General features: G+C 47.2%; 25 protein-coding genes. 21 read left to right on the top strand and 4 right to left on the bottom strand.

All coding sequences use genetic code 11. The features are described from left to right. Positions 1–147: 147 nt before the first annotated feature. Positions 148–2,340: an alpha-N-acetylglucosaminidase gene (locus tag AC06MN_RS00615; RefSeq protein WP_475670419.1), complete on the bottom strand. Its 2,193-nt coding sequence runs from the start codon at positions 2,338–2,340 to the stop codon at positions 148–150. Between the two features lie 232 nt (positions 2,341–2,572). Further along, positions 2,573–9,649 carry a chitobiase/beta-hexosaminidase C-terminal domain-containing protein gene (locus AC06MN_RS00610; protein ID WP_475670418.1) on the bottom strand — a complete coding sequence of 2,359 codons (7,077 nt, stop codon included), beginning with the start codon at positions 9,647–9,649 and terminating at the stop codon, positions 2,573–2,575. 259 nt (positions 9,650–9,908) lie between these two features. Here AC06MN_RS00610 and AC06MN_RS00605 point away from each other — a divergent pair, with 259 nt between their 5' ends. From AC06MN_RS00605 to AC06MN_RS00590, 4 genes are read left to right on the top strand one after another with little or no spacing between them, the layout of a single operon-like run. Then, positions 9,909–10,253: a hypothetical protein gene (locus AC06MN_RS00605; RefSeq protein WP_475670417.1), complete on the top strand. Its 345-nt coding sequence runs from the start codon at positions 9,909–9,911 to the stop codon at positions 10,251–10,253. Between the two features lie 2 nt (positions 10,254–10,255). Next, positions 10,256–10,930, top strand: coding sequence for a hypothetical protein (locus AC06MN_RS00600; protein ID WP_475670416.1), 675 nt, complete (start codon positions 10,256–10,258; stop codon positions 10,928–10,930). Positions 10,931–10,940: 10 nt separating this feature from the next. Then, positions 10,941–12,524: a hypothetical protein gene (locus AC06MN_RS00595; protein WP_475670415.1), complete on the top strand. Its 1,584-nt coding sequence runs from the start codon at positions 10,941–10,943 to the stop codon at positions 12,522–12,524. Continuing rightward, positions 12,521–14,101, top strand: coding sequence for an AAA family ATPase (locus tag AC06MN_RS00590; protein ID WP_475670414.1), 1,581 nt, complete (start codon positions 12,521–12,523; stop codon positions 14,099–14,101). Before AC06MN_RS00595 ends, AC06MN_RS00590 begins: the two co-directional genes overlap by 4 nt. Positions 14,102–14,154: 53 nt before the next feature. Here the strand turns inward: AC06MN_RS00590 and AC06MN_RS00585 are convergent, their stop codons facing one another. Further along, entirely contained in the window at positions 14,155–15,096 is a 942-nt protein-coding gene (locus tag AC06MN_RS00585; RefSeq protein WP_475670413.1) for an Rpn family recombination-promoting nuclease/putative transposase, read from the bottom strand. Between the two features lie 379 nt (positions 15,097–15,475). On the opposite strand from AC06MN_RS00585, the gene AC06MN_RS00580 reads away from it, so the two are divergent. From AC06MN_RS00580 to AC06MN_RS00550, 7 genes are all read left to right on the top strand, one after another. Next, entirely contained in the window at positions 15,476–16,465 is a 990-nt protein-coding gene (locus tag AC06MN_RS00580) for an Rpn family recombination-promoting nuclease/putative transposase (RefSeq protein ID WP_475670412.1), read from the top strand. An 80-nt stretch (positions 16,466–16,545) separates the two neighbouring features. Then, positions 16,546–16,956 (top strand): FKBP-type peptidyl-prolyl cis-trans isomerase, encoded by a 411-nt coding sequence (locus tag AC06MN_RS00575; RefSeq protein ID WP_475670411.1) that lies wholly within the window; start codon positions 16,546–16,548, stop codon positions 16,954–16,956. A gap of 157 nt (positions 16,957–17,113) precedes the next feature. Continuing rightward, a complete protein-coding gene (gene uvrB, locus AC06MN_RS00570) occupies positions 17,114–19,123 on the top strand; it encodes an excinuclease ABC subunit UvrB (RefSeq protein ID WP_475670410.1) in 2,010 nt (669 codons plus the stop codon). Between the two features lie 87 nt (positions 19,124–19,210). After that, positions 19,211–20,341 carry a tyrosine-protein phosphatase gene (locus tag AC06MN_RS00565; protein ID WP_475670409.1) on the top strand — a complete coding sequence of 377 codons (1,131 nt, stop codon included), beginning with the start codon at positions 19,211–19,213 and terminating at the stop codon, positions 20,339–20,341. Positions 20,342–20,454: 113 nt separating this feature from the next. Next, positions 20,455–20,862, top strand: coding sequence for a hypothetical protein (locus tag AC06MN_RS00560; RefSeq protein WP_475670408.1), 408 nt, complete (start codon positions 20,455–20,457; stop codon positions 20,860–20,862). Next, complete coding sequence (locus AC06MN_RS00555; protein WP_475670407.1) at positions 20,859–21,938, top strand: TIGR04133 family radical SAM/SPASM protein; 1,080 nt, start codon at positions 20,859–20,861, stop codon at positions 21,936–21,938. Before AC06MN_RS00560 ends, AC06MN_RS00555 begins: the two co-directional genes overlap by 4 nt. Then, positions 21,935–22,435, top strand: coding sequence for a shikimate kinase (locus AC06MN_RS00550; protein WP_475670406.1), 501 nt, complete (start codon positions 21,935–21,937; stop codon positions 22,433–22,435). Before AC06MN_RS00555 ends, AC06MN_RS00550 begins: the two co-directional genes overlap by 4 nt. Before the next feature lie 147 nt (positions 22,436–22,582). On the opposite strand, the gene AC06MN_RS00545 is transcribed toward AC06MN_RS00550, so the two are convergent. Then, a complete protein-coding gene (locus tag AC06MN_RS00545; protein ID WP_475670405.1) occupies positions 22,583–24,004 on the bottom strand; it encodes a Gfo/Idh/MocA family protein in 1,422 nt (473 codons plus the stop codon). A 730-nt stretch (positions 24,005–24,734) separates the two neighbouring features. Between AC06MN_RS00545 and AC06MN_RS00540 the strand changes: the two genes are divergently transcribed. The 10 genes from AC06MN_RS00540 to brxL all read left to right on the top strand — a co-directional run bounded on the left by AC06MN_RS00540 (position 24,735) and on the right by brxL (position 42,248). Continuing rightward, the gene (locus AC06MN_RS00540; protein WP_475670404.1) at positions 24,735–26,081 is read left to right on the top strand and encodes an ATP-binding protein; all 1,347 of its coding nucleotides are present in this window, start codon (positions 24,735–24,737) and stop codon (positions 26,079–26,081) included. 71 nt (positions 26,082–26,152) lie between these two features. Continuing rightward, a complete protein-coding gene (locus AC06MN_RS00535; RefSeq protein ID WP_475670403.1) occupies positions 26,153–26,785 on the top strand; it encodes a BrxA family protein in 633 nt (210 codons plus the stop codon). Next, a complete protein-coding gene (locus tag AC06MN_RS00530) occupies positions 26,782–27,390 on the top strand; it encodes a BREX protein BrxB domain-containing protein (RefSeq protein ID WP_475670402.1) in 609 nt (202 codons plus the stop codon). The genes AC06MN_RS00535 and AC06MN_RS00530 overlap by 4 nt, the downstream gene beginning before the upstream one ends. Before the next feature lie 17 nt (positions 27,391–27,407). Beyond that, complete coding sequence (gene brxC, locus AC06MN_RS00525) at positions 27,408–30,917, top strand: BREX system P-loop protein BrxC (RefSeq protein ID WP_475670401.1); 3,510 nt, start codon at positions 27,408–27,410, stop codon at positions 30,915–30,917. Between the two features lie 2 nt (positions 30,918–30,919). After that, complete coding sequence (locus tag AC06MN_RS00520; protein ID WP_475670400.1) at positions 30,920–33,619, top strand: Eco57I restriction-modification methylase domain-containing protein; 2,700 nt, start codon at positions 30,920–30,922, stop codon at positions 33,617–33,619. Between the two features lie 19 nt (positions 33,620–33,638). Further along, positions 33,639–35,060, top strand: coding sequence for an RNA-binding domain-containing protein (locus tag AC06MN_RS00515; protein WP_475670399.1), 1,422 nt, complete (start codon positions 33,639–33,641; stop codon positions 35,058–35,060). A gap of 66 nt (positions 35,061–35,126) precedes the next feature. Continuing rightward, entirely contained in the window at positions 35,127–35,933 is an 807-nt protein-coding gene (locus tag AC06MN_RS00510) for a hypothetical protein (RefSeq protein ID WP_475670398.1), read from the top strand. Positions 35,934–35,966: 33 nt separating this feature from the next. Continuing rightward, the gene (locus tag AC06MN_RS00505) at positions 35,967–37,496 is read left to right on the top strand and encodes an RNA-binding domain-containing protein (protein ID WP_475670397.1); all 1,530 of its coding nucleotides are present in this window, start codon (positions 35,967–35,969) and stop codon (positions 37,494–37,496) included. 7 nt (positions 37,497–37,503) lie between these two features. Beyond that, positions 37,504–40,050 (top strand): PglZ domain-containing protein, encoded by a 2,547-nt coding sequence (locus AC06MN_RS00500; protein ID WP_475670396.1) that lies wholly within the window; start codon positions 37,504–37,506, stop codon positions 40,048–40,050. A gap of 164 nt (positions 40,051–40,214) precedes the next feature. Further along, the gene (gene brxL / locus AC06MN_RS00495; protein ID WP_475670395.1) at positions 40,215–42,248 is read left to right on the top strand and encodes a BREX system Lon protease-like protein BrxL; all 2,034 of its coding nucleotides are present in this window, start codon (positions 40,215–40,217) and stop codon (positions 42,246–42,248) included. Positions 42,249–42,452 lie beyond the last annotated feature (204 nt).

Below are 42,452 nucleotides of genomic sequence, written 5' to 3'. Positions count from 1 at the left end.
ATTGCCTCAAGACGCATCGTGGGGTAAGGGGATTTTGTGCAACGGAAACACCTAAATGCCATTCCCTACGGCCTGAAGGCATCTTCCCGGCCTGCTACTTTGGAACTCATTACTCTTGCAGATCGGTTGCGGATTTAAGGGATAGATTTAACTACGTTGAATGCATAGCATTTGTTTCTGAAAAAATTCCTGCGCCAGCTTACATTCCTCCATCACTTTCTTGCAAAATTCCACCACATCCGTAGGCTTTTCAACGGCGGAGACGCCTGTCTTTTCTTCCACCCATTGGCGTTCCCATTCGGCGAAGTCGAAAGGCTCGCCGCTGAGTCTTTGGTTGAAATATGCCATCCAGCGCGGCAGGTAATAGTCGCGGATAAGCCCTGACCAGATTCTTGCCGAGTAATCATCGACGGGCGGCCCCCAAATGGTGATGAGGCGTCGGGCGTTGTGCTCGTAGGCATCGCCCTCGCCGTGCTGATGGGCGTAATGGAGCCAACGGTCCAAGCGTAGGGTGGGGTGCGTCTCCAAAAGCAAGTCCATGTCGCGCATGAGGGTCTCGAAGCGTTGGATTTCTGCTTTAATTGCGGCTTCGTCTCTCGGCTGGACATCGAGTAAATCTTCAATGTGTTGGGTGAGTTTTTCGGCATTGGCCCCAGCATACATCACCGTCATTTCGGCTAAATCGGCTTCGAATAGCGAATTGCCTTTCATGCTTTCGGCGCCGGCTTGCAGCTTCTCGACGGCGTCAAGGAAAGTGCTGTCGTAGCGGACGCTGCCTTGTCGGCAAAGGCCTGGGCGCAGTTGCCAGTTGTAGCGCGGGTGGTCGGTGAAACTGCCGTAAACGCTTTGCCTTGCGCCATCCCAAAACTGCTGCATGGCGGGCGTGTATTGTCCGTAGCGGCATTGGCAGTAGTGTGCCATCCAATCGTCTAAAATGATGCTGTCGGCAGTCCAACCGCCATCGGTGATGAGTTCGTAAAGCACCTCGTTGTTTTCGATGCCTTCGGGTGCCATGCCGTAACCGGTGAGATGTCCTTTGTTTTGCGAGCGCAAGGCTTCCAGTTTGTCGTTGGCATAATGTTCCATGACACCGGTCGGGGCGGTCTTGCCACCCATGTTGGGGATGACGCTGTAGATCCATTGCTTGCCGTAGAAGCCTTCGTATTCGTCCCAGTTTTTGCTGTTGTGCCAGAAGTTCTGGTTGTAGTCGACGGCCATGTCGAGGATGAGCATCTTGTCGTCAGGGACGCGGCTGAGCAAGGCGTTCAAAGTCGGTTGGTCCCACACATCGCGTTGATAGCCAAGCATCCAGCCTTGCATCACCCACACGGCATCGGGGTTGCCTGCCTTGATGCTTTGGTAGACGCTTTCGCCGTAAGTGGCTAACAGTTCATAGCGTTCATCGCTGCCTTTGGGTGGGAATGGCGTCTCCATTTCGTTGAAACTGTCGATGATATAATATTGGTTCGGGCCAAATTCCTTTTCCCATTCTTCGATGAACATTTTGCTCAACTGCATGAAAAGCGTGTCGGTGGGCGAGAGCATCCAGTTGTGGAAATGACCGTCGCACCATGATGTTTCGGTGAGGGTGACATCGGGATAAAGGCGTTGGATGGCTTGCGGCACAAATCCGGCAAATCCTGGGCAAATGGGTGTCATGCCTAAGGCTCTCATGCGGTCGAGGATTTTATGCTGCAAGGCGATTTGGTCATTGTGCCAGGCATCGTCCAAAGGTCCGTCGATGCCGCTGATGTTGCCCATGCGCATCCAAGGCAGGTGGGCTGGCCCGACAAAATAATGGCTGATTTCCTCATCGGTCAAGCCAATCTTTTTCCACACACGGGTCGAGATGGCTTCGTTGGCGACCAAGGCCAAAGGCATGTCGACGCCATGCAGCGCCATCCAGTCGATTTCGGCTTCCCAACGGCTCCAGTCCCAATAAGGCATGGTGTAGCCGTAAGTCACCACATTGAAATAATAATGGTGGGCGAAAGGCGAGATGATTTGTTTTTCATCGGTATCGGTCAGTTGCTCAGGCAGTTCGCAACGCTTGCCGCTCCAGCTGCTGATGCCGGCCTTCTGGCTTTTCACATAATCGTAGAAACCGCGGCAAAGGGCGACGCCGCTGCTGCCGTGAATGGTGAGACGACCATTTTTGACGGCGCATGTGAACTGGTCGCAGCCATCATCGGTCTTGGGCAGGTCGGCGTGGAGTTCGATGTCGAGGTCTTGCGCTGCAAAACGGCTTATCACCTCGTCAGCGGCTTGCTCGCTTTCGTTGGGCTTTGTGCTGCATGAGACCAAGGCGAGAAATAGCATTAGGAATGGAAATGCTTTCATAATTGGTGAATTTTGCTGGCAAAGATAGGGTTTTAGACATCAATTTTACAATAAACTGGCATGAATCTTTTTCGCCACAGCGGAAGAGTAAATGCGGAAGTTTTTGACGAGAAATAATTTGGATGGCAAATAGAACTCTAATGTCTTCAACATGGCTTTTTACCTTCAGATTAACTTAAAAGGGCGTGCCGGAACCCCGACACGCCCTTTTAAGATTCTGTTTCAGCGCGAATTATCTGACGATAATCTTTGCGGAAACTTTGTTTTCGTTGTTCTGCATGGTCACGATGTAGAGGCCGGCAGCGAAATTGTGGCTGAAGCGTTCAGTGCTGTTGCCTTGGATTTCGGTAGCCATCACCGGTTGACCGAGAATGTTGCAAACCGTCATGTTGTAACGGGCATTGTCGCGGTTTTCAATGATGATTTCATCCTTGGTATTCCAAATCTGGACATCAACCGTCGTGTCAACATTTTCATCAACGCTTAATTCGCTGAGGTCGATGAAGATGACTTCGTCAAGACCACCTTGTGGGTTGGCTGTCTGAGCATTGCCCCAAACGCCATCACCGTTTTCAGTGTAGTATTCGCCGATGATGTAGCTTTCCTCATCAAGAACCCAGATAATGTTGATGCCGTCTTCGTTGACATTCGGAATGATACCTCCGAAGTAACCGTCCTTGCCAGCAACTTCGTCCTTGTAGAAGTCTGCATATTGGTTGATGCTAGCATAATCAACGCCAGTGGTTTCAATGCTGGTTGAGTAAGTCGGACGCCAGTCATAGTCGCTTGAGAACATCATGACGAAATTCATTGGTTCTTCGATGCTCTTGGCATAGAATGCAGTGCCTTGATATTCATCGTTTTCTGTGCCGAAATTGAGAACCGTGGCATAATCTTCGGTTGTGAAGATTTGGTCGACAGTGGTACCATCATGACCATCGTTGATGCGGATGCGGAGGTAGACCTGATTGCCAGGGGTGAAACGGGTGTTGGCTGTAGGTTCGTTGATGAACCAGGCGAAACCTTCTCCCGCTTCGTCAGTGGTAAATTCACCGTAACCGCCTTCAGTTGAAAGGCTTGGGTTGGTCGAACGGTAGAAACCTTCGGCGTTGGTGTAAATGACATTACCTGCACCGGCAACGGTTTCACCGTCGTTAGCATCGACGAATTGGTTGGTGTAACGGTAAGTGGTGCTTGGTTCAAGATTTTCAAGGTAAACGGCAATGGCGACCGGAACGCGGTTGTTGTTGCTGCCATTATTGCCTTGGATATACATTGGCATGAATGCATCGATGTAAGGTTGTTCGGCACTGATGACTTCACCGGCAAGGTCGACTTCGGTGTAAGCGTTGCCGCCTTCGTGCATGATGACAGCTTCGTATTCGCCGATTTCAAGGCCTTCGCTCATACGAACATAAACCGTGACAGGCTGGTCAGTGATGACACCGTCAGCGTATGCAATTTCAAGTTCTTCGCCGTAGGTTTCATCATCTAATGAGATTTCGAAGCCTTCAGTGACGAGGAGCATGATTTCGCCTTCGCCGTCAAGGTTGGCGGCACTCAGTTCGTATGTGGTGGCTTCTGATGGGCCTTCGCCGTAAGTGTAGCTGAAGTCATTAATATAACTAGGTGCAGCCATAATGATAGGCATGGTGTTGACGCCAGAGGTCAGCATAATGTCGTCGATTTCCCAACCGGCGGCTTCGGTTTCCGTTGAAGTGTATCTGTAGGCAATGTGGCAGTTTGTTCCGGTGAATTCATCGAGGCTGATTTCGCCCGATTCGGTCCAAGTCCAGGAACCTTGCGAGAGGTCGCAGGTAAGCGGCAACCATGAAGCGGTTGTCGGGTCAATGCCATCGTAATTGTTTGAGAAATAGATTTCAATGTCAGGACCAGTGTAGTTCATGGCGCTTCTGAAGTTCAGGACGACATTGGTGTATGCTTCAAGGTCGAAGGCAGGAGAAATCAGCCAGTCTTCGTTGATGCCGTCGTTGTAGGCGTTCATGTAGGCGTAGTGGTTGTTGTCGTGTTCGGCAATCGTCCATTCGCTTTCGCCTTCCATGCTGACTTGTGTCCAGCCGTTCCAATCGTCTTCCCAATCTTGGTTGAAGATGATGACCACGTCGTCACGGATGATGTATTCGGCACTGACAACGGCGCTGTTGTTGTACCCTTCCTTTTCGGCGTAGGCCCAAATGGTCATGTCTTCGTCGACGGTAATGTCTTCGGTGTATTCAGTCCAAGGACCTTCTGCAGACTCAAGGCTGTAGAAGATTTCGGCTTCAGGAGTAGCACAGGTGATGGTGACATCCTGAGCTTCATAGAAAGTACCGGCAGCAGGGCAGAAGACAGGTGCGCTAACGGTTGGGTCGCCACCTTGACCCTTGATGAAGATGTCTAAGTAGAAATTGTAATCGCTGCCATTGCCATTTGTCATGTTCGATGTTGAGTAGGCGCCGAAGTTGTAGGATGCATTCATTGCAACGGCACGGGTGTCAACGTTTTGATTGATGATGGTGAAACCAGTGTAACCAGGAACCATAGCTGCCGAATCACTTGCGGTGGCTTGAGCAATCATCCAGGCCGTGTTGTCGCCGTTGGTGGCGAAATTGGTGCCTGAGGTGTAGCCGAGCATGTTGCCGCTGGCATTGGTGAAGGTGTAGGTGGAACCGTCGAAACCAACTGTCCAAGCATAAACGGCTTCTTCATTCGTGATTTCGCTCGACAGGATTTCATCGCTGCCCGACATCGTGGTGGTGCTGCCGACGCCGGTAGGTTTGCCTGAGGTTGCAGCAGTCATCACATAGTAGCCGTTGAGGACGTTGACATCGTAACGGGCGGCAAGGATGACTTGGCTGCCATTGGTCAGAACGCTGAGGTCGTTGACGCGGACGTAATCCTCGCCAATGATTTCTTCGGTGACGCTGCCGTTGCAGGCAACAGTCATGTCGTCAATGTCAACACAAGTGATGCTGATTTCTTCGTTGTAATCTGCAATTTCAAGACCAGCTTCCAGACGGACGTAAACGGTCGTTTCTTCAATCGTGCCATTCGAAGGAGTCAGGACGATGGTTTCCTGAGCATTGAAGTTTTCACCTGAAGTGGTTGAAATTTCGTAATTTTCAGCTCCAGTGATGATGATGTTGTTGCTGAGGTTCATGCCTGAAATGGTGAAGGATTGTTCGGCTGATGGGCCGTTGCCTTCGACATAGCTGAATCCGTTGAGTGTCATTGGCGTTACGGCAACGACAGGATTTGAAGTCTGACCCACGAGCAGGCAGTCGTCGATTTCCCAAGCGGCGGCTTCGTCTTCGGTGCAGGTGTACTTGAAGCCGATGTAACAACTTATTCCGCTATAGTTGCTTAAATCAATATCACCTGATTCAGCCCATGTAAATGAACCTTCAGAGAGTGTGGCGCTGAGTTCGGTCCAGGTTGCGGTGGTAGGATCGATGCCGTCGTAATCGTTGGAGAAATAGACTTGCAGATCTTGACCATTGTAGTTCTTGGCAGTCTTGAAACTCAAAACCGGATTTTCGTAGTTGTTAAGGTTGAAGGCAGGGGAGATGCACCAGTCGATGTTGGCCCCCTTGTTGTAACCGTTGATATTGGCGTAATGGTTGCCGCTGTATTGGGCAATGTTCCAAGTTGCCAGAGGACCTTCGACATCGACGAATGTCCAGCCATTCATTTCGCCTTCCCAATCCTGGTCGAAGATGACGGCAACGCCAAGCTGAATGTTATAGGTGGCAGTGGCGACAGCACTGTTTTCAAAGTCAGCCTTGACAGCCATAGCCTTGATGATTGTGGATTCGCTTACCACGATAGGTGTGCTGTAAACGCTGCTTTCGGTTGTAGGTTCCGAACCGTCGATGGTGTAGTAAATCGTAGCGCCTTCGGTCGAGCAGTTGATGGTAACATTCTGTGCCTCGTAATAGGTGCCTTCAGCAGGAGTGAAGGTCGGAGTGGCCACGACAGGTGTGACAGGACCTCCTGATTTCACAAAGAGGTCGATGCAGAAGTTGTAGGTGCTGCTGGTCATATTGGAGGTTGCGTAGGCACCAAACTTATATTGGCTGTTCAAGGCAAAGCCTCTGCCGGTTGCCGTTGCATTGATGATGCTGAAGGCATTGTGATAAGGAACCATGCTTCCTGCATCTGCCGTGTATGGAGCAACTGTCCAGGTTGTCTTTTCACCGCCTGACACGAAATCGGTGCCGCTTGAGCCGTAACCGATGGAAGCACCTTCAACATTGGTAAATGTGTAGTTCGTGCCGTCGAAAGAAACTGTCCAGATATAGTTGGTTTCTTCAGCGGTAATGGTTTCAGGAAGGATTTCATCGCTGCCCGACATTGCGCTTGTAAATTCAACGCCGTTTGGCTTGCCGCTTGCCGTGTTCGGCATGGCGTAATAGTGGCTCGTGTTTTCATCGTAGCGTGCGGCAATGACGACTTGGCTGCCGTTGGTCAGTTGAGAAATGTCGGCAATGCGGATATAATTGCCTTCTTCACCGCCGCCATTTTCGGTGACAGTACCAATCAGGCGGACCAAAACGGTATCGGCATCACGCGAAACAATGGTCTGAAGTTCGTTGTAAGTTCCGGCTTCAAGACCGGCTTTCAGGCGGCAGTAAATCTTCAGTCCGCTGAAATGACCTGATTGTGGAGGGAAGACGGCTGTCGGACTTTCAGGAATGAACAAATCGCTGCCAGTAGTTGAAATTTCAAAGTTTTCTGATGGGAAAATGTACACATTGTCAACCAAATAACTGCCTGACAATTGGAAGTTTGCAATTTCCGATGGACCATATTCCACTTCGTAGGTCATGCCGGAAACGGTGCCTGGATTGACGCTCAAGGTCGGTCGGTGGGTGTATTCCACATCGTCGGCTGAAGCGACTCTCAACTGTGGTGCATTGTTGCAGCCGATGATGCCGATTACATTCACCCAGTCGCCTTCAATCATGCCTTCAACGTTAGGAATGCGGTAGATGTTCATCGTGCTGCCATTTTGCGTGATCGGCGTATTGCTGTTCAGGTTAATGCTGCCGATAGTGGCGTTTTCAATGCTTACTCTCGTGGCTTGCAGCATGTTGCCGCCATTGTAATCAGCAATGATTTCGGCAATGGTCTTTGCAGCCAAAGGAAGTTCGTTGTCGGAAGAAATGATGACGAAAGCAGCTTCGCTTGAACCATTGATGTCGGTAAGTTCGGCCAAACCGTTGTAGACGGTCTTTCTGCCGTAAGCTCTCACTTCATCGCCAATGGCTAAATCAGCAGGAACGGTGTTGCTGTTTAAGTAAAGAACGATGCCTGCCGTTGCATCCTGAACGTAAATGCTTCTGCTGTCGATGAAAGTCACAATGCCTTCCACCAATGCGTTTTCGTTGCTGTTCAAAGCGCGGGCTTCAGCGATAGTCATCAATTGCGGGAAGGTGTAGGTTGCTGTTGCAATTTCACTGTCAATATAGTTTTCCTTCACAGCCAATGCCTTGATAGTGGTTGTTGCACTGACGGTAATAGGCGTAGTGTAAACGCTGCTTTCCGTGGTAGGCGTTTCACCATTGGTGGTGTAATAAATCGTTGCGCCTTCGGTTTCGCACAAAATGCTCACGTTTTGTGTGCTGATGAAAGTGCCGGCGGAAGGCGAGAAGGTTGGTGTCGCCACGGCATTGCTCATGGTTACGCTGCCCGACAAGGCTATGTTCTGGGTTTCAGTGCCTGTCGTAGCAACTGTGAGGTTGCCTGAATAGGTGTTTCTCAAAAGGCCGGCAGCAAGTCTGACATAGATTGTCGTGTTTGCCACAGTGCCTTCGCCAAACGGCAGATTCAATGTTGCGGAATAGGTTCCGTTTTCAGTGAGGCAGATTTCAAAGTTTTCAGGGGCGGTAATCACGATGTCGGAAGTCAGGTTGTTGCCCGAGACCGTGAAATTCTGCACCGCTGAAGGACCTGCGCCTTGTTCGTAGGTGAAGCCTTCCAATTGGGTTGCCGAAACGATGAGTTCGGGATTCAAGACTGGTGTCGGTGCTTCGCCCAAAACGAAGATTTCAATTTGGGTGTTTTTAATGTTATTATTGACAGTTGTGTAAGCTCTCCAATCCTGATTGTTATAGACACCTAAAAAACGAGATGTTCCGATGTGTTTAAATCCGTGGTAATTAGTGTTGGTTTCGTCGGTGATGTTAAGTGCCCAGACATTAGCTTCGTTGGTTCCGATACGAACGCCGTTATTTGTAGCGGTCGAATAAAGCCATGTGCCATTTCCGCTTGCTGGATAGATGACATAACCGCCTTCAACGGCTTCAAATTTCCAGAACAAGTTTTCGTCGCTGCTTGTGATTTGGTTGTTGTTTATGGTGACTGCAACGGCAGTTGGCGCATTTGATGAGCCGTTTGCCGAGGTCAAAGCCTTGCCGCTTGCAACGTCAACAATCATGTAGGTGTCGGTTGAAGTAACGGCATTGTGGGCATATATCTTGTTGAAAGTGTATGCTGTAGCTTGCTCGATGGTATAGGTCGCTTCAGCAATTTCACTGTTATTCATCCCTTCCTTCATGGCGACGGTCTTGATGGTCGTGGTTTCGGTAACGGAAATAGATGTGCTGTAAACCGTACTGCTTGCCGAAGGTGTTGTGCCGTCAGTAGTATAATAGATGGTAGCTCCGTTAGTTGTGCAGGAAATGCTGACGTTCTGAGCTTCGGTGAATGTGCCGCCTTCAGGATTGAAGGTTGGTGTGGCGACGGTTTGTTGTGGGGTAGTGCCATTAGAATAATATTCGACTTTGGAAATGGTGATTAATCCATTTGAAGAGCCTGATGCACAATCATATACAAGTTTGTAGTACTTGTTTTCGGCAGGTGCTTCGATGGAATATGTCATTACGCCGGTCTGAACTTCGGGTCCTGAAATTTCAACAACATTAGTGGTGAAATCACTGTCGGAAGCGATGACAAGTTTTGTCGAATTAATTTTTGCTGCCGTTACATTTGTGACTGTAACATCAACTTTTGTAATGGCATCGGTGAATGTGTTAGCGGTGGCGATTGATGCTATGGAAGCATTGTTTTTCCTGCCGGCTTTAATGAAACTCCAGCTGCTATTCCAATTGTTATTGTTGAAATTTGCAATTGTCCATTGGTCATTGCCAATAATGGCAGTCCAAGATTCAGTATACGAACTAACTTTGTTATTTGCACTGTTGTCATCTGGAAATGACAACGTTTTGCAAACGTTCTGTCCCCAGGAAGGGGCTGACAGCATTAGCAGCATGAGTGCCGCAAAAAGAAGTTTAAACTTTTGTTTCATAGTACTTGATTTAATTTATTGATACTTATTACTTTAAATTATTTCATTGCAGAAAATGAGAAATTGCAAATGTAGTTAAATCCTTACATTAATGTTTCGCGTGCGTGCGCAAGTTTTCAACAGGATGTGTTGATAACTTTTGCGACATGTTTGCAGGAATTTTTTCCTCCTATTTCTTTCTATTTTTTACTATATCTCTTGGAAATCATTTTGCAAGCCCTTATTTTTGCAATCTGAATTTGAAAGCAATTTACAATATATGTCAAAATCATACGATGAAATCATGGCTGCCCTGTTGGAAGCCTATGAAGCGCATCCTGAGATGGATGTCGAACAGATTATTGCACAAGTGAGTGCCGAGATTGGAGCAAGCGACAATTGCCGGAAAACAATCAAAGAGACTTCTGCCTTGTTGGATAAGTTCCAAGAGAAAAAGGCATCCTTGGCTGCGGCTCACGCCAATGGCGACTCTACCAAGAAGTGGATTCTCATGGAAGTCAACGGCATGGCTGACGGCAAGAGCGATGAAGAAAAGAGCATTCTGCTTGAGGGAATTTCCAAGGCAGTAAACAAAGGCGTTGAATCAATCGAAACGGAGGAATGAATATGGATCGCGAAATAATTATCCAGCAATCTGCACAATTGATTAAGGACGGCATTTCCACCTATACAACCATTCATTCGGCTATCCTTGATGAAGTCGGCCTTGAAGATGGACAGTCTGCCTCTCAGCCGATGCAATGCATGCAGGATTTCCTCGATGCCGAAGTTAACGGCGACAAGGATACCGCCATGAAAAAGCTGTTTGCGGCTGGTATTGCCTTGGCAAATGACAGCGGTGTTCTGCCATTGCCTAATGACACGCCCGAAATGATAAGCACCATTGCCGATGACACGCTGACACGGGCTAAGGTGGCTTACCAAGTGGCTAATGGCGGCATCCAAATTGAAGATGTTACCGATACGTTTATCGACAATACCGCAGCCCGCGCTATGGCTATCGCTGAAGTGGCTGTCGAAAAAGGCCTGCCATTAATCGTTGATCGTGTCTGCGATGCGGTTTCGGTGGCATTCCCTCCTTTGGCGGAGGTTGCTCAGCTGGCCAAACCCATTCTCAAGCAAGTGGCTGTCCGTGTCGCTCCAAAAGTGAAGGAAGTGGTGAAGAAAGGCATTGGCTTGGTGGCTCATGTGGCCAAACAAGCTGCAAGAAGAGTGATTGATGCGGTCAGGGAAAATGGCCGTAAGGTTGGCAATTGGCTTCGCACAAAGTTGCAACAATAATGTTTGCCGTATGAAATTAGAGCCTAAAGCAAAGCCGGTGCGAATCCGTATCAAGTCGGGTGGTGAGGAACACTCAACGCTTGAATCGTTGAAAAGGAATTTTTCGGTTGACGACCTGAAAACTGCCGTTGAAGACAAGCGTTTGTCCCGTTGGCTGAAACAGCAAGGACAGAATGAATTGGCAGAAGGAGTCTTACGGTATCAAGGAAAGATGAAATCGCTATCAGGTAATGATTATCTTGGTTTCATTAAGCTTTTTTTTGCCAATGAGCCTGACATTGAAAAAGTTAAGGACGATTACAGCCTTGCCGGTTTCTTTCATGACAAAAAAATGGAAAAGAACTTCGATAGGGTTTTTAATCGTTGCTGTGAAAGCAAAAGTTATGCAATTGTTTACAACTTCTATAGCACATTTAAGGGCGAAAAAACGGCTGATTTTTGGATTGAACGATTTGAAGATTTCAAAGTTGGCTTGGAACACAATGATCTGGCAAATTGCTTGTTTGAACTTGCTGTTTTGTATGGGGAACAAGACATGCCCATCAAAAAGATTAGGTCTTTATTTTCGGCAATTGCATTAAGCTCAAAGGATGCAGAAAAAGAATTGCAGAACATGACTCAATCTAATTTCGGAATGGAAGTAAACGCCTTGAACTCTCCAAACGACTGGCTGAATTTGTTGGAAAAATTTGAAAAGAATGTAGACCATTCTGGAAAATGTGAGTTTTTAAGAGATTTGTCAACAGCCTATAAAAGCGTGGGTGATTTGAATAGAACGAAACAATTTTTGACGGAAGCTGCTCAAATGGGCGACAAAGAATCGGCTGAATTGCTGTTAGAAGGTGCTGATTTTATGACGGTTAAAACTTTGTATGAAACACCTGGTTCAAAAGGTCTTTTTTCGCCTCAAGAATGGCTTGACGTTTTTAAAAGTATTGAAGGAATGGTTGATGAGGCTGACAAAATTGAGTATAATGAATCACTATATTGGCAGTACTTGAAACTTGGCAACAAAGAATTAGCGGAAAAATGTCGGCAAGAATGGTATAAACGTAAAGTTGAAAATTTCTTTGGTGTTCGAGATAATATCAACCCAGAGAAATCTTTGTATCCAAAATTTACTGAATGTTTGAATAATAGTGTAAAAAAATATGATATTGAAAACTTATGTCATATTGATTTTTATGGTAATGATGCGCAGAATAGACTATTTGAAAAATATGTTGATATTGCAAAAGAATGTTGTAAAGACAAGGATCTAACTGTAACCAAAATACTATCGTTGTTTTCTTATGTCAATAATATGTATGAATATTATTTCAAAGAAAATAAGTTATGTCAAAAATTGCATTCTTTTTTAAAATGTTTGTTTGAGGAGTTTTTTTTGGGAAGGAAAAGCTATTATGGTGAGCTACAAGGAAAATTGGGTTATTTAAGATACAAGTATTCTGATCAAGATGTTAATGTGTTTGCGAATAATGGTTTCTCATGTCTATTCCCTAAAATAATAGATGAAAAAGCTTTCATTCAAATATTTCTATTTGCAATGGAGACATGTGGTGACACCTATTCATACGAAATACTTACACAATGAATTCAAAGATAATATCAAATTTCCAGAAGCTGATAGATGTAAACACGCCTATCATCTGCATACAGGATTACGACTTTGCCCGCGTTGATGAAATCCTCAGAGCCGTGTTGGGAACGAAAAACGTTTACGAATGGAATCCGGCCACCGGCACCACCGATTTCTGCACCAAAGAGGCAAAAAACCGAATGAAAGGCAACGAGGAACCGCTTGAAGTTTTTCTGCTCAACAACTATGAAGCGGAGCCGCTTAATCCACAAGACAAATACCTGGTTTTGAAAGATGTGCAAGACTACATAAATGTTTCTGCCGGAGATTCGGGCTGTTTGGACCCTGCAAAAACCAAGATAAAGTCGTTGCTTCAGCTCATTGCCCAACGCCGGCTTTACGACCGCAGCTTCAGCACTACGGTAATCATCGTTTCGCCTTGCATCCGCCTTCCTTTGGAATTGGAAAAATACGCTTCCTATCTCGAAATTCCTTTCCCCGAAGAAGATGAAATAAAAGGCCTAATCCAATGGCATGTCAAGATCAATGAATTTGAAAACTACAACGAGGAAGACACCGACAAACTCATGCCATCGCTGAAAGGCCTCACGCGCTACGAAATCGACCGTATGCTCGACATGGCCATGAGCAGCAACGGCACGCTGACCGCCGAAGACCAGACCATGATTCTCCAGCACAAGAAACAGATGGTTAAGAAATCGGGCTTGCTTGAACTGATTGACACGCCCGAAAACATCGACAGCATCGGCGGTATGCAGGCTCTGAAAAATTATCTGAGCAAGAAAGCCAAGGTGATTCAGCACATCGACAAGGCTCTCAAACAAAAGGTGACCATTCCGAAAGGAGTTTTCATTGTCGGTATGCCGGGTTGCGGCAAGTCGCTGTGTGCCAAGGCATCGGCAGCCTTGTTCAAAGTGCCTTTGCTGAAAATGGACATGGGCGGCATGATGGGAAAATATGTGGGCGAAAGCGAAGGCAACTTGCGCCGCGCCATTCAGATTGCCGAGGCCGCTGCGCCTTGCATCCTTTGGATTGACGAAATCGAAAAGGCTTTTTCGGGCATCGGCGGTCGCAGCGATGTGATGACGCGCATGTTCGGCTATTTCCTTTCGTGGATGCAGGACAAAACAAGCAGCGTGTATGTCATTGCCACGGCCAACAACGCCGACAACCTGCCGCCCGAGCTGAAGCGCAAGGGCCGTTTCGATGAGATTTTCTGCGTCAATCTTCCAAGCAATGGGGAACGCAAAGCCATTTTTGAAGTGCATTTGAAAAAGAGAGGCCTTGAAACGATTCGGATAAATGAAACTGATGAACTGATAAAAGCCACTGAAGGATTCAATGGTGCTGATATTGAGTCGGTTGTCAATGAGACTTTGGAAGATGGTTTCGTTAAAATGATAGAGAATAACGCTGAAAAAGTGAAAGTGACATCTGTGGATTTACTTGCAAAGGCAAGGAAAACCATCAGCATATCGAAATCGTGCAAGAAGCAGATTGAGGACATGAAGAAAGTGTTTGCGGAATGTAACTTCAAGGATGCCTCATCGGGACAATTGGTGGAGAAGTAGGAAGTGTAAAAAATGAAACAAGACTGTAGGGGCAGTGTGAAATGACGCTGTCCCTACAGTTCTTCGATTTCCTTTGCATCTAATCCTGTTGCCTGCATGATGGTTTCGGTAGACACACCCATCTGCTTTAGGTTGGCGGCAATGGCAATGGCTTTTGCTTTTTCGCCTTCGGCCAATCCTTCGGCTAATCCTTTGGCGTGACCAGTGGCTAAACCTTCGGCTAAGCCTTCGGCATGTCCTTCAGCGCGACCCTCAGCACGTCCTTCATTCCGCTCGTGTTCCATCACGGCCATGTTGGTTCGGAAGGAATCAAGGCTGATTTGGTAGAAGTCGCGTTCCTCTGGCGTGAGGGCTGCCATGTCGGCAATGTTTTCCAATTTGTGAAAAATCGGTTTCTGCTCCTGAAATGGTATCTGTGTTTTCATCGTTTCCATGTGTGTAATGATATATAGCCAGTAATCCTTGAAGCTCTTGCAGCTTTTCTCTTTCATTTTCTTAAAATCGGGCAGCTCGATGAGCCAGAACTGCATCTTGTCGGAAAAACGCTGATGCGTTTCGGTTTCCTCGATGGCGAAGTGGCTGATTTGCTTCGGCTGCTTCTCGTCGCGATAGAAATTCATGAAGAAAATGCCATAGACCGGATGCAAGTTGAACTTCCAGTCGTAGTTGCCTTTTTCGCCTTGCGTTGCGATGGCGCGTGCCAAGTAATAGTTGATGCGGTCGGTGAAATAGTCCTGACCACGGTTCTGCATTTCCACGATGATTTCTTCACCAGAACCTAATTTGCATCTCATGTCGTAAATCACGCCGCGCTCGTATTTCGTTTCGGGCTGCATCTCCTTGTCGATGAAAGTGACCTGAATGATGGGCGATTTAGGCTCAATCAAGTCGTTGAGGAACTCGCGCATGATTTCCTCGTCGCCGAATACCTTCTTGAAGCCGAAATCGGTGAGTGGGTTGATGTAGCGCCGTGTCTTTTCCTTGCCGTTTTCCATGTTTCGTCTATTTTTCGGCAAAGGTAAGTGAAAATGATGAAATGTGAGGGCTTTTTGATGAAAAAATCTATTCAGCTGGTTTTTTATTTGAAGAATTTGACTTGATTTTGCCATCATTTTTTGCAAGGTGAATGCGCACATCTGTGCATCTTTATTGTAACTATCCATAATTAAACTGCAAAAGTATCTTTTTATTTCGACAGGCTCAATGAACTGTAAATCAGGTTGCTGAGCTTCGCTCCATGAGCTTGTCGAAGGGCGAAGCACCGAACTAATATGTAAACTAATTTTGCTCACCTACTTAAAAGTTTCCAATTAAGTCAAAACCGTTTCAAAGTGTTTCAAATTATTGTTATATTTGCAGCCAAAACAATCTATCATGGCAAACGACAAATATATACGTTTCGATTGGGCAGCAAAGAAAATTCTGCGCGATAAGTCGAATTTCTGCATTTTGGAAGGTCTGGTTACAGTACTGTTGGACGAACCGGTGCATATCATCGAACTTCTGGAAAGCGAAAGCAATCAGGATGATCCTTCCGATAAGTTCAATCGTGTTGACATAAAAGCGAAAAACAGCAAGGATGAAATCATCCTTGTTGAAATTCAACTGACACGCGAACTTTATTACTTGGAACGTATTCTTTATGGCGTGGCAAAGACAATCACTGAGCATATTCAGCTCGGAAATAAGTATGACCAGGTAAAAAAGGTTTATTCCATCAGCATTCTTTATTTTGACCTTGGCAAGGGTGAAGATTATGTCTATCATGGTCAGACTGTGTTTAAAGGTCTGACTAAAAATGACACGTTGCAGATAACGGCCAAAGAGAAAGATGCCATTCACATGAAAGCACCAGAAGAAGTTTTCCCCGAGTATTATCTGATTCGTGTTAATGCGTTCAACAAACTGGCTGAAACGCATTTGGAGGAATGGATAAAATATCTCAAGGATGGTGAAATTGCTGAAAATACAACAGCTCCAGGCTTGCAGGAGGCAAAGCGTAAGCTGGAATACATGTCGATGACACGCAGCGAAAAATTGGCTTACGATGAACACATTAATGCTGTAATGATTCAAAATGATGTGATAAGCACGGCTATGAAAGAAGGTAGAGCTGAAGGTAGAGCTGAAGGTAGGGCTGAAGGTAGGGCTGAAGGCAGAGCTGAAGGAAGAGCAGAGGGCAGAGCGGAAGGCAGAGCCGAAGGAAAAGCGGAGGGCTTGGCTGAAGGCGAGGCAAAGGGCCGTCAAGAACAACACCTCGAAGACATGTTCAAAATGGCTCGTCTGATGAAATCAAATGGTATGGCTGTTGATATGATTATGCAATACACTGGTCTTACCGCTGAGGAAATTGCGGATTTATAGAGTGTTATCATAGGTTTTTTAAATATTCGGAATGTCCACAGGGCATTCTTTAAGTCTATTGGCTTTCAAAATTTTAAACTATGAACAAAAAGGAAGCATATAAGGAAAAGAACGAACAGTTTTTGGCTGATTTGCGGAAAGAAGAAGGCATCAACGAACTGGCTAACGGCGTATTATACAAAGTGTTGGAGTCGGGCGATGCGCGTAGCAGAATCAAGGTGAAATACGAGAGCATTGTCACTTGCCGCTACAAAGGCTCGCTGATTGACGGCCATGTGTTTGACGATGCCTTTGAGCGCGATTATCCGGAGACTTTCCGCGTTTATGAACTCATCAATGGCTTTCAGATTGCCTTGATGAACATGCATGTCGGCGACCGCTGGATAGTCTATATCCCTGCCGAACAAGGCTATGGCAGCCGTAATGCCGATGACATTCCAGGCAATTCGACCCTGATTTTTGAAATCAAGCTGATTGCCGTTGCGGGGTGATAGTAAATGCGTAGAATTTTCAGAGTAAGTTGAGAAAAAATTCTGAGAGTTAAATCTTTGAAATTCATACTTATGTGTATGTTAATTCATCTGTGTTAATTATGACGCTTGCGTCAAAAAAAATCTGCGTCATCTGTGTAATTTGCGGTTTAGAAAAATGAACTTTAAACTTGTATCTGATTTCAAGCCGACTGGCGACCAGCCTGAAGCCATCCGCCAACTGGTGGAAGGGTTGAACCGTGGCGACCGTGCCCAGACTTTGCTCGGCGTGACGGGTTCTGGCAAAACTTTTACCATTGCCAACGTTTTGGCGGAATTGAACCGTCCGGCATTGATTCTCAGCCACAATAAGACGCTGGCGGCGCAGTTGTATGGCGAGTTCAAGCAGTTTTTCCCCGAAAATGCGGTGCAGTATTTCGTCTCGTATTACGATTATTATCAGCCGGAGGCTTTCATTCCCGCCACGAATACCTACATTGAGAAGGATTTGGCCATCAATATGGAAATCGATAAGATGCGTCTCGCTACCACGACGGCATTGCTTTCGGGTAGAAGGGATATTATCGTAGTCTCCTCTGTGTCATGCCTTTATGGTATCGGTAATCCTGATGATTTCGGGGAAAACATCATCTATCTTGAGCAAGGTGCCAAGAAAACCCGCGATGAGGTTTCGAAGGCTTTGGTGAATGCATTATATAGTCGCGATGAAATCAATTTCGTGCAAGGGCGTTTCCGTGTGAAAGGGGAGACCTTGGACGTGTTTCCGGCCTACGCCGACTATGGCTATCGCATTGTGTTTTGGGATGATGAAATCGATTCGTTGGAGAGTTTTGATCCGATTACGGGCCGACGCATTGAGTCGTTTTCGCAGATTACAATTTTCCCGGCAAACATTTTCGTCACTTCTCAGGAAAAAATGCAGAAAGCCATGCGTGAGATTCAGGACGATATGTTTAAGCAGACCGAATATTTCCGCGAAATCGGAAAAGGTTTGGAAGCAAAACGTCTTGAAGACCGCGTGAATTACGATTTGGAGATGATGCGCGAATTGGGCTATTGCTCTGGCATTGAGAACTATTCGCGTTATTTCGATGGCCGCAGTCCGGGCACAAGACCTTTCTGTCTGTTGGATTTCTTCCCCGAGGATTTCATAACGGTCATTGACGAAAGCCACGTCACGGTGCCGCAAATTCGCGGTATGCACGGCGGTGACCGTTCACGCAAGCAGACTTTGGTGGAATATGGTTTCCGTTTGCCTGCCGCTTTGGATAACCGTCCTTTGCAATTTGATGAATATCAGGCCTTGACGGGACAGACGATTTATGTCAGTGCTACGCCTGCCGATTTCGAGTTACAGCAGAGCGAAGGCGTTTATGTGGAGCAGTTGATTCGTCCGACAGGCTTGCTCGACCCTGTGATTGAGGTGAGGCCAAGCCTGAATCAGGTGGATGACTTGATTGACGAAATCCATAAAGTGATAGAAAAGAACCAGCGCGTATTGGTCACGACCTTGACGAAACGCATGGCCGAGGAACTGAATACTTATCTCAACAACTTGAAAATCAAGACGAGATACATCCATTCCGATGTCGATACCATGGAACGTGTTGAGATTCTGCAAGGCTTGCGCATGGGCGATTTCGATGTCTTGGTGGGGGTCAACCTTTTGCGCGAAGGTTTGGATTTGCCGGAAGTGAGTCTGGTCGCCATTCTTGATGCTGATAAGGAAGGTTTCCTGCGTTCGGAACGTTCGTTGACACAGACGGCGGGCCGAGCCGCACGTAATGCCGAGAGCAAGGTCATCATGTATGCAGATACCATCACCGAATCGATGCAAAAGACTATCGATGAAACGGCGCGTCGCCGCTCTAAGCAAATCGCTTACAATGAGGCGCATGGCATTGTTCCGAAGACCATTATCAAGGCTATCGACAATTCGTTGGGCACGTTGAAAGGCGGAACGGTTTCGACAGGAACATACGTTCAGAAAGAAGGTGATACGAAGGCTGCCGAAGCGCAAGTCTACAAGACCGAAAAAGAATTGCAGCGGGCCTTGCAGGAAGCCAAGAAAAACATGGAGAAAGCCGTCAAGGAGATGGATTTCCTCAATGCCGCCAAGTGGCGTGACGAGATGCTGGCTTTGCAGGAGAGATTGGGGGAAAAATGAATGGGTAGCTTTTCCCCATTTTTTTTTAATGGCAATCTTGTTTTTTTGCATATTTGCAAATGCTAATCATTTAAAGTTATAATTATCATGAAAGAAATGCTGGAAAAAATGAAAAATGTCTGTGTTGTTTTGTCAGTTTTTATTGTCTTTGGAATTAGCTTTTCGGCGTGTCATAAGACCGATAAGCCAATCGTCCTTGATACGGAAGTCATTGGTTTTGATGACTTTGGAAATGCTCTGCTGAAACTTGCACCAAAAGAAATGGCAGATGCTGGTTTTGAATTGGGTGATGTCTTACAGATGACGAGTAGCGATACGGTGTTTAGCCTTCCGTATTATGATGGTTATTATTGTGGTTTTGGAGGTATTCAGGCTGTCAGTTACAATGATTATCCGAATGTCTTTATTGCGTCATCTTTCTCCCCTGTACCTGATAATCTTGGAATTGTTGCGGGAGCAAAACTCTCTTTCAGCATGTTTGAAAAGGGTGGTGCTATTGATATTCAGCAGGCTATGGGTGTAAGTTATTCAAATGACATTGCTGATTATCAGAATGACGCTGTTCGGTTTGCGAATGCAAGGGAAGTAAAATTCGGTAGGATTGCTGAAGGCCGCCTTTTCCGAACGGCATCTCCGTTTGATGATTTAAACAACAGGGCTTTTTACGTGTCGTCATTTCTTCAGGAAAAAGGTGTCGGCTGTGTGCTGGACTTGGCCGATGATGATGAGAGTCTTCAATTTTTGGTTGACGGTATGCCGGAATACTCACGCTGGCTTTATGAATCGGGTCGCGTGGTGCCTTGCATGATAAATGCGAACTACAGATCTGATGAAACGGATGCCAAGATGCTGAAAGGCATGGTTGAAATGTGTGAAAAACCAGGTCCGTATGTGGTGCATTGTCTTGAAGGAAAAGACAGAACAGGATACGCTTGCGCTGTTTTGGAAGCCATTTGTGGGGCGAGTTATGCTGAAATTGTAGATGATTACATGCTGACTTACGAAAACTATTACAATTATAACCAGTATAATAATCCGACTTTCTATAATATCATCGTCAGCCTTCGCCTTGACGATGCTTTGATGTATTATTGCGGTATTGATGATGAAAGTCTGTTGCCGACAATTGACCTGGAGGCTTCGGTCCGTAGGTTTATGCTTAATCATGGCCTGACGGAAACCGAAATTGACCACTTGCAGCATGTTTTGTGCGATTGAGATTGTCATTGGCTTATGAGTGCAGTTTCCAATAAATCAAATGCAGCGTATAAAAATCATTGGTTATGTAACGGTAAAAATATTATCTTTGCCGCGTTATAACATATCCTATCATGAAAAAAGTCGTACGAATCGTTTGGATTAGCCTTTTGTCGGGCCTCGCTTTTTTAGTCGCCTGCGTTGGTAATAAGAACTCCTCAAAGGGTAACAAATTTGAGACACTATATGGCAGTCCTGAAGTGGAAGCTCCTGTCGCCAATCAGAAAGAAATCAATGAAATGAATGCTCGTTTAGACGGAATTGAACAACGTATCAACGAGATGAGAAATCCTGATAAAAAGGCTCGTAAGCAGCAATTGCAACAGCAGTTGGATTCTATTTCCAACATTCTTCAACGCCGCGAAGGCGCTTGCATTTATGGCTCGCCGGAAGTGATGGAACGCTACCGCAATGAGACGAATCGCCTCAAGACCGAAGCTGCCGAAATCCAGAAGCAACTGGAAGATTTGGACAAGGAATGAGCCGCGAATACTCGTTTTTGCAGAAGGTTTCGTTGGAACTCAATCATGCTGTGTTGAAGCAACGCATTGAGGATCACGAACTTCACCAACTGTTTTGGGAATGTACCTTGCGCTGCAATCTGAATTGCCGTCACTGCGGCAGCGATTGCCGTACACTTTCCGAACAGGCCGACATGCCCCTCAATGATTTCCTGAAAGTGCTCGATGAAATCAAAACGAAACAGGATCCTGGCAAAATCATGGTCATCACCACGGGCGGCGAACCGCTGATGCGCAAGGATTTGGCGCATTGCGGTGCCGAAATCACGAAACGTGGTTTTATCTGGGGCATGGTGACAAACGGCATGTTCCTGACAGCCGAGAAACTCAACGAACTGACCGCCAACGGGCTGCGTTCCATTGCCGTCAGTTTCGATGGTTTTGAAGATGACCATAACTGGATGCGTGGCAATCCTGAAAGTTTCAAGCGTGTTTTGACGGCTGTCGAGGCCATGAAACAGCATCCCGAACTGACTTGGGATGTGATTACCTGCGTCAATCAGCGCACCATTAAATATCTGCCGCAATTCCGTGATTATCTGATAGGTTTGGGTATTCCGAAATGGCGGCTTTTCACCGTTTTTCCCTTTGGCCGCGCCGCCAATGAGCCTGATTTGAAATTGTCGAACGAGCAGTTTGTCTACATGATGGAGTTCATCAAGCAGACGAGGCTGCAAGGCAAAATCACGACCGACTATGGTTGCGATGGCTATCTGGGTCGTTACGAAGGGCAGGTGAGGAGCCATTATTTTTCGTGCAGTGCCGGCGTCAACATTGCTTCGGTTTTGGCCGATGGCTCCATTTCGGGCTGCCTGAGCATCCGCAATGACTATCATCAGGGCAACATTTACAAGGACTCGTTTTGGGAAGTTTGGAAAAACCGTTTCCAACCTTACCGCGACCGCTCTTGGATGAAGAAAGACGAGTGCGCCAAATGCAAGGTCTGGCGTTATTGCCAAGGCAACGGAATGCACCTCCGCGATGGCGATGGAAAACTGCAATTGTGTCAGTATAAGATGATTACGGAAGCGCAATGAACCGTATTTATTTAGTCGGCTACATGGGCGCGGGCAAGACGACCGCTGCCAAACGCTTGGCGCATCGCTTGGGTTGGGAGCATTACGACACCGATGCCCTGTTTGAGGAAAAATATCATATCTCCGTCGATGATTTTTTTCACAAATACGATGAAGCCTTGTTCCGAAAATTGGAGTCGAAGATTTTGCAAAGTACTGAAAATCTTGAAAATGCCGTCATCTCAACAGGTGGCGGAACGCCATGTTTCAATGACAATATGGCTTGGATGAATGAGCATGGAACGACTGTTTTTTTGAAAATCAGTCCGCAGACGGCTGTCAACCGCATTAGGCTTTCAAAGAAAAAACGTCCTTTGGCGGCAGGCAAGACCGAAACCGAATTGGCGGCATTTGTCGGGAAGCATTATGGTTCAAGGATGCCGTTCTATGAGCAGGCGCAATGTGTTGTAAAAGGCGAGGACTTGGATATTGAAGCACTATTGGCTCTCTTGCAATAATGACTTGAATTTGAGTTTTTGTATTATGTTGTAATTCAGTTTATTATAAGTGATTGATAAATCAGGAACAATACGAACGAATCAAAAAGGGCTGAACCACGTTTGGTTCAGCCCTTTTGATTTATTGTTGTTTATTAATTTCCGCTTTTATTTTACGGCATGTTTAAATCCATGCACTTTGTTCCAGTCGCCGCGCGTGAAATCGGGCATGGCTACTGGCATCCCTCCATTTTCGATTGAGGCTGCGGTAAGCTCGCCTAAGCAGGACCACTCGGCGGCATCATACACATCTTCATCTAACGGCAAACCATTGTGGAGACAGTAAATCAGACGGTAGTCCATGATGAAATCCATGCCGCCATGACCGCCGACTTCCTTTGCCTTTTCTTCGATTTCCTTGGCAATAGGATGTTTGTAGGCATCAAGAAGAATGGTCTCGATGGATTCGGGCACAAAATCATGAGGGTCGAGGGCTTCATGATCTTCAGGAAGAAGATAATCGGGCAGATTCTTTTCCAAAACGGTAAAACCTTCGCTCGGATATTTGTTGGCAAATCCTTCGGTTCCAGTCAGTTGATACAAACGGTTGTAAGGACGGTTGGTGTAAACGTCATGCTCGATAAGCATGGTTTTTCCTTGTTCGGTCTGAATCATGGTGGTTGTCATGTCGCCGTTGGCAAAATCGTTGGTTTTCATCATTTCGCGGGCGATTTTCTTGCCGTTGATGGATGGCGTTGTCATCGAGACCAAAGTCTTCATGCGGTCGCCACGGTGAATGTTAAACACTTGGCAAAGAGGACCTAAGCCGTGGGTAGGGTAGACGTCGCCACTGTGCTTTTGATTGAAATCGAGACGCCAGTTGTTGTAATAATATGGCCAATACGGTTCAAGATTGTGGATATAGGCGCCTTCGCCGTGTATGATTTCGCCAAACAGACCTTGTTGTGCCATGTTGAGGGCTGTCATTTCAAAGAAATCGTAACAGCAGTTTTCGAGCATCATGCAGTGGCGCTGTGTCTGTTCAGCCACATCGACAAGTTGCCAGCATTCTTCCAATGATGTGGCGGCGGGCACTTCAACGGCAACATGCTTGCCGTGCTGCATGGCGTAAACGGCCATCGGGACGTGGGTTTGCCAGTTGGTGCAAATATACACCAAATCGATGTCGTCGCGCTCGCAAAGAGCTTTCCAACCGTCTTCGCCGCTATAGGCTGCTGCGCGAGGAAGCCCTTTAGCTTCAAGGATTTCCAGTTGCACTTTCTCCACGCGGTTTGGCTCCAAATCGCACAAGGCAACCACACTGACGCCGTCAATGCAAGTCATGCGGTTGACGGCATCAGGACCTCTCATGCCAAGGCCTATGAAGCCGATGCGCACGTTTTCAATCGGGTCGACGGCAAACTGCAACACGCTTTTTTGTCCGTCCTTGCGTTGCGGTTCATCGAAAACGATGGTTCCATCAACGATTTTGTAGTTTTTCTCTTCTGTTTTGGCATTTTTTGAGCCGCAACTACTGATTCCAAGCAAAAGAACGATGCTTAGAATCATGTGTAAAAATCTGTTATTCATATTGTTTAGAGATTTATTCAGCATTTTGTGATTAAAGAAGATCAGATTCAAAATCTTTTTCCAGATCCGTTATTAAAATTTAGATTTGATGTGTTTCTAATAATCAGCCAATTTCCAATTAAGTTGATTCCGACAGCAAAATTACACTTTTAATGATAAATTTGCAACTGCGAATTAGACTTGGCCGATTTTTAATAGGAATACGCGTAGCGGATTCCTATTCGCTGAATTTGCTAAATTCGCGGTCAAAAAAAATAATCGTGGTTAAGAAGTGGAATCGGAACACACAATATGTTTGGTTTTGCCACAAGAGCATCGAAGATGCGGAGCCCGATGAACACCGATTAGGGGGAATCGGAGAGGAGAAAAGAAGAAAAAAGATTGGCTATAGTTTAGTTAAGTAACTATTCAAAATTAAACTACATTATAAAGGACACGGGATTTCGAGACTGCGAGGCTTCGGGATGCCGGAATGCCTCGTAATCTCGCATTCCCGCGACCTCGATGCCTCGTTTTCAATATGTAAACTAATTTTGATCACCTACTTAAATTATACCGTTACTTTGTTACAGAAAAATCCAAATTATACCGTTACTTTGTTACAAGATTTCCAAAATTATACCGTTACTTTATTACAAAAAAAATCAAATTATACCGTTACTTTATTACAAAAAAGTTGTATTTTTGCAGGGTAAATAAAGGAATATCTTTTAAATAAATTATTGATATAATGGAAGTTATTCAAAGAAATACGCTAAACAAGCTACGCGCATGGAGATTCAGCGAAACAAGGAAGCCTTTGGTGTTGCGTGGAGCAAGGCAAGTCGGGAAGACAACTTTGGTGAAAGAATTTGCCAAAGAATACGACATTTTCCTGCATCTGAACCTTGAAAAAGAAGACGATTGCACACTTTTCGAGGCCAACAACGATGTGAATCTGCTCATCCAAGCCATTTTCATGCACAAACGGCAACAGCAACGCAACGGCTCGACCTTGCTTTTCATCGACGAGATCCAAAATTCGAGACGTGCCGTGGCCATGCTGCGTTATTTCTACGAAGAGGCCAACCACATCCATGTGATTGCGGCTGGTTCGCTGTTGGAAACCGTCATGGACTTGCGGAAAATCTCGTTCCCAGTCGGGCGTGTCGAGTTCATGGCCTTGCGTCCCTGCTCGTTCACCGAGTTTCAAAACGGCACAGGCGATGATTTCGATGCCGAAAACGTTTGCAACCTCAATGTCATCCCCGCCATTCACGAAAGAGTGATGCGGCAGTTCCGCGAATACACCTTAGTCGGCGGAATGCCAGCGGCCATCGTGCAATACGCCAAGAAAAGGGATGTGCTTTCGGTGAGTAGCATCTACACCTCGCTTTTGCAGACCTACAAGGACGACGTGGAAAAATACAGCAGCAGCACCGCATTAATAAAGGTAATCCGCACCATTTTGGAAGTCGGCTGGACACAAGCCGCCGAAGCCATTGTGTTTGAAGGATTTGCCAACACCAATTACCGCTCGCGTGAAATCAGCGAGGCTTTCCAGACCCTCTCGAAAGCCATGCTGATGGAACTGGTTTACCCGACCGGCGAAGTGCAGTCGCCCGTTTTGCCCAACCAGCGCAGAAAACCGAAACTGCTGTGGTTAGACACTGGTCTGGTGAATTTCGCCGTCGGTTTGCAGCAGGATGTGTTTTCCACGCCCGACATCAACGATGTTTGGCGCGGCAGAATTGCAGAACATATTGTAGGGCAGGAGCTTATCGCATTAAATGACAACATTTTGGCAAAACGCAGTTACTGGCGCAACGACAAGCACGGTTCCGATGCCGAAGTGGATTTCCTTTACCCTTTCCAAGGCCTGCAGATTCCCATCGAGGTCAAATCGGGGCACAATGCACGCTTGCGTTCACTGCATCAATTCATGGATGCCACCAACCACGGTTTGGCCATCAGGTTTTGGTCGAAGCCCTATTCCGTCGACGATGTGACGACACCCAACGGCAAGCATTTCCGATTAGTCAACGTACCGTTCTACTATGCCGGACAGGTTGAGCCGATTTTGGGGAAGGAAGTGTGATTATATTATTGTAGGTGTATTTCAAAAAAAAACGTATTTTTGCCTTTTTATAAGCAAAATTCCTCAAGAAGATGCCAAATCTCAGTCCATATAGTGCTTCCCTTACAGCCTGCGGATTGCAGTTCAACGAGTTTAATCTCATGTTACCCATATTATTGTCCGACGACAGGGACGCTCTAATCAAACACGAAATCGAGAACAACGATACACTTCATATCAATTCGCACAAATCACGCCAACGCGTCATCGCAGAATACAAACGGCGCGTCGATGCCATGCCACGTGATTTCTGGACTTGGTATCTGACACTCGACGAGCAAGCGAAACGCATCGCCCTCCTTTATGTCATCCTCAAAACTTACCGCATCGCATTCGATTTTCACATCAAGGCCGTCTTGCGTAAATGGAATTCCGTGGTACAAACACTCGCCAAACCAGATTTGATGATGGCATTTTCCGAGATTGCCGTCAACGATGCTTTTGTTGATAGTTGGACTGACAACACTAAAGACACCGTTGCAAAATCTTTTCTCACCATCTTGCGACAGGTTGGAATGTTGGATCTCTTCAATGCCCAGCTCAAGCCTCTCAAAGCACAGCCTCAAGCCTACGCCTACTACCTCAACCACGGCGAAGATTGGTTCCTCGAGGCCTGCTTGCTTCAGACATACGAAATTGAACAAATCAAATCTGCTCTGTTATGACACCTATGACTATCGAACAGCTTTACGAGAAACTGAAGGACAAGGATTTCCAGAACACAACTATCAACTTGTTCTACAACTATTATGTCTTTCAGTATGAGCCTCAACAGGAAGCCGAGATATATACCCAGCTGAAACAGTATCAGGAAAACCTTTACCGTCCGTCTGAGCACCTCGACATCCTCATCCTGAATCTCTTCGACTTATTCTGCGACTATCTGAAATCCATTCGCCTTGGTGCCAACGAGCCTCCTTATCTCGAAGATCTGCTTAAACAAGACCTTACAGAGCCTAACATCGTTACCCAAAGCCTAATGCAAGAAGCTGGCAGCGACGAGTATTATCAGTTCATCCACAACCGCATCATGGAACACAAGGCAAAGAATGATGCAAAGCGCCGTCCTTTCGTCTTCCTCACTGGCATCGGCAACATGTTTCCTTATCTTCGTGCCCATGTCTTCTTCGACTGCTACGAAAAGTTCAACGACCCCGACGCCTACAAAATCATCATGTTCTATCCAGGCAATTGCAGCGACAAGCAGTTTGGCCTCTTCAACCGCTTTGCCGAGACCAATCCTTATAGAACCATTAAACTATTGAATTAAAAAAACACCTCAGCATAATGAAACAGTTCGAGTTATACAAATGGCAAATCGACAGATCTCTTAATCCCGCAGTCTCCGCCGACGGCTTCGATGAGAAAACCATCAAAACCGAAATCGAAGAGTATGTCTTCACCGATGAAATCATACAAGGCCTATACAACATTCTGGTGGCCATCAGAAACCGCGACAAGAGTCACGACGGCATTTGGATTGACGGTTATTTCGGTTCGGGTAAGTCTCATTTCCTGAAATACCTCAACTACTGTCTTGACAAGAGGTTTAGCGAAGCCGCCATGAATCGCCTGCTGACCGCCGTCAAGGAGGCTGACCCCATTCAATCTAACCTCGAAATACAGCCTTTCCAAGTCATCGACCTGATGAATTGGCTGAAAAAAGCCGAAGTCGAGGTCATCCTGTTCAACATTGGCACCGTCAACAATATCCGTGTCAACCGCAGCAACACATTCCTCGACGCTTTCTGGAACCGTTTCAACAAGCACTGTGGTTTTAATGGATACAACATATCGCTTGCCTTGCATCTCGAAAAGAATCTGGCTCAGCAAGGCAAGCTACAGCAATTCAAGGACCTGCTGAAAACCGAAGGCTTCGACTGGGACGAGCAATCCTATCGGTTGGCTACAAACCGCCTCGACCTTGTGCTTCGCAAGGCAAAGGAAATCGACCCCGATTTCTCTGTCCAGCGCGACCTCATCCTAAATGATGCCACCAATATCAGCGTTGAATCGTTCGCCGATGACCTTTGCGACTATCTCAAAAACAAAAACGATGATTTCCGCTTGCTCTTCCTCGTCGATGAGGTCAGCCAGTTCGTCGGTGTTCAGGGCGACCTGCTCCTGCAACTTCAGGAAATCGTAACCATGTTCCACAATCGCTGTGGCGACAAGGTGTGGGCTGCCTGCACCGCCCAACAGGCTCTCTCTGATTTGGCCCAGGCCTGCAATTTCAATTCTGGCACCGACCAGTTTGGCAAAATCATGGGCCGATTCGAAGTCAGGGTGTCGCTTGAAGGCACTAAAGCCGACTACATCACACAAAAACGTATTCTCGACAAAAACGGTTCAGGGGAACTGGAGCTGGGGCGACTTTACGACGCCGATAAGGAAGCCATCGAAACCATGCTGCATTTGCCCGCTTCCTACTATAGTTTCACCTCAAAAGACAACTTCATCGACTATTACCCTTTCATTCCCTATCAGTTCAAACTGATGCTGCAGGTCTTCAACTCGTTCGATGCCCTCGACTATGTGAACAAGCAGGTGCGTGGCACCGAGCGTTCCATGATTAATGTCACGCACAGCACCGCCATGCTCACCATGAACGATGAAATAGGCCACTTCATCTCTTTCGACCAGTTCTACAACGCCATGTTCAAGGAAAGCCTGACACCTCGCGCCCGTATTGCCAAGCAAAAGGCCGACGACATGGCCGATGGCTATCTGCACGACAAGGTTTTCGCCAAGCGTGTCGTCGATGTGATGTTCATGATTTGCAACCTTTCCGTTACCGACAGGCTGCTCTTCCCTGCAACCACCGAAAACATCACAACGCTTATGCTGCGCGATGTCAACGAAGCCCGCGCAACTCTTAACGCCGCCATCACCGACGTGCTCTCCTTCCTTTGCGACAAAAACATCATGTACAAGTCGAAAAACCAGGACGGACTCGAACTCTACGATTTCTATACCGAGGACGAAATTGATGTGGCTAACCTGATAAACAACGAAAGAATAGGTTTCGACGAATTGGACCGCCAGCTTTACAACGAGGTATTCAGTTATTTAGGCATCAAGGAAAAGGAATCCTTCTATAACAATTCGTTTAAAATCGGTCTCGACATTGACGGCTACCGTTTCCTCTCCCGAAACGGCGAAGACATGCTGATTACCATTCTCATCGACCCTGCCGTTGTCATTGACGGCGACACTTACCTCAACAACGACAGCAATTCGCTGATGTTCTACCTCACCCCCGCCTATCACGATTCCACTTCCGAATTCCTGAAAGACTTCCGCTGGTATTGCAGGGTGCAGAACTATCTCACCAAGTCGGCCAACGGCGCTTCCGAAGCACGTGCCAAGGCTAACGACAAATTCCGCGACCAGGCCAAACGTCTTTACACCGAAAAGATTCAGAAGCAAATCGCCGACATGCTCGACTCATGCAAGGTCTTCTCCGGACAAAACGCACTCTCTTCAAAAGAATTGGGCAATGCCAAAGGCAAGGAACGCTATCGCCGCGCCTTGGACGCTCATTTTGCCAACTATTATTATCACGCAAAGAAAGCCGCCGGCTCTACTGTCCCCAAGGACATAGCATCGCTACGCGCTGCCGTGATGAAACCTATCGACGCCAACTACTATGCCACAGCACCTTTGGGCGATGCCGAGCAAGTGATCAACACCTTCATCAAGACCCAACCCGACATCTCGCTTGCCGACATCCAGAACCGATACGCCAAGGCTCCTTACGGATGGTCTCCCATCGCCACGAGTTTCATAGTGAACGAATTGGTGCGACGCCACCTCTTCGACTGGTATGTCAAAGGCGACCGTTTCACTAAACTCGACACCATTGCCGCCGCCATCGGCAACCCGAAGGACATGACGTTGCGGCCCGCCGCCGTCATCTCTTCCGAGTTGGTCAACAGCTTCATCGGAACATGGAATGTCATCTATAAGAATTCGACCACCTTCAAGTCGAAGGAAGCTTCCGAGGTCTTCGATGTGGCCAAAACCGCCATCGCTAAACTCATCGCCAACCATGCCAAGACTGCTGCCGCCATCGGAAACACTCCTTTCTCCAAGTTCGTGCAGCAATACATCGATATGCTCAGCAACTGGAACACCGAACGCGACGAAACCAAGTTCTTCAACCTTGTCATCAGCGAAAAAGACCTGGCCAAGGGCCTTTGCGATGTGTGTGCCGAAATCACCGATTTCGCCACCGACCAAAAAACACACTACGACAGCATCTGCAATTTCATCAAGGACAACCAGGACAATTTCGCCTATCTCAACGAAAGCTGCTTGACCGACCTCGAAAACCTCAAGGCCATCGAAACCGACGAGCATCCTTTCGACAGGCTCAACGCATACAAGAAACTCCGCGACAAACTCCATCAGGAACTCAACGCCATCCGACAGCAATATGCCGCCATGGTGAAGGATGCCTTCAACCAGGCTTTCGACCAACTCGAAAGACTGTGCAACGACAACAAGGTGAACACCAACATCTTGCCGCACCGCGAATCGACCATCGCCAACGCTTGCGCTTCGCAAAGCATCGACAAGCTGAAAAACAGCACCGACATCACCGAATTTTTCAACAAGTGGGTCAACATCATCATGGAACGCGCGCAAGGCGGCAAGCGCAAGTCCGTCAAATTCAACCGTTTCTCTAACGGCAGCCCTTGCATCATCAAGACTGCCGACGAACTCGACGCTTATTTGCAGGATCTGAAACAACGCATGTTGTCGGCTCTCGAAAACAACGACCTAATCATCTGACCATGAACACAACGCAACTCAGGACTTTCGCCACCGAAGCACGGAAATCGCTCCTGTCGGGAGTAAAAAGCAAAATGAACGCCCTTGGTTTCAAGGACGACGGAACGGTTGACAAATCCGATTATCCCATTCAGGCCACCGACGGGACGCTCTTCCAAGGCGAATTCTACGATGTGGCTTTTTACGGCAAATGGATGCGCCTGCACGACGAAATAGCACGCCACGGTTTCCGTCAGGTTTGCGAAGAAGGCGCCTACACCTGGTTCAACCGCCTCATGGCCATTCAGATACTCGCCAAAAACGGCCTCATCAGCCCGGTGCTCGAATTCGAATCGTCCGATGTCCGAATCCCGCTCTTAGTGAAACAAGCCCACGAAGGCATCTGTCCCGACATGTCGGGCCTCGACGCCTCGCGCCTCAAGGCCATCATCGCCGACGACAACCGCATCACCGACCAGTTTGCCATCCTCATCGTGGCCTTCTGCCAATCGACGCCTATCCTTTACAAGTGTTTTGGCACACTCAACGACTTCACCGAACTGCTGTTGCCCACCAACATCCTTGCCTCCAACGGTTTCCTCAGCCTGCTGAACGGCTCGTCATTCATTACTGCACACGACTACGAGTCGACCGAACTCATCGGCTGGCTCTACCAGTTCTATATCGCCGAACGCAAGGACGAAGTCTTTGCCTCATTCAAAAGCGGCCACAAGGCCGAAGCCGACGACATACCCGCCGCCACCCAAATCTTCACCCCAAACTGGATTGTGAAATACATGGTGCAAAACACCCTCGGACGCATCTACCTCGACAACAACCCCGACAGCCCCCTGAAAGACGAATGGAAATACCTAATCGACACCCCTCGGGTGCTGAGCGGAGCCGAAGCACCACTTTCCACTTCACCACTTTCCACTTTAGAAAATCTCACTTTCGCCGACCTCTCATGCGGTTCGGGCCACATTCTCAACGAGGCTTTCGACGTTCTCTTCGCCATCTACAAGGAAGAAGGCTACACGCGCCGCCAGGCCATCAAAGCCATCTTTGAACACAACATCACCGGCGTTGACATCGACACGCGCGCCCGCCAGCTGGCCACTTTCGCCCTCATGCTGAAGGCTTGCCAGCAATGGCCTGATGCCATCGGCTGCGAGGTGATGCCCCGCGTGCTTGATATGCCCGCGCCCGACGACCCCGTGTGCGACCGCTACCCCTTACTCAAACAAGCCGACAACCTCGGCAGCATCATGAAACTGGAGCCTCTCCCTGGCGAAACACATCCTTTGGTGCTGGCACTGACCCAAAAATATGCCGCCATCGCCATGAACCCGCCATACATGGGAGCTGCTAACATGAACAAGCAATTAAAGGGATACCTCGATTCAAACTATAAAGAAGGTAAATCTGATTTGATGACTGCTTTTATGATGAAAGCAATGGATTATACCAAACCAAATGGATATTGGGCGATGATTAATCTACCTTCATGGATGTTCCTTGGTTCTTTTGAAGATATAAGAAAACTGATAATTGACAGCCAATACATTTCAAGCCTTATACATTTAGGCAGAGGTATTTTCGGTTCTGATTTTGGTTCTGTTGCATTTACAATACAAAATTGCAAATCAAACGGAAAAGGATATTACCGTAGGCTTTTCAAAGAACATGTCCAAGTAAGGAGCATCGAACAAATACAGCAATTGTTCCTCAATAAATCGTACGGTGTTTTCAATGTCTCCCAATCCAACTTCAAGAGAATCCCTGGCTGTCCTTTGGGGTATTGGGTGAGTGAAAAAATGATTGAGGCTTTTGAAAATAAGAAAATACGAGATTATGCTAATGTTATAACAGGCATGACCATAGGTGATAACAATAAATATCTACGACTTTGGCATGAAGTATCTAATAACAAATTGGCATTAAACTTTAAATCCATGAATGATATCAATATCAAGAAAATGATGTGGATACCATATTCAAAAGGAGGAGTGAGGAGACAATGGTATGGCAATCATGATTATGTGGTTAATTGGTCAAAAAAAGAGCATTTCAATAGAGCAAAAACAACACTGTCTCATCTTTATTTACAAGAAGCTCTAACTTGGCCATTTATTACATCGGGAAGTTTTTCATGTAGATTTTTGCCACAAGGTAGTTTATGGGATGTTGCAGGCTCTCCTTGTTTTTTCAACAACAAAAAAATACAATTCTATACCCTTGGTTTTCTAGCATCCAAAATTGCAAACCGAATTTTACCAATAATAAATCCGACAATCAATGTCCAAGCCATTGACATCAACAATTTACCCCTAATTATTTCACATAATAATGACGAAATTAACAGATTAGTTGAAACAAACATCGCCATATCCTGTTCCGACTGGGATGCCCACGAAACCTCATGGGATTTCAAGGAGAACGAACTGGTGCGCTATGCCAAAGGCTGTACCGACGATGGCGAAGGCCTGCCGCCAAGAAGCCGTGTGAGCCGCAACCCCGAAAACGGCGGCATAAGCCTGGAAGACTGCCTCAACGCCTACAAGTACGACTGGGAGCAACGCTTCGGCCAGCTCCACGCCAACGAAGAGGAACTCAACCGCCAGTTCATCGAGATTTACGGCCTGCAGGACGAACTCACGCCCGATGTGCCCCTCGATGAAATTACCATACTGCAGCAAGGGGAGATTAGCATTGAGGAATAGTTTTTTTACTTTTACAACCATGAATAGAAAATATATAGAAGATGAACACACGGAGTTGAAGCGAACCTTCAACGACACTGTTGTAAAGGAAATAGTCGCTTTCCTTAACACCGATGGCGGCACAGTCTATATCGGCGTTGAGGATGATGGGGTGGTGTGCGGTGTGCCAAAACTGGATGAAACCTTGAAAAAGGTGGCCGACATTGTGGAGGATCAAATACTGCCCGATTGCCGCGAATTGGTGGAACTGGGCACACGCTACGAAGATGGAAAACACGTTGTGGAAGTGAAGGTGACACGTGGTGTCAATCTCTTCTACATCAAGAAATACGGTCGCAGTGCGCAAGGCTGTTTCCTCAGGGTAGGCACTACCTGCCGCTCCATGACCGAACAGCAGATAGAAAACACCCACAGCAAATACCTTTCCTCGAAAATGAGCATCACCGAGATAGCCAGCAAGATGAAGACATTCACCTTCCAATACCTGCGCATGATGCTCGTCGAAAAAGGACTGAACATCAACGAAGCCACTTTTGAAGAAAATTTCCATCTGCTCACCTCATCTGGCGTATACAACAAATTGGCGGAACTGTTGGCCGACAAGAACGAGGTGTCCATTAAGGTGGTTCGGTTCAGCGGCAGGAGCAAAGCCGACAATATCGTCATGCGCAACGAATATGGCGACAAGTGCCTGCTGATTGCCATGAAGCAAGCCTACGATTATTGCGCCGATGTGGTGAACTCCACCCAAACGCGCATGGTAAGAGACGAAAGAAAAGAACAGCGGCTGTTCGACAACGAGGCCTTCCGCGAAGCATGGTACAACGCTTGTCTGCACAACAATTGGGTCGATGGAACGCCTCCGGCCATTTCGGTTTTCGACGACCGCTTGGAGATTATTTCAACGGGAGGCCTTCCAACCAACCTTTCGAAAGAGGACTTTTTCAAAGGAGTTTCAAAACCCGTCAACGAAGAACTGGCAAGACTCTTCATTCGTCTCGACTTGATGGAACAGACAGGACATGGCGTGCCTTTGGTGGTAAGACGATACGGCAAAAAAGTATTCGAGTTCATGGATAATTTCATCAAAGTGACTATTCCTTTTGCATTTGAACTTACGGATGAACCTATAAATGGACCTGTAAATCCCATAAATGGACCTGTAAATCCTGAAAATGGACCTATAAATGGACCTGTAAATGATGATGTCCAAGTCGGAAACGATAGTTTCCCATTATACGATATTTTTAAATTAATAGAAGCACATCCCGGCATCAACAGAATCGGCTTGATGGAGTTAGCCAAAACGAGCAGAACGACTGTGAGCAGATATATAAAAATGTTGATGGACATGAAGAAAATAGAATTCCGAGGCTCAAACAAGACAGGGGGCTATTATCCTTTACATGATGAGAAAAAAGAGGGAAAGGACAATAAGTAACTTGCAGTCAAAATTTAGTTAGTTTTTAGTTAGTTTTTAGTCGGATTTTAGTTAGATTTTAGTCAAATGGATACAAACAAACAACATATAGTATGGCACGATGATAACATAATGAAACAGCTCATCAGCTACGCCATAGGCTGCATGATGGGCCGCTACCGCCTCGACCGTCCAGGCCTCCACATCGCCCATCCCAACCCGTCGCCCGAAGAACTGGAACCTTACGAAATCGACATGCTCCCTGAGCCTGTCGAAGGGAGCTGCAATAGCACCAACAACCCATCACCCGTCACCCATCACCCATCCCTCTCCTCCTTCACCATCGACGACGACGGCATCATCCCGCTCATGCCACTCGACAGCGGCTTCCCCGACTGCGCAGCCGCACGCATGTCGGAATTCGTCAAACTCGTCTTTGGCGAAGAACAACACGCCGCCAACATGAACTTCCTGCAAGAAGCCTTGGGCAAAGACCTTGAGACCTATTTCGCCAAGGATTTCTACACCGACCACAAGAAACGATACCAGAACCGTCCCATCTACTGGCTCTTTGCCTCGAAGAAGGGAGCGTTTCAGTGTCTGGTTTACATGCACCGCATGACGCCGTTCACCGTCGAGCGAATCCGAAGCAAATACCTGCTGCCCTACATCGAGCGTCTCGCCGGCCGCATCAACGACATGAATGCCAGCATACTCCAACTCACTTCTGCCCAAGCCCGCACCCTCCAGAAACTGGAGCGCGACCTTCAGGAGTGCCGCGAGTACCACGACCTGCTGCACCCCGTGGCCAACCAGAACATCGCCATCGACTTAGACGACGGCGTTGTGGTCAACTACGCCAAGTTCGGCCCCGTGCTTGCTAAATTGAAATGAGACAGCTATGTTTGCCGATTGAAATAAAAAACAATGACAGAAAAGGAATTATATGAAATAATGGCTTCCGACGAGGACTACCGCATTGAACGGACAGTATCGACCGGAAACATGGACAAGTTTCAGGAGGCCATCTGCGCCTTCGCCAACGACTTGCCGGGCCATCGCGAGAAAGGATATTTGCTGATAGGTGTTACCGATGATGGGCACCTCAGCGGCTTAAAGGTCGATGACGCATTGATGAAGAAAATCAGCAGCATTAGGTCAGAAGGCAACATACTTCCCCTTCCCGTGATGAACACTGAAAAGGTGAGCACGGCAGAAGGTGATGTGTTGGTAGTAGAGGTAACGCCGTCATTCGATACGCCAGTCCGTTACCGAGGACGGACTTTCGTCAGGATAGGCCCTCGAAGAGACATTGCCAGCCTCGAAGAGGAACGGATTCTGTCCGAGCGTTGTGCGGCCAGCTTGCCGACCTTCGACACCAGGCCTTGCCGAGAAGCTACCATTGATGACATCGACACCGAAACCATCATCAAGGAATACATGCCACGCGCCATCGATGCCGAAACGCTCTCCAACGACACACGCCCGCTTAAAGATCAACTTGCCTCCTTGCAGCTGTTCAATCTTCAATGGGATTGTCCTACTTTTGCGGCCATCATCATGTTTGGTCATAACCCGCAGTATTTCATGCCTGGCGCATATATACAATTTGTGCATTTCAAAGGCAATGACAACGGTGGTGAAATACTCAACGAGCGCCGTTTTGAAGGTTGCCTCTACAAGACACTTCCCATGCTTGAAAATTTCATCACTGATGGTATTGTAACCAAGCATCCCATTCCCATTAGTGTTTTAAGGGAAAAAGACGTTTTCAACTATCCGTTCAAGGCATTGCGTGAACTGATAATGAATGCCGTCATGCATCGCGATTACCAATCAAACATGCCCACTCGACTTTATCAGTATGACACCCATATTGAGATTATGAACCCCGGCGGCCTTTATGGACAAGCTCGTCCGGAGAATTTCCCTTATGTGAACGATTACCGCAATAGCGTAGTAGCAGGCATGATGCGTACACTCAACTATGTCAACATGTTTAATCACGGCATTTCCGAAGTGCAGCATTTGCTAAAGGCTAACGACAATCCTGCAGCCGAGTTCAACATCAATCTTGTCACGGCTTTCAGTGTCATTGTCAGAGAATCAGCCGAATCTAACTTTACCTCGTTTGATAAAGTTGACAATGAAGCAAAATCACGTGAATATCATCTATTTATAGACAAACTTCACCAAAGCTTTACCAATTTTGATAAAGTAGATGATAAAGTAATCATGACCATTCTCATGCTCAGCGAGCAGCATGTGTCAGTAAAGGAAATGATGGAAGCCTGCAACATGTCTTCGCGCATGACTTTCGACAGAACCATACTGCGGCCTTTCATCGAATCAAGACTCATTGCACCGCTTTATCCTGACACGCCTCGCCATCCAAAACAAAAATACACATTGACCGAAGCCGGCTGGGCTTGGTTGAAAAAACTGAAACAAATATAAAACCCGAATGCAAGACAAGATATACAGATACTTCGACCTGAACCCCGCCCTACACGTCCTGTTCGTCTTCAGCCTCGAGACCAAGGCCGACGAACTCGACAGTTACGAATGGAAGCCCGGCTACCGCTACGAGAAATTCAACGGGGCTTGGTTCAACACAAAGTACAAAATCCTCAACGACTGGAAAGACGACCGCGTCATCCTCGCTTTCGAAGGGCTGCGTCCTTCCACACAGGCCCAAATGATGCAGTTCCCTCTGATGGACATCCTCGCCACCAACACCGACTACCGCGACGACGACTACGAAGCCTTCATGCAGCAGTACAACATAAGCGGGCAATACACCTCTTTCGTTCAAAAGCATGTAGGGGAAATGCAGCTCAAGAAGTTCCAGTCGGTCTTCAAGGACTGCTACGGCAACTGCTTCAACGACGATTTGGGATATCGCGGCTTGCTGTCGGGCTATCTCGGCTCCGACAAAATGCTCGACTGGGACACCATCATCATCCGCCTACTGATACTTGACGTGCAATCCGATGATGCCAAGCGCGACGCCTTTTACCGCCGTCTGGTAACATTTCCTGATGTTGCCAGATACTTGCAGCAGAAACTCATCTCCATATTCAATGTAGGTTATCTCGAAAACCAGCCCAACCGCCGCTTTGCTCCGGTGGCCGAGTCGATGAAATACAACGCCATCCTTCAGAAAATTGTTGCCGACGAGAAACACGACACCTATTGCTCTTATAAAATAGACAACGCCTTCCAGCTCCATCAAATCAACCGCATCATGGCTCTCGCCTTCAGCGACAAGACCATAGCCAGGAATTTTGAAACGGCATTGCTCTCCCTTTCGGGCAAAATCAAGGAACAAAGCATCATCGGCTGTTATGGCACCGAAGCCGACTACCACTACATGCCCGAAACAATGTGCTGGCCTATACTGCAGCAACTGGCAGCCAACCATCTTTACTCTGACAACGACTGGCTTGTTGAACGTCTGCAACAGCTCAGCCATAAGCAAGACGGTAATTCACAGACCCTTCCTGCCATTGCATTCCTATCATCCGTGGCCAGTTTTTATAAGAAAAAAACAGAATACCCTTCGCTCAAATTCAACCATCCCGAAGACTACATCAAGCGTTATGCCGACGACCTTTACAAGTCGGACACCTACTACCGGAAGGCATTGAACAGTTTCGACAGTCTCTCCAAGACAGTTCCAGTTTTCGATGACATGATGGCCATCAAGCGTCGTCTCGACGCCGATTATGCCCAATTCACCAACAATTTGAATCTGGAATGGACAAAATGCCTTACTGAAAAAGGCGGTGGACTGACAGGCCTTGAAGGAATACACTTGCAGCAGAACTTCTACGCCGATTTCTGCACTCCGCATACAGAGAAAATGGCACTCATCATCTGCGATGCCCTCCGTTATGAGATTGCCGTCGAAATCATGGGCGAAATAGCAAAGCGCCGCCGCCATGTGGCTGAGTTGGGCTATGCCATAGCCATGATGCCTTCCGAAACCGAATACTGCAAGCCTGCCTTACTTCCCCATAAGTCGCTGAAACTCCTGCAAGACTTTTCCATGCTCACTGATGGCAAATACATCAACACCACCGACGAACGAACCGAACATGTGCGCAGATACAACGAGAACGCCATTTGCTATAGTTTCGCCAATTTCGACAAGAAGGACAGCGACGAAAAACGCGAAATGTACAAAAACCAGCTCGTCATCGTTTTCTACGGCAACATCGACGATAGCGGACATAAAGCCAGCACCCGCACCGAAGTGCTCAATACCATCAACAATTCCGTGACCTGTCTCGCCGATGAAATCTATTCCATTCTGTCTTCCTACAACATCACCGATGTCTATCTCACCGCCGACCACGGTTTCATCTACAACGACATTGATTTTGCCGACAAAGACAAAATCGAAATCCTCGACAATGCCTTCCATATCAAGAACCGCTTCTACTTCACCTACAGCGACGAAGAAAGGGAACACATTACCAAGTTCAAACTGTCAGAAGCATCCGGCATGAGTCATGACGACGATTTGCCCGTCTATGTGGCCGTGCCCAAAGGCACAAACCGTTTCTACGCTCAAGGTGGGGGCTATCGCTTCACTCACGGCGGGGCTTCGTTGCAGGAGCTTGTCATCCCTGTGCTTCATTGCTCGCAACAACGTTCCGATGAGCGTCAGGAAGTTTCGGTTGCCTTAATGAACCGCAAACTCTCCATGGCATCGGGCCGAATCAAGATAACTCTCGTCCAATTAGAGCCGGTTTCCATGACCCATAAAAAAGTGGATCTTCTTTGCGCCCTCTATTGCAACAACGAACTGGTATCATCCGAGCATCCCATTTCTCTCAACGCGACAGGAGAACTTCCTGAACGTATGTTTGAAGTCGACCTCGTCCTCTCCAAGCAAACCCAATCCAACATCTTGGAGCTTCGCATCTATAAACCAGAAGACCCCATGAATCCAATTATCCGCGAAACTGTCACCAACAACACCCTAATAGAAAGAGACTTTTAAAACAAATAAAACTTGGTCGCTCGTAAATCCATAAAATTAAGAGCAATTTACGAGCAATTTACGAGCAAGAAAAATTATAAACAACTAATTAACAATAATTTAACATCTTGTAAATCTATAAAATTTACGAGCAAATTACAAGCAATCAAAAACGCAAACGAGCCATGACACTACAAAATAAAATACTCGACACTTTCATCGGCAAGGTCGTCCGCAAGGACTTGGCCTTCCAAGTAAAAGGCAACCTTCCCGTACCGACATACGTTCTCGAATACCTCCTGGGCCAGTATTGCGCCACCGATGACCCCGATGCCATCGAAGAAGGTCTGGAGAAGACCCGCAACATCATTCGCACCAACTATGTACACCGTGCCGAAGCCGAAGAAGTGAAAGGTAAAATCCGCGAAGCTGGCCGCTACCGTATCATCGACAAGATTTCCGTCCTGCTCAACGACAGGGCCGACCAATACGAAGCCTCATTTGCCAACCTCACCCTCACCAACATTCCCATCGGCACCGAATATGTCCGCAAGAACCCAAAGCTCCTTTCTGGCAACGGCGTATGGTGCATCGTCGATGTGGGATACATTCCCGGTGATGATGTCAAGATCCGCTGGGAAATCCAGAATCTCAAGCCCATCCAGATCTCCAACATCGATTTGGATGAATACATCGACAAGCGTCATGAGTTCACAACCGACGAATGGATTGATTTTCTCATCCATACCGTAGGCCTCAACCCCGACAACCTCAACCGCCGCGAGAAGTTCATCATCATTTCACGCCTCTTGCCCCATGTCGAGAACAACTACAACTTTATGGAATTAGGTCCAAAAGGCACAGGCAAATCCCATGTCTTTCAGGAACTTTCGCCCTATGGTGTTCTCGTCAGTGGCGGCGACGTCACTTCGGCACGCCTGTTCGTCAAGATGTCGGGCAACAAGGAAATACTTGGTCTCGTCGGCTATTGGGATGTGGTAGCATGGGACGAATTCGAGCAGCAGAAAGGCAAACAGATTGATTCCGTCATGATCGACACCATGCAGAACTATCTCGCCAACAAGTCGTTCAACCGCGGCAAAGCAACGCATGAAGCCACGGCCTCCATGAGTTTCGTAGGCAACACCAAACACACCGTGCCCTACATGCTCAAAAACTCACATCTCTTCGAGTCCATCCCAGTTGCCTTCCAAAAAGGTGCTTTCTTAGACCGCATACACCTCTATAATCCGGGCTGGGAAATCAAGATGCTGAAAAAAGACTCCTTCAGCAAAAGCTACGGCCTCATCACCGACTATGTCGCTGCTGTACTTCACGAACTCCGCAAGTTCGACTATTCCGCCGACCTGAAAAAATACGCCATCTTCAGCACCACACTCTCCGAACGCGACCACAATGCCATCCGCAAAACCTTCTCAGGCTTGGTCAAGCTTCTCTACCCCGATGGCAAATACACGCAGGAAGAGGCATTGGAAATCATCGATTTCGCCGCCGAAAGCCGCAAACGCGTCAAAGACCAGCTATACATTATCGACGAGACCTTCAAGGCCGAACCAGCCGTCTTTGAATACACAAAAGCATCCGATGGGACCAAAGTCCAAATCGAAGCCCTCGAATGTGTCGGCTTGAACTCACCTTCATCCCAACCACTATACAGCAAATCACCCGTCACCAACAACCAACAACCCATCACCCATCACCCATCACCTGTCACCAACACTCCATCGCTTGCCGCCAAATCAATAGAAATCCGTCTTAATCAGACAGGGATTTCCTACAAAACCCTCTTCGCCGACTATCTCCAAACCGCCCACGCCATCGAAATCACCGACCCTTTCATCCGTTTGCCCTATCAGGTTTACAATCTGATTGATTTCATTCAGATGCTCAAAGAAACCAACGACACCCCGGAAGAGCTGAAAGTCATTCTGCACACCAACGCCGAAAACGATGAAGCCATCCCCGAGATGATCGACATCTTCGATGGTCTTCAAGACGACCTGCGTTCGTTCAGCATCGAATTTGCCTACGACTTTACAGCCGACCACGACCGGAAGATTGTAGCCGACAATGGTTGGTGCATCTACCTTGGCCGCGGTCTCGACATCTTCGAGCCATACGCCCGTTTCACCATGGGCTGCGCCGCCCAGGAAAACCGCCGCTGCCGCGCATTCACAGTAACCTACGCAAATCAATAAGCTAGGAAACGGCTATTTCACTAGTATGTCTTATTGGGTGTGGACATATCATAGACTCAATCATGGTAGTGTTTCAAACAGTGTGTCCGAAGTCTGTTGACTTCAGGGATGCGATGCAAAATTAGACAATAGTTTTCATATTTGTATCAGTTGGTGAAAAAATCGTAGTTTTGCCATGCGGCCGGACGAGGGAACGGGCTCTGC

This window comes from Candidatus Limimorpha sp. (assembly GCF_056203535.1).
This window is presented reverse-complemented; position numbering and strand designations above follow the sequence as displayed.

Bases quoted from the DNA above. Each gene is read 5' to 3' on its own strand.
- AC06MN_RS00615 (WP_475670419.1), bottom strand. From the start codon at position 2,340: ATGAAAGCATTTCCATTCCTAATGCTATTTCTCGCCTTGGTCTCATGC.
- AC06MN_RS00610 (WP_475670418.1), bottom strand. From the start codon at position 9,649: ATGAAACAAAAGTTTAAACTTCTTTTTGCGGCACTCATGCTGCTAATG.
- AC06MN_RS00605 (WP_475670417.1), top strand. From the start codon at position 9,909: ATGTCAAAATCATACGATGAAATCATGGCTGCCCTGTTGGAAGCCTAT.
- AC06MN_RS00600 (WP_475670416.1), top strand. From the start codon at position 10,256: ATGGATCGCGAAATAATTATCCAGCAATCTGCACAATTGATTAAGGAC.
- AC06MN_RS00595 (WP_475670415.1), top strand. From the start codon at position 10,941: ATGAAATTAGAGCCTAAAGCAAAGCCGGTGCGAATCCGTATCAAGTCG.
- AC06MN_RS00590 (WP_475670414.1), top strand. From the start codon at position 12,521: ATGAATTCAAAGATAATATCAAATTTCCAGAAGCTGATAGATGTAAAC.
- AC06MN_RS00585 (WP_475670413.1), bottom strand. From the start codon at position 15,096: ATGGAAAACGGCAAGGAAAAGACACGGCGCTACATCAACCCACTCACC.
- AC06MN_RS00580 (WP_475670412.1), top strand. From the start codon at position 15,476: ATGGCAAACGACAAATATATACGTTTCGATTGGGCAGCAAAGAAAATT.
- AC06MN_RS00575 (WP_475670411.1), top strand. From the start codon at position 16,546: ATGAACAAAAAGGAAGCATATAAGGAAAAGAACGAACAGTTTTTGGCT.
- uvrB (WP_475670410.1), top strand. From the start codon at position 17,114: ATGAACTTTAAACTTGTATCTGATTTCAAGCCGACTGGCGACCAGCCT.
- AC06MN_RS00565 (WP_475670409.1), top strand. From the start codon at position 19,211: ATGAAAGAAATGCTGGAAAAAATGAAAAATGTCTGTGTTGTTTTGTCA.
- AC06MN_RS00560 (WP_475670408.1), top strand. From the start codon at position 20,455: ATGAAAAAAGTCGTACGAATCGTTTGGATTAGCCTTTTGTCGGGCCTC.
- AC06MN_RS00555 (WP_475670407.1), top strand. From the start codon at position 20,859: ATGAGCCGCGAATACTCGTTTTTGCAGAAGGTTTCGTTGGAACTCAAT.
- AC06MN_RS00550 (WP_475670406.1), top strand. From the start codon at position 21,935: ATGAACCGTATTTATTTAGTCGGCTACATGGGCGCGGGCAAGACGACC.
- AC06MN_RS00545 (WP_475670405.1), bottom strand. From the start codon at position 24,004: ATGAATAACAGATTTTTACACATGATTCTAAGCATCGTTCTTTTGCTT.
- AC06MN_RS00540 (WP_475670404.1), top strand. From the start codon at position 24,735: ATGGAAGTTATTCAAAGAAATACGCTAAACAAGCTACGCGCATGGAGA.
- AC06MN_RS00535 (WP_475670403.1), top strand. From the start codon at position 26,153: ATGCCAAATCTCAGTCCATATAGTGCTTCCCTTACAGCCTGCGGATTG.
- AC06MN_RS00530 (WP_475670402.1), top strand. From the start codon at position 26,782: ATGACACCTATGACTATCGAACAGCTTTACGAGAAACTGAAGGACAAG.
- brxC (WP_475670401.1), top strand. From the start codon at position 27,408: ATGAAACAGTTCGAGTTATACAAATGGCAAATCGACAGATCTCTTAAT.
- AC06MN_RS00520 (WP_475670400.1), top strand. From the start codon at position 30,920: ATGAACACAACGCAACTCAGGACTTTCGCCACCGAAGCACGGAAATCG.
- AC06MN_RS00515 (WP_475670399.1), top strand. From the start codon at position 33,639: ATGAATAGAAAATATATAGAAGATGAACACACGGAGTTGAAGCGAACC.
- AC06MN_RS00510 (WP_475670398.1), top strand. From the start codon at position 35,127: ATGGATACAAACAAACAACATATAGTATGGCACGATGATAACATAATG.
- AC06MN_RS00505 (WP_475670397.1), top strand. From the start codon at position 35,967: ATGACAGAAAAGGAATTATATGAAATAATGGCTTCCGACGAGGACTAC.
- AC06MN_RS00500 (WP_475670396.1), top strand. From the start codon at position 37,504: ATGCAAGACAAGATATACAGATACTTCGACCTGAACCCCGCCCTACAC.
- brxL (WP_475670395.1), top strand. From the start codon at position 40,215: ATGACACTACAAAATAAAATACTCGACACTTTCATCGGCAAGGTCGTC.